Origin of the sequence: Enterobacteriaceae endosymbiont of Plateumaris sericea, assembly GCF_012562605.1 — a bacterium.
Taxonomy (GTDB): domain Bacteria; phylum Pseudomonadota; class Gammaproteobacteria; order Enterobacterales; family Enterobacteriaceae.
On sequence record NZ_CP046224.1, the window covers coordinates 64289 to 121959 of the forward strand.

54 protein-coding genes, 2 tRNA genes and 1 pseudogene (1 of these 57 cut by a window edge) are annotated in these 57671 nt (G+C 19.8%); 34 read left to right on the forward strand and 23 right to left on the reverse strand.

Features of this window, described 5'->3' with window-relative positions; translation table 11 throughout:
• Positions 1 to 237, reverse strand: a 237-nt coding sequence (locus tag GJT84_RS00315; protein ID WP_168866899.1) for a glycine--tRNA ligase subunit alpha, incomplete at its 3' end; no start/stop codon positions are given.
• Between the two features lie 189 nt (positions 238 to 426).
• Between GJT84_RS00315 and GJT84_RS00320 the strand changes: the two genes are divergently transcribed.
• From GJT84_RS00320 to rplY, 3 genes are read left to right on the forward strand one after another with little or no spacing between them, the layout of a single operon-like run.
• Positions 427 to 1356, forward strand: a complete 930-nt coding sequence (locus tag GJT84_RS00320; protein ID WP_168866900.1) for a cation diffusion facilitator family transporter — start codon at positions 427 to 429, stop codon at positions 1354 to 1356.
• Positions 1357 to 1391: 35 nt separating this feature from the next.
• Positions 1392 to 2354 (forward strand): 6-phosphofructokinase, encoded by a 963-nt coding sequence (gene pfkA / locus GJT84_RS00325; RefSeq protein ID WP_168866901.1) that lies wholly within the window; start codon positions 1392 to 1394, stop codon positions 2352 to 2354.
• A 33-nt stretch (positions 2355 to 2387) separates the two neighbouring features.
• Positions 2388 to 2681, forward strand: a complete 294-nt coding sequence (gene rplY / locus GJT84_RS00330) for a 50S ribosomal protein L25 (RefSeq protein ID WP_168866904.1) — start codon at positions 2388 to 2390, stop codon at positions 2679 to 2681.
• A gap of 32 nt (positions 2682 to 2713) precedes the next feature.
• On the opposite strand, the gene dapB is transcribed toward rplY, so the two are convergent.
• The 3 genes from dapB to ileS are packed head-to-tail and all read right to left on the reverse strand — an operon-like array spanning position 2714 to position 6793.
• A complete protein-coding gene (gene dapB / locus GJT84_RS00335; RefSeq protein ID WP_168866905.1) occupies positions 2714 to 3490 on the reverse strand; it encodes a 4-hydroxy-tetrahydrodipicolinate reductase in 777 nt (258 codons plus the stop codon).
• Positions 3491 to 3545: 55 nt separating this feature from the next.
• Positions 3546 to 4007, reverse strand: coding sequence for a signal peptidase II (gene lspA, locus GJT84_RS00340; RefSeq protein WP_168866906.1), 462 nt, complete (start codon positions 4005 to 4007; stop codon positions 3546 to 3548).
• An 8-nt stretch (positions 4008 to 4015) separates the two neighbouring features.
• Positions 4016 to 6793, reverse strand: a complete 2778-nt coding sequence (gene ileS, locus GJT84_RS00345) for an isoleucine--tRNA ligase (protein ID WP_168866907.1) — start codon at positions 6791 to 6793, stop codon at positions 4016 to 4018.
• Between the two features lie 256 nt (positions 6794 to 7049).
• On the opposite strand from ileS, the gene rpsT reads away from it, so the two are divergent.
• Genes rpsT through gpmA form a run of 3 tightly spaced genes read left to right on the forward strand, consistent with a single transcriptional unit; the run spans position 7050 to position 8430 of the window.
• On the forward strand, positions 7050 to 7313 hold the full coding sequence (gene rpsT, locus GJT84_RS00350; RefSeq protein WP_168866908.1) for a 30S ribosomal protein S20: 264 nt from the start codon (positions 7050 to 7052) through the stop codon (positions 7311 to 7313).
• An 11-nt stretch (positions 7314 to 7324) separates the two neighbouring features.
• Positions 7325 to 7672, forward strand: a complete 348-nt coding sequence (gene erpA, locus GJT84_RS00355) for an iron-sulfur cluster insertion protein ErpA (protein ID WP_168866909.1) — start codon at positions 7325 to 7327, stop codon at positions 7670 to 7672.
• A 56-nt stretch (positions 7673 to 7728) separates the two neighbouring features.
• Positions 7729 to 8430: a 2,3-diphosphoglycerate-dependent phosphoglycerate mutase gene (gene gpmA, locus GJT84_RS00360; protein ID WP_168866910.1), complete on the forward strand. Its 702-nt coding sequence runs from the start codon at positions 7729 to 7731 to the stop codon at positions 8428 to 8430.
• A gap of 6 nt (positions 8431 to 8436) precedes the next feature.
• Here gpmA and pta read toward each other — a convergent pair whose 3' ends face one another.
• Together pta and GJT84_RS00370 are read right to left on the reverse strand one after the other, a co-directional pair.
• Entirely contained in the window at positions 8437 to 10569 is a 2133-nt protein-coding gene (gene pta / locus GJT84_RS00365) for a phosphate acetyltransferase (RefSeq protein WP_168866911.1), read from the reverse strand.
• 47 nt (positions 10570 to 10616) lie between these two features.
• Positions 10617 to 11822: an acetate kinase gene (locus tag GJT84_RS00370; RefSeq protein ID WP_168866912.1), complete on the reverse strand. Its 1206-nt coding sequence runs from the start codon at positions 11820 to 11822 to the stop codon at positions 10617 to 10619.
• 312 nt (positions 11823 to 12134) lie between these two features.
• Here GJT84_RS00370 and GJT84_RS00375 point away from each other — a divergent pair.
• Both GJT84_RS00375 and GJT84_RS00380 read left to right on the forward strand, forming a co-directional pair.
• Positions 12135 to 12205: transfer RNA gene (locus GJT84_RS00375), tRNA-Cys, on the forward strand.
• 32 nt (positions 12206 to 12237) lie between these two features.
• Positions 12238 to 12327: transfer RNA gene (locus tag GJT84_RS00380), tRNA-Leu, on the forward strand.
• Positions 12328 to 12367: 40 nt separating this feature from the next.
• Here GJT84_RS00380 and GJT84_RS00385 read toward each other — a convergent pair.
• Together GJT84_RS00385 and truA are read right to left on the reverse strand one after the other, a co-directional pair.
• On the reverse strand, positions 12368 to 12829 hold the full coding sequence (locus GJT84_RS00385; protein WP_168866914.1) for a CvpA family protein: 462 nt from the start codon (positions 12827 to 12829) through the stop codon (positions 12368 to 12370).
• Between the two features lie 228 nt (positions 12830 to 13057).
• Positions 13058 to 13885, reverse strand: a complete 828-nt coding sequence (truA, locus tag GJT84_RS00390; RefSeq protein ID WP_246208499.1) for a tRNA pseudouridine(38-40) synthase TruA — start codon at positions 13883 to 13885, stop codon at positions 13058 to 13060.
• A gap of 150 nt (positions 13886 to 14035) precedes the next feature.
• On the opposite strand from truA, the gene GJT84_RS00395 reads away from it, so the two are divergent.
• The 3 genes from GJT84_RS00395 (at position 14036) to lipA (ending at position 16876) form a co-directional block, all read left to right on the forward strand.
• The gene (locus GJT84_RS00395) at positions 14036 to 15256 is read left to right on the forward strand and encodes a serine-type D-Ala-D-Ala carboxypeptidase (protein WP_168866916.1); all 1221 of its coding nucleotides are present in this window, start codon (positions 14036 to 14038) and stop codon (positions 15254 to 15256) included.
• Between the two features lie 46 nt (positions 15257 to 15302).
• Positions 15303 to 15947, forward strand: coding sequence for a lipoyl(octanoyl) transferase LipB (lipB, locus tag GJT84_RS00400; RefSeq protein ID WP_168866917.1), 645 nt, complete (start codon positions 15303 to 15305; stop codon positions 15945 to 15947).
• 62 nt (positions 15948 to 16009) lie between these two features.
• A complete protein-coding gene (lipA, locus tag GJT84_RS00405) occupies positions 16010 to 16876 on the forward strand; it encodes a lipoyl synthase (protein ID WP_168866919.1) in 867 nt (288 codons plus the stop codon).
• Between the two features lie 171 nt (positions 16877 to 17047).
• Here the strand turns inward: lipA and cspE are convergent, their stop codons facing one another.
• Positions 17048 to 17257 (reverse strand): transcription antiterminator/RNA stability regulator CspE, encoded by a 210-nt coding sequence (gene cspE / locus GJT84_RS00410; RefSeq protein ID WP_168820002.1) that lies wholly within the window; start codon positions 17255 to 17257, stop codon positions 17048 to 17050.
• A 184-nt stretch (positions 17258 to 17441) separates the two neighbouring features.
• Here cspE and GJT84_RS00415 point away from each other — a divergent pair, with 184 nt between their 5' ends.
• From GJT84_RS00415 to GJT84_RS00425, 3 genes are all read left to right on the forward strand, one after another.
• Positions 17442 to 18224 (forward strand): enoyl-ACP reductase FabI, encoded by a 783-nt coding sequence (locus GJT84_RS00415; protein ID WP_168866921.1) that lies wholly within the window; start codon positions 17442 to 17444, stop codon positions 18222 to 18224.
• A 123-nt stretch (positions 18225 to 18347) separates the two neighbouring features.
• Entirely contained in the window at positions 18348 to 19892 is a 1545-nt protein-coding gene (locus tag GJT84_RS00420; RefSeq protein ID WP_168866922.1) for a Re/Si-specific NAD(P)(+) transhydrogenase subunit alpha, read from the forward strand.
• 13 nt (positions 19893 to 19905) lie between these two features.
• Positions 19906 to 21297: an NAD(P)(+) transhydrogenase (Re/Si-specific) subunit beta gene (locus GJT84_RS00425; RefSeq protein ID WP_168866923.1), complete on the forward strand. Its 1392-nt coding sequence runs from the start codon at positions 19906 to 19908 to the stop codon at positions 21295 to 21297.
• Between the two features lie 172 nt (positions 21298 to 21469).
• Here the strand turns inward: GJT84_RS00425 and rne are convergent, their stop codons facing one another.
• Positions 21470 to 24124, reverse strand: a complete 2655-nt coding sequence (gene rne, locus GJT84_RS00430) for a ribonuclease E (protein WP_168866924.1) — start codon at positions 24122 to 24124, stop codon at positions 21470 to 21472.
• Between the two features lie 340 nt (positions 24125 to 24464).
• Between rne and GJT84_RS00435 the strand changes: the two genes are divergently transcribed.
• The 10 genes from GJT84_RS00435 (at position 24465) to GJT84_RS00480 (ending at position 33061) form a co-directional block, all read left to right on the forward strand.
• Positions 24465 to 25415 (forward strand): RluA family pseudouridine synthase, encoded by a 951-nt coding sequence (locus GJT84_RS00435; protein ID WP_168866925.1) that lies wholly within the window; start codon positions 24465 to 24467, stop codon positions 25413 to 25415.
• Positions 25416 to 25548: 133 nt separating this feature from the next.
• Positions 25549 to 25722: a 50S ribosomal protein L32 gene (gene rpmF, locus GJT84_RS00440; protein ID WP_168866926.1), complete on the forward strand. Its 174-nt coding sequence runs from the start codon at positions 25549 to 25551 to the stop codon at positions 25720 to 25722.
• 290 nt (positions 25723 to 26012) lie between these two features.
• Positions 26013 to 26960, forward strand: coding sequence for an ACP S-malonyltransferase (fabD, locus tag GJT84_RS00445; RefSeq protein WP_281348993.1), 948 nt, complete (start codon positions 26013 to 26015; stop codon positions 26958 to 26960).
• Positions 26957 to 27694 carry a 3-oxoacyl-[acyl-carrier-protein] reductase gene (gene fabG / locus GJT84_RS00450; protein WP_168866927.1) on the forward strand — a complete coding sequence of 246 codons (738 nt, stop codon included), beginning with the start codon at positions 26957 to 26959 and terminating at the stop codon, positions 27692 to 27694. Before fabD ends, fabG begins: the two co-directional genes overlap by 4 nt.
• 150 nt (positions 27695 to 27844) lie before the next feature.
• The gene (gene acpP / locus GJT84_RS00455; RefSeq protein ID WP_168866928.1) at positions 27845 to 28084 is read left to right on the forward strand and encodes an acyl carrier protein; all 240 of its coding nucleotides are present in this window, start codon (positions 27845 to 27847) and stop codon (positions 28082 to 28084) included.
• A gap of 77 nt (positions 28085 to 28161) precedes the next feature.
• Positions 28162 to 29400, forward strand: coding sequence for a beta-ketoacyl-ACP synthase II (gene fabF, locus GJT84_RS00460; RefSeq protein WP_168866930.1), 1239 nt, complete (start codon positions 28162 to 28164; stop codon positions 29398 to 29400).
• Between the two features lie 134 nt (positions 29401 to 29534).
• The gene (gene tmk, locus GJT84_RS00465; protein ID WP_168866932.1) at positions 29535 to 30155 is read left to right on the forward strand and encodes a dTMP kinase; all 621 of its coding nucleotides are present in this window, start codon (positions 29535 to 29537) and stop codon (positions 30153 to 30155) included.
• 15 nt (positions 30156 to 30170) lie between these two features.
• Positions 30171 to 31190 (forward strand): DNA polymerase III subunit delta' C-terminal domain-containing protein, encoded by a 1020-nt coding sequence (locus tag GJT84_RS00470; protein WP_168866934.1) that lies wholly within the window; start codon positions 30171 to 30173, stop codon positions 31188 to 31190.
• A gap of 47 nt (positions 31191 to 31237) precedes the next feature.
• On the forward strand, positions 31238 to 32695 hold the full coding sequence (gene ptsG, locus GJT84_RS00475; protein ID WP_168866935.1) for a PTS glucose transporter subunit IIBC: 1458 nt from the start codon (positions 31238 to 31240) through the stop codon (positions 32693 to 32695).
• A gap of 15 nt (positions 32696 to 32710) precedes the next feature.
• The gene (locus GJT84_RS00480) at positions 32711 to 33061 is read left to right on the forward strand and encodes an HIT domain-containing protein (RefSeq protein ID WP_168866937.1); all 351 of its coding nucleotides are present in this window, start codon (positions 32711 to 32713) and stop codon (positions 33059 to 33061) included.
• 113 nt (positions 33062 to 33174) lie between these two features.
• On the opposite strand, the gene GJT84_RS00485 is transcribed toward GJT84_RS00480, so the two are convergent.
• The 13 genes from GJT84_RS00485 to GJT84_RS00545 form a co-directional block, all read right to left on the reverse strand.
• Complete coding sequence (locus tag GJT84_RS00485) at positions 33175 to 34911, reverse strand: potassium/proton antiporter (protein ID WP_168866939.1); 1737 nt, start codon at positions 34909 to 34911, stop codon at positions 33175 to 33177.
• Positions 34912 to 35130: 219 nt separating this feature from the next.
• Positions 35131 to 36135: a type I glyceraldehyde-3-phosphate dehydrogenase gene (gene gap, locus GJT84_RS00490; RefSeq protein ID WP_168866944.1), complete on the reverse strand. Its 1005-nt coding sequence runs from the start codon at positions 36133 to 36135 to the stop codon at positions 35131 to 35133.
• 37 nt (positions 36136 to 36172) lie between these two features.
• Entirely contained in the window at positions 36173 to 38017 is a 1845-nt protein-coding gene (sppA, locus tag GJT84_RS00495) for a signal peptide peptidase SppA (RefSeq protein WP_211080602.1), read from the reverse strand.
• A 29-nt stretch (positions 38018 to 38046) separates the two neighbouring features.
• On the reverse strand, positions 38047 to 38856 hold the full coding sequence (gene xthA, locus GJT84_RS00500) for an exodeoxyribonuclease III (RefSeq protein ID WP_168866946.1): 810 nt from the start codon (positions 38854 to 38856) through the stop codon (positions 38047 to 38049).
• A gap of 133 nt (positions 38857 to 38989) precedes the next feature.
• Positions 38990 to 39805, reverse strand: coding sequence for a tryptophan synthase subunit alpha (trpA, locus tag GJT84_RS00505; RefSeq protein WP_168866947.1), 816 nt, complete (start codon positions 39803 to 39805; stop codon positions 38990 to 38992).
• 10 nt (positions 39806 to 39815) lie between these two features.
• Complete coding sequence (gene trpB, locus GJT84_RS00510; protein ID WP_168866948.1) at positions 39816 to 40991, reverse strand: tryptophan synthase subunit beta; 1176 nt, start codon at positions 40989 to 40991, stop codon at positions 39816 to 39818.
• A gap of 39 nt (positions 40992 to 41030) precedes the next feature.
• A complete protein-coding gene (gene trpCF, locus GJT84_RS00515; RefSeq protein ID WP_168866949.1) occupies positions 41031 to 42404 on the reverse strand; it encodes a bifunctional indole-3-glycerol-phosphate synthase TrpC/phosphoribosylanthranilate isomerase TrpF in 1374 nt (457 codons plus the stop codon).
• Positions 42405 to 42406: 2 nt separating this feature from the next.
• Positions 42407 to 43423 (reverse strand): anthranilate phosphoribosyltransferase, encoded by a 1017-nt coding sequence (gene trpD / locus GJT84_RS00520; RefSeq protein WP_168867352.1) that lies wholly within the window; start codon positions 43421 to 43423, stop codon positions 42407 to 42409.
• 29 nt (positions 43424 to 43452) lie between these two features.
• Complete coding sequence (locus tag GJT84_RS00525) at positions 43453 to 44031, reverse strand: glutamine amidotransferase-related protein (protein ID WP_168866950.1); 579 nt, start codon at positions 44029 to 44031, stop codon at positions 43453 to 43455.
• Positions 44032 to 44045: 14 nt separating this feature from the next.
• Entirely contained in the window at positions 44046 to 45611 is a 1566-nt protein-coding gene (locus GJT84_RS00530; protein ID WP_168866951.1) for an anthranilate synthase component 1, read from the reverse strand.
• Between the two features lie 180 nt (positions 45612 to 45791).
• Entirely contained in the window at positions 45792 to 46817 is a 1026-nt protein-coding gene (ychF, locus tag GJT84_RS00535; protein WP_168866952.1) for a redox-regulated ATPase YchF, read from the reverse strand.
• Between the two features lie 15 nt (positions 46818 to 46832).
• On the reverse strand, positions 46833 to 47411 hold the full coding sequence (gene pth, locus GJT84_RS00540) for an aminoacyl-tRNA hydrolase (RefSeq protein ID WP_168866953.1): 579 nt from the start codon (positions 47409 to 47411) through the stop codon (positions 46833 to 46835).
• Positions 47412 to 47429: 18 nt separating this feature from the next.
• Positions 47430 to 48380, reverse strand: coding sequence for a ribose-phosphate pyrophosphokinase (locus GJT84_RS00545; protein WP_168866954.1), 951 nt, complete (start codon positions 48378 to 48380; stop codon positions 47430 to 47432).
• A gap of 224 nt (positions 48381 to 48604) precedes the next feature.
• Here GJT84_RS00545 and prfA point away from each other — a divergent pair, with 224 nt between their 5' ends.
• The 10 genes and pseudogenes from prfA to ribE form a co-directional block, all read left to right on the forward strand.
• Positions 48605 to 49696, forward strand: a complete 1092-nt coding sequence (gene prfA, locus GJT84_RS00550; protein WP_168866955.1) for a peptide chain release factor 1 — start codon at positions 48605 to 48607, stop codon at positions 49694 to 49696.
• Positions 49686 to 50528, forward strand: a complete 843-nt coding sequence (gene prmC / locus GJT84_RS00555) for a peptide chain release factor N(5)-glutamine methyltransferase (RefSeq protein WP_168866957.1) — start codon at positions 49686 to 49688, stop codon at positions 50526 to 50528. The genes prfA and prmC overlap by 11 nt, the downstream gene beginning before the upstream one ends.
• 204 nt (positions 50529 to 50732) lie before the next feature.
• Positions 50733 to 52016: pseudogene (gene thrS, locus GJT84_RS00560) on the forward strand (threonine--tRNA ligase); the annotation flags it as partial.
• A 3-nt stretch (positions 52017 to 52019) separates the two neighbouring features.
• Positions 52020 to 52559: a translation initiation factor IF-3 gene (gene infC, locus GJT84_RS00565; protein ID WP_168867353.1), complete on the forward strand. Its 540-nt coding sequence runs from the start codon at positions 52020 to 52022 to the stop codon at positions 52557 to 52559.
• A gap of 81 nt (positions 52560 to 52640) precedes the next feature.
• Positions 52641 to 52838, forward strand: a complete 198-nt coding sequence (rpmI, locus tag GJT84_RS00570) for a 50S ribosomal protein L35 (protein WP_168866960.1) — start codon at positions 52641 to 52643, stop codon at positions 52836 to 52838.
• 46 nt (positions 52839 to 52884) lie between these two features.
• Positions 52885 to 53235: a 50S ribosomal protein L20 gene (gene rplT / locus GJT84_RS00575; protein ID WP_168866962.1), complete on the forward strand. Its 351-nt coding sequence runs from the start codon at positions 52885 to 52887 to the stop codon at positions 53233 to 53235.
• A gap of 80 nt (positions 53236 to 53315) precedes the next feature.
• The gene (gene pheS, locus GJT84_RS00580; protein ID WP_211080606.1) at positions 53316 to 54299 is read left to right on the forward strand and encodes a phenylalanine--tRNA ligase subunit alpha; all 984 of its coding nucleotides are present in this window, start codon (positions 53316 to 53318) and stop codon (positions 54297 to 54299) included.
• A 4-nt stretch (positions 54300 to 54303) separates the two neighbouring features.
• Entirely contained in the window at positions 54304 to 56802 is a 2499-nt protein-coding gene (gene pheT, locus GJT84_RS00585) for a phenylalanine--tRNA ligase subunit beta (RefSeq protein ID WP_168866964.1), read from the forward strand.
• The gene (locus tag GJT84_RS00590) at positions 56789 to 57085 is read left to right on the forward strand and encodes an integration host factor subunit alpha (protein ID WP_168866966.1); all 297 of its coding nucleotides are present in this window, start codon (positions 56789 to 56791) and stop codon (positions 57083 to 57085) included. Before pheT ends, GJT84_RS00590 begins: the two co-directional genes overlap by 14 nt.
• Positions 57086 to 57150: 65 nt before the next feature.
• A protein-coding gene (gene ribE, locus GJT84_RS00595) for a riboflavin synthase (protein WP_168866968.1) crosses the window boundary here: on the forward strand, positions 57151 to 57671 show its 5' portion. 97 nt of this gene lie beyond the right edge of the window; only the first 521 of its 618 coding nucleotides appear in the window; its start codon is at positions 57151 to 57153; the stop codon falls past the right edge of the window.

Here is a 57671-nt window from a genome sequence, read left to right on the forward strand (position 1 = left end):
TTGTTGTAATCTATTAGGATGTTTTCCATATCTACCATCACAAGGTCTTCTAGATAATTGTATATATGCAATATTTTTAACTTCTGGTCCTATAGCATATAAACATGTCATTGGATGAGAAGTACCAGCACCAACTTCAGTATCAATTGGTTGTAATATACAACATCCTTGTTTAGACCAATATTTTTGTAAAATAAATATCATTCCTTCAAAAGTCTTTTCATTAAATTTTTTCATTTTATTTTATGTTATTTAAGTTAATTTTTATAATAAATATTAAATTTTTAATAATTTATTTGAACAAAAATTTTAATTTAACATATTTATTATAGAATAAATATTAATGTTAAAGTAAACTATAATTACATTATATTTATTAATTTTTAATTTACTAAACTTATAAAATTAATAAGGATTAAAACAAACATGAATGTTAAAGCAAAAAAAATAATTAAAAAAAATCAATATACTAATTTAGTTACTAAAGCAACAAATTTAGCTATTTTGCTATCTTTAACATTATTAATGTTAAAAATATGGGCTTGGTGGTATACAAAATCTATTAGTATGTTAGCTGCTTGTATTGATTCATTAATAGATATTACTTCTTCAACAATTAATTTATTTGTTATATTTTATTCTTTACAACCGGCAGATTCAGAACATACTTTTGGTCATGGAAAAGCTGAATCATTATCAGCGTTAGCACAAAGTATGTTTATTTCTGGAACTACTTTATTTCTATGTTTAAATAGTATTAAATATTTATCAAATCCTGAAAAATTAAATTATCCAATAATTGGTGTACTAGTAATAATTATTTCATTTTTCTTAACTTTAATATTAGTTATATTTCAAAAAAAAGTTATTCATAAAACAAATAGTCAAGCAACACATGCTGATATGATACATTACGAATCAGATATATTAATTAATAGTGCTATTTTAATTGCCTTATTTTTAAATTATTATGGAATACATAGAGCAGATTCAATAATAGCATTAATAATAAGTTTATTTATTTTTTATAATGCATTTAAAGTTGGATATAAAGCAATTCAATCATTATTAGATCAAGCTTTACCTAATACAGAAAAAACAATAATAATTAATTTAATTAGTTCATGGCCAGGAGTAAAAGGTGCACATCAATTAAAAACTAGAAAATCAGGTCCAACACGTTTTATTCAATTACATCTAGTATTAGATGATTATTTACCTCTATTAGAATCACATTATATTGCAGAACAAATAGAAATAGCTTTAAATAAAAAATTTCCTAATTCAGATATTATAATACATCAAGATCCTTATTCAATTGTTTCTAATAAATATAAAGGATATTTTAAAAAATAAAAAATTAATTTTAAATTTAAAATAATGAGGTTTAAATGATTAATAAAATAGGTATTCTTACTAGTGGTGGTGATTCTCCAGGAATGAATGCTGCTATTCGTGGAATTGTAAGAACAGCAATAGGTAATAATATTGAAGTATTTGGAATATATGATGGATATTTAGGTTTATGTAATAATAATATAAAAAAATTAAATAGACATAGTGTATCAGATATTATTAATAGAGGAGGAACTTTTTTAGGTTCAGCAAGATTTCCTCAATTTAAAAATATAAAAATACGTAAATTAGCAATTCAAAACATGAAAAATTACGGTATAAATGCTTTAGTAGTTATTGGTGGTGATGGTTCCTATATGGGTGCAAAATCTTTAACCGAAATGGGATTTCCATGTATCGGAATACCAGGAACAATTGATAATGATGTAGCAGGAACTGATTATAGTATTGGATATTTTACAGCATTAGAAACTATTGTTCAAGCTATAGATCGTTTAAGAGATACTTCTTCATCTCATCAACGTATATCAATTGTAGAAATAATGGGAAGATATTGTGGAGATTTAACTTTAGCCGCGGCTATTGCTGGAGGATGTGAATTTATTGTTTTACCTGAAATTACTTATAATCAAAATGATTTAGTAAATGAAATTAAATTAGGAATAGACAAAGGTAAAAAGCATGCTATAGTATTAATAACAGAATATATTTGTAATATTAATAAATTAGCAAAATTTATTGAAACAAAAATAAAACGAGAAACAAGAACTACTGTATTAGGTCATATTCAAAGAGGTGGTACTCCTGTTGCTTATGATCGTATATTAGCTTCTCGTATGGGTGCTTATTCGGTAGAATTATTATCTAAAGGATATGGTGGTAGATGTATAGGTGTTATAAATGATAAGATGGTTCATCATGATATTATTTATGCTATAAAAAAAATGCAAAGAGTTTTTAAAAGTGATTTATTAGATACAGCTAAAAAATTATATTAAATTTTAATTTTCATATAATAATTTGAGAAAATAATGAATAAAATAAAAGTTTTTAAAAGAAAGACTACAGGAAAAAAATCAAATAAATTATTACGTATGAACGATAGAATACCAGCAATAATATATGGAAATAAAAAAAAAGAAATACCTGTATTTATTGAAAATAAAGATTTATTAAATATAAATAATGATTTATTAAATAATAAATATAAAATAATACATTTAATAAATGAAAAAAATGAATTTATTAGAGTAAAAATTTCAGATATTCAATACCATCCATTTAAATTAACAAAAATTTATCATATAGATTTTTTAAGATTATAAATAATTTTTAAAAATTAATAATATATAATTTCTTATAATCCTAATACATCACACATATCATATATTCCTTTCTTGTTAAAATTAGAAATCCATATAGCAGCTTGTATAGCTCCTTTAGCAAAAGGTATTCTATTAGAAGCTTTATGTATTAATTTAATTTGTTCTCCTATAGAAGAAAAAATTATCTCATGTTCTCCATAAATATCACCAGCTCTTATAGAATGACAATTAATTTTTTGAAATTTTTTATGATTTAAAAATTTTAGAATAATATTCTTCATAGATATAGCTGTTCCTGAAGGACAATCTATTTTATTTTTATGATGTTTTTCAATAATATCAATATCTAAAATATTATTTTGTTGATTAAAAATTTTAGATATATTTTTTAATATTGTAAATATTACATTAATTCCTGTACTAAAATTAGATGACATAACAATTCCAATATTATTAGATAATTTTTGTATTGTTATTTTTTCTTTTTCAGAAAAACCAGTTGTACCAATTACAATATTTTTATTATATTGATTACAAATATTAACATATTTTAATGTTGATTTTGGATTTGTAAAATCAATTAATGTATCAAAATCATTAATTATATCTATAATATTATCTTTTATATGTAAATTATATAATATATTTTCAGATATATATTTAATTTTAGTATTAATTTTTAAAGATTTTTTAGATTCTAAAACTGCATTTAAGGTAAAATTATATTTGTTTTGATTTATAATTTGTAATAAAGTTTTACCCATACGACCATTAATACCGGATATAGCTAAGCGAATTTTATTATTCATTTCATAATAACCTATTCATAAATATTTTTATAAAATTAAAATTTTATATAATATTTTAATTCATAATTAAATATATAATACCAATAAATATTGATATATCTGCTAAATTAAAAATAGGGTAATGTAAATTACCTACATGTAAATCAATAAAATCTATAACAAAACCATTAATTATTCGATTAATAAAATTTCCTAATGATCCAGCAATAATTAAATTATTAATAAAATTACTAGATTTTTTTTTTATGTTTATAAAATAAAATAAAATAAATATTAAAATATTAATAAATAAAATAATTAAATTATATTTATGTTCTCCTAAAATTCCTAGTATTATACCATAATTATTAATATAATATAAATTTAAATAAGAATTAATATAATAAGACTCATATAAATCAAAATATTTAAAAATAAAAAATTTACTAATTAAATCAATAGATATAATTATACATATAATGATTATATTTATAAAATTATTTATTTTATATTGCTTCATTAATTTTATTTTAATCATTTTTAATATTAAATAAATAAACGTATTTCACCATTACCTTTAATATTTTTTATACAACGATAACAAATATCATCATTAAGTTTTATATAATAATACCAACATCTTAAACATTTTTTTCCTATAGCTTTTGTAATTTTAAACTTGTTTATTAATATATTATTAGAATCTTTTGTAGATTGTATAATAGTAATAAAAGATACTAATAAAAAAAACCGTAATTCATTACCTAATAATAATAATTTATTATAAATATTTTTATTTAGATATAAAATAATATTAGCTTCTAAAGAACTACCTATAATATTTTTTTCTCTTGCATATTCAATTATTTTATTCACTTCAATTTTTAATTTAAATAAATCGTTCCAATAATTATTATTCATAATTTCATCTGAAGATAATTGAAATAATCCAGAATACCATTCTTCCGTAAATACATATTTTGATTTTTTACCAGGAATATAATTCCAGATTTCATCTGCTGTAAAAGATAATATAGGAGCAATCCATCTTACTAGTGCTTCAATTATTAAATATAATGCAGTTTGACAACTTAATCGAGCTATACTATCTTTTTTAAATGTATATTGTCTATCTTTAATAATTTCTAAATAAAAAGAACCCATATCAATAGAACAAAACTGTATTATTTCTTTTATTACATTTTTAATATTATATTTATTATAGTTATTTATTATATTATTTTGTATTAATTTAGCTTTATTTACAGCCCATCTATCTAATACCAACATATTTTCTGCTTTTAATATATTTTTTTCAGGAATAAATTCATCTAAATTAGCTAATAAAAATCTTGCTGTATTACGAATACGTCTATAAATTTCTGTAGTTTTATTTAAAATATTTTTAGAAATACAAATTTCATTAGAATAATCAGTTGATGCTACCCATAATCTCAATATATCACTACCTAATGAATTTACTATTTTTTGTGGATGAATAATATTTCCTAATGATTTAGACATTTTTTTCCCTTGATTATCTACAGTAAATCCATGACTAATTACTGTTTTATAAGGAGCTTGATTATTTATTGATGTAGAAATTATTAAAGAAGAAATAAACCAACCTCTATATTGATCAGATCCTTCTAAATAAAGATCAATTTTTTTTTTATCTAAATATTTTATATTTGAAATTACTGAATCATAAGTAGATCCAGAATCAAACCAAACATCTAATACATCTAATACTTTTTCATAATTAATTGAATCTATACCTAAAAATTCTTTTATATCTAAATCCCACCATGATTGTATACCTTTTTTTTCTATAATTTTTGCTATTAATTCTATAAAATAAATAGAATTACAATGCATTTTTTGTGTTTTTTTATTTATAAATAGTGGTATTGGTATACCCCAAAAACGTTGACGAGATATACACCAATCTGGTCTATTAATTAACATAGCATGCATTCTATTAAATCCCCAATTAGGTATCCATGCTACTTTTTTTATTGTATTTAATGCTAAATTTCTAAGATTATTTTTATCCATACTAATAAACCATTGAGGTGTAGCTTTAAAAATTACAGGTATTTTATGACGCCAACAATATGGATAACTATGTAAATAATCTTCTGATAAAAATAACGAGTTATTTTTAATTAAAATTGATTGAATTATTTTATCAGAATTAAATATATTAATATTATCTAAATTAGGATGAATTCCTTTAATATAAAATCCTTTTTCATTAATTATATTAACTCCTTTAATATTATTTTTATTACATATATTATAATCATCTAAACCATGATTTGGAGCAATATGAACAATTCCTGTACCTGAATTTTCTGAAATATAATTAGTAATAATCAATAATGAAATATTATTATTAATAGGATTATATGAAAAAATATTTGTAAAAGAACTTCCTTTTATTTCTCCTAATATATTCCAAACCATTATTTTTGCTTTTTGCATTATATTTTTAACTAAATTTTTAGCAATAATTATAATTTCATTATTAATTTTTATTAATTGATAATTAATATTAGGATGTATTGCTATTGCTTTATTTGCAGGTATTGTCCATGGAGTTGTTGTCCATATTAATAATGAAATATCAAAATTATTTTTTATATTACAATATTCTTTAATAAAATTAGTATTAATAATTTTAAATTTAATATATAAAGATAATGATTTTTTATTTAAATAATCTACTTCTGCTTCAGCTAAAGAAGAACAACAAGAAATACACCAATGTACTGGTTTTTCTCCTTTATATATATGATTATTTTGTAATACTTTACTAAATGTTCTAATTATATTAGCTTCTGTTTTAAAATCCATAGTTAAATATGGATTATCCCAATCAGCAATAACTCCTAATCTAATAAAATCTTTTTTTTGTTTTTTAATTTGTTTTAATGCATATTTTCTACATTCTAATCTTAATTGTGATGTAGAAAATTTTTTATTTAATATCTTTAATTTTTGTTCTACTTTTTGTTCTATAGGTAAACCATGACAATCCCATCCAGGAATAAATAAAGAATTATAACCATTCATATTTTTTGATTTAATAATAATATCTTTTAAAATTTTATTAAAAGCATGACCAATATGAATATCTCCATTAGCATATGGTGGACCATCATGTAAAATAAAAATTTTTTTTTCTTTTTTAGAATTAAGTATTCTTTGATATAAATTATCATTTTTCCATTTTTTTAATATAATTAATTCATTAATAGAAAGATTTGCTTTCATTGGAAATTTAGTTTTTGGTAAATTTAATTTAAATTTATTTTTCATATTATAAATATTTCCCTAAAATATATTTTATATTATATAAAAAAATAATAAAAAATTTTTTATAATAAATATATTATTTATAAAATTTTTAATAAATATTAACATATATTATTATTGAAACTGAAATTATAATATAATTAATAAAAATTAATTTTATTAAAGTTAATTTTTTAGATATACTAAAATAAAATATATATATTTTTTAAAAAAGTATGTAATTTATAATTAAATTAAATTAATGGTTTAAGGAGATAAAATGGCTAATATTAAATCATCTAAAAAAAGAGTTATTAAATCTGAAAAACAAAGAAAACATAATATAAGTTATCGTTCAATGTTACGTACTTTTATAAAAAAAGTAAATAATGCATTATTAACAAAAAATAAAGATTTAATACAAACATCATTTAAACAAATGCAATCTATTATTGATAGACAAGTAAATCGTGGTTTAATACATAAAAATAAAGCTGCACGTCATAAATCAAGATTATATTCTAAAATGAATAATATTATTTAATATATTATAAAATGAAAAATAATTTAACAAATACATCAATAAAAATTACAAAAATAGCTATTAACAGAATAAAAAAATTTATTATAAATAATCATATTAAAAAAGTTAATTTTAGAATATTTATAATTGGAGGTGGATGTAACGGATTTAAATATGAATTTATTTTAGATGAAAAAATTAATAAAAAAGATATAATAATAAAATTATTAGATTTTTCTATTTTAATAGATCCTATTAGCATGCAATATTTATTTGGAAGTGTAATTGATTATATTGAAAATATCGAAGGATCAAAATTTATTATTCGTAATCCTCAAGCTAAAACAACTTGTAATTGTGGTTCTTCTTTTGATATTTAATAAATATTATTTTAAAATTTTATACAGTATTTAAATATTTTATATAAAGGTAATATATGTCTACTATAAAATTAGTATTACTTCGTCATGGTCAAAGTCAATGGAATAAAGAAAATCTTTTTACTGGATGGTATGATATTGGATTATCTGAAGAAGGAATAATTGAAGCTGAACAAGCAGGAAAAATATTAAAAAATTATAATTTTAAATTTGATTATGCTTATACTTCTGTTTTAAAAAGATCTATACATACTTTATGGTTAATTTTAACTGAATTAGATCAAATGTGGATACCAGTTAAAAAAACATGGAAATTAAATGAAAGACATTATGGAGCATTACAAGGACTTAATAAAGATCAAATAACTGAAAAATATGGAAAAAAACAAGTATATAAATGGAGACGTAGTTTTGATATTAATCCACCATCTTTAACTATAGAAGATCATCGATGTCCGAGATATGATTCTAAATATTCTAAACTAGAAGATTACGAATTACCATTAACAGAAAGTTTATCAATGACTTTAAAAAGAGTAATAGATATATGGTTAAATGATATTTTATATAAATTAAAAAATAGAGAACGTATTATTATAGTAGCACATGGAAATTCTTTACGTGCATTAATTAAATATATTGAAAATATTAATGATAATGATATAGTACATTTAAATATACCCACTGGTATTCCAATAGTTTATGAATTTAATGAAAATATAAAATTTCATAAAAGATATTTTTTAAAAAACATATAAAAAATTTTATATTTTATTTGATGATTGAATAGATGTTATAATTATAGTATAGATAATATCTTCAATAGAAGATCCTCTAGAAAGATCATTAACTGGTTTATTTATACCCTGTAAAATTGGACCAATAGATATTATTTCAGATGATCTTTGTACTGCTTTATAAGTAATATTTCCTGCATTAAGATTAGGAAAAATAATAATATTAGCTTGACCGGCAACTAAAGAATTAGGAGCCTTATATTTACCAATATTTTTTATTATAGCAGCATCATATTGTAAGGGTCCATCTATAATTAAATTAGGATATTTATTTTGAACAATTTTAGTTGCTTGAAATACTAGATCAACATCTTTTCCAGCAGCAGAATTACCTGTAGCATATGACATCATTGCAATTTTAGGTTTTATATTAAATAATTTAGCGGATTCAGCAGATTGTATTGCTATTTCAGCTAATTGTTCTGCATTAGGATTAGGATTAATAGCACAATCACCATATATTAATACTCCTTGTTTAAGTAACATAAAAAATATAGATGATATTAAAGAATACTGAGGTAAAGTTTTAATAATTTGTAATGCAGGTCTAATTGTATCAGCAGTAGTATGATTTACACCTGATACTAAACCATCTACTTCTCCTAATTTTAACATGATAGTAGCTAAAAATATATTATTTTTTAATAAATTTTGGATTGAATATATATCCATATTTTTATATTTTTTCATATTTATAACAAAATTAATATAATTATTTCTGATATGATCAGGATCGATAATATTAATTGTTTTATCTAAAAAAATATTATTTATTTTTGCTATATTTTCTATTTCTTTAACTTTACCTAATAAAATACAATTAGCAATTTTTTGATTTGCACATATCGAAGCTGCTTTTATAATACGTAATTCATTTCCTTCTGGAAGTAAAATAGATTTATTTATTTCTTTTGCTTGTTTAATTATATTATATTTAAAAATATATGGTGATATATAATCATCATTAATATTTTTATTAAAGTTATTAAAAAATATAATTTTATCTATATATTTTAACATATAATTTTTAATTTTATTAATTAATAATTTATCTTGTAATGGAAAATAATTTTTATTAAAATTTTCTAATTTAGAATATATTTGCCAAATATTTAAATTTATATTTAAAAGTGTTATATTGTTTTTTATACTTAAATTAATTAAATTATTAATAAATTTATTATCAATAATATAATTTTCTTTATATTCTGTAAATAAAATTGCTGTAATAATATTACCATTAATAATTAATTTATATAAATATTTTAAAAAATTTATATTATTAATAGAAACAATAATTACATATTCAAAAAAATGTTTTTTATATATAATATTATTATCTATAAAAATAGTGGATTTTATCTTACAATTATCAATAATATTAATTATATTACAATTTAAATATTGACATATTTCTATTATATTAATTTTAAATATATGAGATATTTTCCCCCATGGAATATATATAAAAGATTTATTATTTTTTAATAAAAAAGAATTAATATTATTAGTTATTTTTTTTTCTATATTATTTTTTAAAAATATATTATAACAATAAAAAAAAGGATTATTATTTTTTTGAAAAGATTCTTTAATAATATACAATGAATTATATAATTGTTTTTTACTTAAAAAATTATTAAAAATAGAATTAATTTTTAATTTTATTTGTTCAAAAGTATTTTTTTTTAACATTGATGTAACAAAAATAATATTTGCATTTAAAATTGTTGCTATTTTACAATTTAAATTAAAGAATAATTCTTGTTCTGTAGATATAGGTATTAATCCTTCTATTAGAATAATATTAGTTTTTGTTATATTAGAATAATAATTTTGAATAATATTATCTATTATATCATTATATTTTATTGTATTATCTAATTTTAAAATATTTAATGATTTTATATAATCTATAGTAGTAGATTTGGTTAAAACTTCTTTTGTATAATTAAAAAAATTATTTTCTATTTGAGAAATAGGTTTAAAAAATTTACATATTAAATTTTGTGCTTGTAAATTATGAATTAATCCTAAATTAACACTTGTAAAAAAATTAACATCAACATCTACAGGTATTGATATAATAATTTTTGACATAATTATATACTCCTTTTTGTAGATTTATTTTTATTATATAAAATATTTTAATTATTAATAAGAATAAATGTATCTTGTGCAATTAATAATTCTTCATTAGTTGGTATTACTAATATTGGTATACTATTGTGATTATTAATCAATCCTGTTTTACCATGTTTTATATTAATATTTAATTTTTTATTTATATTTATACCTAATATTTTTAATTTTTTTATTGTTAATTCTCTAATTAAAATACTATTTTCTCCTATACCACCTGTAAAAATAATAGCATCTAATTTATGATTCATTAATATAGTATAAGAAGCTATATATTTTGATAAACGATGTACAAATATTTTTACCGCATTTTTTATTTTTTTATCATTTAAATAATTATTTTCAATATATCTAAAATCACTAGTTATATTTGTTAAACCTAACATCCCTGATTTATGAGTTAAAATATTTTCAATTAAATTGATATCCATTTTTAATTCTTTATTCATATAAAAAATAATAGCTGGATCTATATCACCACATCTTGTACCCATAACTAATCCTTCTAATGGAGTTAATCCCATTGAAGTATCTACACTTTTACCTTGATAAATAGCAGTTACTGATGAACCATTTCCTAAATGACAAGAAATACAATTAAAATCATTAATTGGTTTTTTTAATATTTTAGATCCTTCTTCAGAAACATATCTGTGACTTGTTCCATGAGCTCCATAACGACGTATTTTATATTTTTTATAAAAATATAATGGTAAAGCATATAAATATGATTCTTTAGGTATAGTTTGATGAAAAGAAGTATCAAATACTGCAACTTGTTTTTTTTTTAGATGTGGAAAAGATTTTAATGCTTCTTCTATACCAATTAATTGAATAGGATTATGTAATGGAGCAAATATACATGCTTCTTTTATACCGTTTATAACTTTATTATTAATTATTACAGATTGTGTAAATTTTTCTCCTCCATGAACAATACGATGTCCAATAGCAATAATATTATTAAATAATATTGGATACATAGTTAAAATTTTATTTGCTAAAAAATTTAATGCTATTCCATGAGAACTTTGTTTAGTTAAAAAAAATTTTTCTTCAGAATTATTGATTTCCCATTTAATATAAGCTTTAATATTATTAAAATATTCTGCAATACCAGATAATAAAGTTTTTTTATTTACAGGATTAATTATAGCAAATTTTAAAGAAGAACTGCCACAATTAATTACAAGTATTAGTTTATATGACATAAATTATCCTAATATAAATTTATAAAAATATCTTTTTTATAATATATAAATTTATAAAAAATAAAAATTTAATAATTAATATTATAATATATAGTTAATATAATTTAAATAATTTATATATATTATTTTATTAATAAATTAATAAAATATTAAAAATATTTTTTAGTTATAATTATATAATATTTAAAAAATTTATTTTTTTTATATTATATATAAAATTATAGTAATATATTCATTGCAATATTTATAAATATTGTTTTATAATATTTATAAATTATTAAAAAAAATTTTTATTTATAAAAATAAACATACGGCGCATTGGCAGAATGGTTATGCAGAGGATTGCAAATCCTTTTATTTCGGTTCAATTCCGGAATGCGCCTTTTTTAAAATTAAAATAATATTTTTTTAAAAAGCCCAGATGGTGGAATTGGTAGACACAAGGGACTTAAAATCCCTCGGCATATATATTGTTGTGCGGGTTCAAGTCCCGCTCTGGGTACCAAAATAATTATTTTACAATATATTAAAAATAATTAATAATTTTAAATAGATTGTTTTATATTATTTAATAAATTATTAAAATAAGTAAATAATTGTGGGTGATTTCTTAATATATCTTGATAATATATATAATTACAATAATTTAATAAATATAAAAATATTAAGATTATTATAACACCTCTAAATATACCAAAAAATAGACCTAAAATTTTATTTATTTTATCTAAAATAGATCTATGTATTTTTTTATTTAAATAATAATTAATTAAATATCCAATAATTAATATTATTATAAATAAAATAAACATAGAAATACTATTTTTTAATAATAAGCTATCAATTCCGTATATTTTTTTAGATAAAAAATAATAATATTTTTTAGATAAATAATATGCGAAAAACCAAGTAAATATTGATAATGTTTCTTTTAAAAAACCTCTAAACCAACTTATTAAAGTTGAAATAATAATAATTATTATAAGAAGATAATCAATCCAATACATATTATTCTATGTAAACCTCAATGTTAAATTATAAAAATTTTATCTTAAATGTTTACAAAAATTTTATTTTATAAAAAATATATAATTATGAAATTATTATTTTTTATATTTTAATATAAATTTTATATAAAATATTTCATATAAATTATAATTATATATTAAATTAATAATTTTTTAATAAAAATTAAACTTTTAAATATTAATTAAAATTATTATAAAAATAATTTTTTATAAAATATATGGAAAATTTAGGTGATTATAATATGGGATATTAAATTTTTTTGGATATTCTATTTCTATTAAAAATAATCCATTAGGTTTTACTGTAGCTGATGCTTTAGTTCTATCTTTTATTTTTAATAATTCTAATAACCAAGTTTCTTTTTTTATATTTGATCCTATTTCTAATAAACAACCTACTATTGTACGTACCATATGATAAATAAAAGAATTAGCTTTAATATCAATAATTATATAATTATTATGTTTTGTTATATTAAGATGTATTATTTTTCTATAAGAACTATTAGATTGACATTTAACAGATCTAAAAGAAGTTAAATCATTTTCTCCTATTAAATATTTTGCTGCTTTATTCATTTTTATAATATCTAAATTATGATGATATTGAGTAACTAAATTATTTAATATACCAGATCGATATTTACTATTATATATAATGTAATAATATTTACGAGATATAGCACTAAATCTTGCATGAAAATCTTTGATTACTGGAATAATCCAATTAACTACTATATCTTTAGGTAATAAACTATTAATTCCTAATATCCAAGATTTAATTTTACGTATAGTATGAGTTTCAAAATGAATAACTTGTCCTATACTATGAACTCCTATATCTGTTCTACCAGCACAAAAAACTTCTATATTATGATTAGCAATTATAGATATTGCATTTTCTATATGTTGCTGTATAGTATTTGGATTTTTTTTTTGTTTTTGCCATCCATGGTAATTACTACCATTATATTCTATACCTAAAGCAAATTTATTGTTTTTTTTTATATTAATTTGATTATTATTTACTAACAAATTTTATTCCTTTATTTACAATAATATATAAATCTGTTTCTATTTTATAGAAAATTATATAAAATAATATTTTAAGAAAATAATTTAATAATAAAAATTATATTTATTTAAAATTAAAAATATAATATTAAATATAGAGTTTAACATATAATGAAAGTAATAAATAATTGTATTAAATATTATTATAAAATATTAATTAACTTAATATTAATTATTACATACACGATGTATTCTTGTATATCTTATAGTCATGAAAATATTTTTGAAAATATATCTAAACCTATGATAAATGCTGAATCATATATTTTAATAGATTATCATACAGGTTTAGTATTAGCAGAAAAAAATGCAGATATACATTATAAACCTGCTAGTTTAGCAAAAGTAATGACTAGTTATGTAATTGAACAAGCTATCAAATTACAAAAAATTCATCGTAATGATATAGTTGCTATAGGTAAACATGCTCATTATTTAGGTAATACATTATTTAATGGTTCATCTTTAATGTTTTTAAAATATGGTGACCATGTTTTTGTTAAAGATTTAATTAAAGGGATTATATTACAATCAGGTAATGATGCTTGTGTTGCAATGGCTGAATATATATCTGGAAATCAAAATAATTTTGTTAATTTAATGAATTTTTATTCAAGAAAAATAGGGTTAAAAGATACAATTTTTAAAAATGTACATGGATTAGATGAATTTAATCAATATACTTCTGCTAGAGATATGTCAATTTTAGGATCAGCATTAATAAGAGATTTTCCTAATCAATATAATTTATATAAAGAAAAAGAATTTACCTTTAATAAAATTCATCAAACAAATCGTAATTCATTATTATGGGATAAATATTTAAATGTAGATGGTATTAAAACTGGACATACTAAAACTGCTGGTTATAATTTAATAGTTTCTGCTAAAAAATATAATATGAGACTTTTAGCTGTTATTTTAGGAGAAAAAACTGAAAAAAATCGTACATTAGAAAGTAAAATATTATTAAATTGGGGGTTTAAAAATTTTAAAACTATTAATCCAATAATGAAATATAAAAAATTTAGTTCTGTTCCAGTTTTTTTTGGAAAATATCATTTTATACCTATAGGTGTCAATAAAGACATATATTTAACTTATATAAAAAGTCAAGAAAAAAAACTAAACGTAATATATATTATTCATTATAATAAAATAGTAGCACCTATTTATAAATATCAAATATTAGGAAGTGTTAGTTTTGTAATAAATAATCATATATTAAAAACTTATCCATTAATATCTTTAAAAGATATTCCTAGAGGTAATATTTTTATTTGTATTTTTGATTATATTAGATTATTATTAAGCAAATGGTTGTATCAATAATTTTTTAAAATAATATCTTTCATTAAAATCAATATTCATATTAATTATGTATGACTATGACAATAATTTATTTATACGTTATTTAGGTATAGAACCCTGGATTTTAACGTATAAAAAAATGAATAATTTTACTCAACAACGAAATAATAATACATTAGATGAAATTTGGATGGTAGAACATATACCAGTATTTACACAAGGAAGAACTTCTAAAAAAGAAGATATTTTATGTATTAATCATAAAATACCTTTATTTAATAGTAATAGAGGTGGAAAAATTACATATCATGCTCCTGGACAACAATTAATGTATATATTAATTAATTTAAAAAAACGTAATATTAATATAAGATTATTAATTTTAATGTTAGAACAAACTATAATAAATATTTTATTATATATAGGTATAAAAGCAGATAAATTATTACACAAGTATAATACTGGTGTATATATTAATAATAAAAAAATTGCTTCAATAGGATTGAAAATATCTAGAGGATATTCATTACATGGTGTTGCTATAAATGTTAATATGGATTTATTGCCTTTTTCTTATATTAATCCATGTGGTTTTCATAAATTAAAAATGATCCAAATAAAAGATTTAGTTCCTAATATCAAAATTTCTCAAATAAAAAATTTAATGATTAATGAATTCATTAAATTATTAAATAAATATAGTAAAATATAAAATTAATTTCATATATAAAATAATAACAATTCATTTATAAATAATTAATAAATTTAAATAATATGAAACAAAATTTTTTAAAAAAACCTAATTGGATAAAAATTAAATTTTCAGAAAAAAATATTCATAAAGTTAAAAAAATTAAATCTATTATCAAAAATAATAAATTACATTCTGTTTGTGAAGAAGCTGCTTGTCCTAATATGATGGAATGTTTTGGTAAAGGACAAGTAACCTTTATGATATTAGGTAATATATGTACTAGAAATTGTTTATATTGTAATGTTATTAATGGTAGACCATTAAAAAATATTAATAATGAAGCATTAAATTTAGCTAATACTATTTATCAATTGAAATTACAATATGTAGTTATTACTTCTGTTAATAGAGATGATTTGCATGATGGAGGAGCTAAACAATTTTCTACATGTATAAAATTAATACGTAAAAAAAATCCTGGTATTAAAATAGAAATTTTAGTTCCTGATTTTAAAAACTGTATTAATACAGCTTTAAATATTATTAAAAATACCCTTCCTAATGTTTTTAATCATAATATAGAAACAGTAGAACGTTTATTTAAAATAATACGACCTTCTGGAAATTATAAACAATCATTAAAATTATTAAAACAGTTTAAAAAAAATTTTCCTAATATTACAACAAAATCTGGATTAATGTTAGGTTTCGGAGAAACTAATGAAGAATTATTTAATACTTTATATGATTTAAAATCTAATGGAGTAGATATTATAACTATAGGACAATATTTGCAGCCAACTAAAAAACATATTCCTGTTAAAAAATATATTAGTATATTAGAATTTAATAAAATAAAACAAAAAGCTATTAATATAGGTTTTAAAAAAGTAATATGTGGTCCTTTTATACGTTCTTCTTATAATGCACAGAATTATTCTTATTAAAAATAATTGTGCCTCTGAATAGTTTAGATTTTTTTATAACATTTGTTTAAAACAAATTTTTCATTAGTTAAAAAATTTCTGATATATTTGTTTAATTTATAAATATTAAAATAAAAAACTTAAACACTCAGAGGCAACAGAATTCATAGATCTTTCAAAATACTAATAATTTTAAATAGCAATTACATTAGCAGCAGAAGGACCTTTGGCTCCGTTAGTGATTTCGAACTCTACTTTTTGGCCTTCAGTTAATGTTTTGAATCCATTGCTTTGAATTGCAGAAAAATGTACAAAAACATCTTTACTACCATCTTCAGGAGTAATGAAACCAAAGCCTTTAGATTCATTAAACCACTTAACGTTACCTTTAATCTTGGACATCAATTATTACCTTTAAATAAAAATAGACACTGAAGTGTGTCAATTAAAGTACAACAATTAATAATTCATTTGTCTAGTGAAACAAATCAAAAAAGTGAGAAATGTCGAATTTTTTAAAATATTATTTTATTATTTTTAATTTTAAAATTAAATATATTATTTTTTTAAAAGGTATAATTTTTTTATGCAATTATTATTAGGAAAAAAAATATTAATTACAGGGATAATAAGTAAATTATCTATTGCTTATGGAATAGCTCGAGCTATGTATAATAATAAAGCGGAATTAATTTTTACATATCAAAAAGAAAAAAATAAAAAAAGGGTAGAAAAATTAGTAAAAAATATGACACATTATCCAATAATAAAATGTGATGTATCTAAAGATAATAATATAAAATCTTTATTTATTAAAATATCTCAATTTTGGAATAAATTTCATGGATTCATACATTCTATAGCTTTTGTTCCAAAAAACCAATTAAAAGGTAGTTTTATTGATAATATATCAAGAAAGGGATTTCAAATAGCTCATGATATTAGTTCATATAGTTTAACAGCGATGGTTAAAGAATGTCGTAATATGTTATATCCTAAATCTGCAATAGTTTCTTTATCATATTTAGGCTCTAATAGAGTTATCCCTAATTATAATGTTATGGGATTAGCAAAAGCATCATTAGAAGCTAATATTCGCTATATAGCGTCTGATATTGGAAAACAAAATATTAGAATTAATGGAATATCTTCTTCTCCAATAAAAACGTTAGCTGCATCAGGAATTAATAATTTTAATTATATATTAAAATATTATAATAAAATGACACCATTATCATATACAATTACAATTAATGATATTGGTAATGTTGCAGTATTTTTATGTTCTGATTTATCATGTGGAATTACAGGAGAAATTATTCATGTAGATGGAGGATTTAATCTTATTGCTATAAATAAAAATTTTTAATTTTAATTTAATTAATTTATAAAAAATATAAATTTGATAATAATTTTAATAAATGATAATTTTTATATTTTAATAATGTTTAAAACATAGAACATAAATTTTATATAAAATAAGGATTTAATAATGTTAATTGGTATACCTAAAGAAAAATTATTTAAAGAAAAGAGAGTAGCTATTACTCCTATATCAGTAAAAATATTAATAAAATTAGGTTTTACTATATTTATTGAAAAAAATGCTGGAGAAAATGCTTATTTTCAAGATCAAGATTTTATTAATGTTGGAGCCCAAATTGTTAATAATGATCAAATTTGGAATACTAATATAATAATTAAAATTAATCCTCCTGATGTGGAAGAAGTAAAATTAATAAAAAAAAATAGTATATTAATTAGTTTTATTTGGCCTTCAAAAAATTATACTTTATTAAAAGAATTAGCAATTAAAAATATTACAGCTATATCTATGGATTCAGTACCTAGAATTTCTAGAGCACAATCTATAGATGCTTTAAGTTCTATGAGTAATTTAGCTGGATATAGAAGTATTATAGAATCAACCTATTTATTTGGTAGATCTCTTAATGGACAAATTACAGCTGCAGGTAAAATTTTACCTGCTAAAGTAATTGTAATAGGTGTTGGAGTTGCTGGACTATCTGCTATTGCAACTGCAAGAAGTTTAGGAGCAATTGTTAAAGCATTTGATACTAGGGAAGAAGTTAAAGAACAAATTAATAGTATGGGTGCTATATTTTTACAATTTAAAAAAAAATATAAAGATTTAAATAATAATGAATCTTTTTATTTAAATCAGATAAATTCAGAAATTAAACTTTTATCTAATTATATGAAAGAAACAGATATTATTATTACTACAGCATTAATACCTGGTCAAAAAGCTCCTATTTTAATTAATAATGAAATGATCAACAATATGAAACCTGGAAGTATTATTGTTGATTTAGCAGCTGAAAATGGTGGTAATTGTATATTAACTCAAAAAGATAAAATTATTATAACTAAAAATAATATTAAAATAATAGGTTTTACTAATTTACCTAGTAAAATGGCTGTACAAGCTTCTCAATTATATAGTAATAATGTTACAAACTTAATTAAATTATTATTATCTAAAAAAGGTAAAAAATTAAATATTGATTTTAAAGATGAAATTATACGTAATATGACTGTTACTTATGATAAAAAAATAATTTGGCCAGCACCATTAATTAAAGAAAAAAATTTTGAACAAAATTTAGAAAAACCATATAGTTTAAAACTAAAAAAAAACGATATAAATAATAAACAAGATAAATCTTATTTTAAAAATTTTCAAAAATATTTTTTTATATTTTTAAGTTTATCTTTTATTTATACTCTAAAATTTCTTCCTAAAGAAACTATACCTCATTTTATAATATTTTTATTATCTTGTATAATAGGTTATTATGTTATATGGAATGTTAGTCATAAATTACATACTCCTTTAATGTCAGTAACAAATGCAATTTCAGGTATTATTATCATTGGTGTTATATTTCAAATTAATAATAATAACATATTAATAACTATATTATCATTTTTAGGAATATTACTATCTAGTATAAATATTTTTGGTGGATTAACTGTAACTCAACGTATGTTAAAAATGTTTAATAAAAAATAAGAGGTATTAATAGATGTTTGATGGACTAGCAATAGTTACATATACTATATCTTCAATATTATTTATATTTAGTCTTGCAAGTCTTTCTCAAAAAGAAACTTCTAAAAAAGGAAATTTATTTGCTATTATAGGAATGATAATTGCAATTACAGCTGCTATATTAAATTCTCAATTTAATAATATTGGTTATATATTAATAGCTATTATTTTAGGAGGTATTATTGGTATAAATATATCTAAAAAAATAGATATGACTAAAATGCCTCAATTAATTGCTATATTACATAGTTTTGTAGGATTAACTGCAATTTTTGTAGGAATAAATAGTTATTTATTAATATATTATGATATAAATCAAATACATGACTCAATAAAATTAATAGAAATATTTATTAGTATTTTTATAGGATCTATAACTTTTATAGGTTCAATTATTGCATTTAGTAAATTATCAGGAATTATCACATCAAAAGCTTATAATTTTAAATTTAAAAAATTAATTAATATTAGTACATTTATTATTTCTATTATTTTAATGATAATATTTTTAAAAACAAAATATATTATTTTACAAATTTTATCATTAGTATTTATGATACATATTTCATTAATTTTTGGTTTATATTTAATAATTAGTATAGGTGGTGCAGATATGCCTGTAGTAATTTCAATGTTGAATTCTTATTCAGGTTGGGCTGCTGCAGCTTCTGGATTTATGTTAAATAATGATCTTTTAATTATTACTGGAGCACTAGTTGGTTCTTCTGGAGCAATATTATCATATTTAATGTGTAAAGGTATGAATAGATCATTTATTAATGTAATATTTGGAGGATCACAAAATAAAAAAAGTACTAATATTATTGAAAATGATATTGAACAACAATATAGAAAAATTTCTATAAACGATACAGTAGAACTTTTGAAAGATTCTAGTAATATTATTATAATTCCTGGATATGGAATGGCTGTAGCACAAGCTCAATATCCTATTTCTGAAATAGTAAAAAAATTAATTTCATATAATATTAAAGTAAGATTTGCTATTCATCCAGTAGCAGGAAGGTTACCAGGACATATGAATGTTTTATTAGCAGAAGCAAATATACCTTATGACATCATATTAGAAATGGATGAAATTAATAAAGATTTTTCTAATACTGATACTGTATTAATTATAGGAGCTAATGATACAGTTAATCCATCAGCTCAAGATGATAAAAATAGTCCAATTTCAGGAATGCCAGTACTAGAAGCTTGGAAAGCAAAAAATATTATTATTTTTAAAAGAAGTATGAATTATGGATATTCTGGTATTACTAATCCTTTATTTTATAAAGAAAATAGTTATATGTTATTCGGAGATGCAAAAGAAACAATTAATAAAATTTTAAAAATATTATAATAATTGTTGATTCTAGATTTTAATAAAATAAATTACTAGAATCAACTTTTAAACGTAATGAATTAAATTATTTAATTATATGTATAAAATAGATTATTAATATTTTATATTATTGAAAATAATTATATTTTTTATATTAAAAATAATTTTTATTTTATATACTAGAATAATATTATGGTTTTTGTGCAGGAGCCGTAGCATATCTATTAGCTGCATGTCCCCCTGCTCCTTTATTTTTATTTTCCATGTTACATAATGAATATATTAATTTATTATTTTTATAATAATATAAGGATATATGTTTATTATTTGATTGTTTTTTTCTAAATAAAAGATTTTTATTAAATATTTTTTTTTCAAAAATATATTTTTTTTTTATAATTTTATTTTTTTTATTTATAATAATTTTTGATGATTTTTTTTTTTCTAAAAATAAATTATCTTTTATATGAAAGTTTATTTTAGATAAAAATTTTTTATTATAATTTAGTAAATGTATATTATTTTTTTTATAAAAAAATTGATAAAAAAACATAGATGAGTTAAAAATTAAATTTTTTTGAATATTTAAGTTATTTATAATATTTTTATTTATTTTTGAATTTATTTTATTATTTATTCTAACTGTTTTTGTAATTAATAAATTAGGTATTTTATTAATAATAAAAATATTTTGATAATAAATATTATTAAAATAAAAACTATAATATTTTTTATATATAAAATAATTTTTATCAGTATCTTTAAAAGCATATGATAAATTTTTTAAATTAATAATATTAAATTTATTTTTATCATTTTTTAATAGATTATTTTTTTTTAATATTAATTGATTTTTTGTTTCAATTATTTTTAATTTAGAAAATGTAAAAATATTTTGTTTTTTAATTATTGTTTGAAATATTTTAATATTAAAATTTAATTTAATTTGATTAAAAATATTTTTAATTTTTTTTATACAATTAATATTATTATCATATTTTTTTTTAAAATAATTAGTTATTTGCTTATTTTTATTTAAAAAAACATTTTTAATAATATTAATATTTTTTTTATTAAAATTACTAAATATAATGTTATTAAAATTTAATTTTTTATTATAAATAATATTATAAAAAAATTTTTTTATAATATTATTTATTTTTAAAAAATAATTAAAAATTTTATTTTCTCTAACACTATTATTTTGATTTTTAATAGAAATATTTTTATTTTGAATAAAATTTTTCTTTTTTACTAAATTTTTTTTTAATGATTGATGTGGATATTTATAATTTTTTTTATGATAAAACGTATAATTCAAATTATATGTTTTTGTTATAGAGTCATTAATATTTTTTTTATCTTCTCCATGACGAATACGTAAAATAGAATAATTAGGAGTTTCTATTTGATCATTTGGAATAATAAAGGTTCGTATACCATTTTTCCTATTTTCAATAGCATTAACAGATTTTCTTTTTTCATTTAATAAATATGATGCTATTTTTACTGGTACTATTGCATATACTTCTTTTGTATTTTCTTTAAAAGATTCTTCTTCAATTAATCTTAAAATTGATAAAGATAATGATTTATTATCTCTTATTGTTCCATTACCTATACATCTAGGACACATATAATGACTTGATTCTCTTAGAGATGAACTAATTCTTTGACGAGACATTTCTAATAATCCAAATTTTGATATATGATTCATTTGTATTTTTGCTCTATCTTGACGTAATTTATCTCTTAAACGTTGTTCAACAGCTCTTTGATTTTCTGTAGGAGACATATCAATAAAATCAATAACAATTAAACCACCTATATCACGTAATCTTAATTGTCTTGCAATTTCATCAGTTGCTTCTAAATTAATATTAAAAGCTGTTTCTTCTATATCTATGCCTTTAGTTGCTTTTGCTGAATTAACATCAACTGATGTAAGTGCTTCAGTTGTGTCAATAACTATTGAGCCTCCAGATAATAAATTTACTTTTCTTTGAAATGCAGTTTCTATTTGTGATTCTATTTGATAATGACTAAATAATGGAATTTTACCAGAATATAATTTAATTTTTTTATTAAAATCAGATCTTCCTAATAAATTAATATATTCTTTAGCTAATTTTAATATTTCAGGATTATCAATAAGTATTTCGTTGATATCTGTAAGATAATCTCTAAAAGCTCTCATAATTATATTACTTTCTTGATGTATTAAAAAAGGAGCAGGTTTACTATTAGCTATTTTATTAATCAATTTCCAATGTTTTAATCTAAATTGCAAATCATATTCTAATTCTTTATTTTTTTTTCCTAATCCAGCAGTACGTATTATTAATCCCATTTCTTTAGGTAATTTTAATGTTAATAAAATTTCTTTTAATTCATTTCTTTTTTCACCTTCAATTCTTTTTGAAATGCCTCCTACTTTAGGACTATTAGGCATTAAAACTAAATATGTACCTGCTAAACTTATGAATGTAGTTAATGAAGCTCCTTTATTACCTCTTTCTTCTTTATTAATTTGTACAATTAATTCTTTTCCTTTGTATAAATATTCTTTAATATTTTCTTTTTTTAATAAAATATTATTCGAATTATCAGTAATATATTGATTATTAATTTCTTTAAAAGGTAAAAATCCATGTTTTTTAGTACCATAATCTACAAAAACAGCTTCTAAACTTTGTTCAATATGAATAATCTTACCTTTATATATATTAGATTTTTTTTGCTTATAAGTATCATTAGCTATATCTAAATCATATAATCTTTGTCCATCAACCATAGCTACACGTAACTCCTCATGTTGTGTAGCATTTATTAACATTCTTTTCATTATAACTTACTCATTACTTTTATATCAAGTTTATCATTTTATTAAAATTATTTAATTTATAAAAAATAGTATTTTATTTTTTATAAAAAATAATATTAAAATAATTTTATTAAAATTATTAATAAAATATATTAAATATTATTTTTATATGTTATTTTTAATATAATGGATGTTTGTATATTTTATTTACTAAATATTAAAATTATAATAAATAATCATAATTATTTATTCTAACATAAAAGTATATTTTCAAATAATTATTTTTATTAATAATATAAATTATATTTAAATATTATTTAAAATATAAATAATGATATTTATATATGGACTTTAAAATTTTATGTATAAAAAAATAGATAATAAATTTATAATTATACCTAATTATATTGATTCACAAAGAATTGATAATTTTTTAACTACAAAATTTAAAAACATTCCTAAAAGTTTTATTTATAGAATTTTACGACAAGGAAAAATTAGAGTTAATAAAAAAAAAGTAAATCCAAAATATAAAATAAAATCAAAAGATATATTAATTTTACCTTCAATTTATATAAATAAAATAAAAAAAAAAAAAATATTACTTAATGAAAAAAAAATAAATTTTTTTAAAAAAATGATTTTATTTGAAGATAAATATATTATTGCTATAAATAAACCTTCAGGTATTGCTGTTCATGGAGGTAGTGGTATAAATTTTGGTATTATTGAATATTTTCGAGTTTTATTTAAAAAAATTAAATTTTTAGAATTAGTACATAGATTAGATAAAGAAACTTCAGGTATATTATTAATAGCAAAAAAAAGATCTGTATTAAAAATATTACATAAACAATTACGTGATAATAGTGTGATAAAAAATTATATAGCTTTAGTAAAAGGAAATTATACTAAAAATAATCATGGTCATATAAAAGGTTTTTTATTAAAAAAAAAAAATAATAATAAGATAAAAGTAATGACACATAATACGATTGGTAAATATTCAGAAACAAAATTTCAAGTTATAAAATATTATCATACTATGATGTTATTAAATATAATTCCTTTAACAGGACGTACTCATCAAATTAGAGTACATATGTCTCATATTGGTCATCCAATTGTTTATGATCAACGTTATGGAGATAATAATTTTAATTTAAATTTAAAAAAACAAATAGGATTAAATAGATTATTTTTACATGCACAAAAAATAAAATTTATACATCCAATAACAAATAAAAAAGTTAATATATATGCTCCTTTAGATTATGAATTAAATAATTATTTATTAAAATTAGATTCTTAATTTAAGAGTATTATTTTTTTATTGAATATCTACATTTTTAAATATATAATTTTTAAAAATAAAAATAATATTTCTATAAATTTATAATATTTATAATTAAATTATTATTTGAAAACAAATAAAAGGATTAAATATGGCTGTACAAAAAAGTAAAAAATCCAGATCTAAAAGAGGGATGCGTCGTTCTCATAATAAATTATCTGTAAATAAAATTTTATTAACTGATAAAAAATCAGGAAAAAAATATTTATATCATAATATGACATCTGATGGTTTTTATAAAGGAAAAAAAATAATAAATAAATAATTTTTATCTTTAATTATTTAAAATTTTATAAATTGATATTTATGAAATAAATATTCAAAAATTATTGATAAAAATTCTAATATTATATTATTTTATAATAAAATATCTAAATTATTTACTAAAATAGAATTTATTTTCTATATGTTTATTATAAAAAAAATATAATTTATTCATAAAATAAATTAAATAAAAAATAAATATTTTAAAAATTTTTATATTTTATATAGGAACATTAGTTTGAATATCAATAATAATTCATTATTAAATATACAAAAAAAAAAATAGCGGCTATTTTTCCAGGTCAAGGATGTCAATTTATTGGAATGTTATCAGATTTATCTGATAATAATTTAATTATTAAAAAAATTTTTCAAAAAGCATCTAATATTTTAAAATATGATCTATGGAATTTAATTCAAAAAGGTCCTGTAAAAAAATTAAATATAACCTATTACTCTCAACCTGCTATATTAACATCATCTTTTGCAATATATAAATTATGGTTACATAAAAATAATATAATACCTAATATTATGGCTGGTCATAGCTTAGGTGAATATACAGCTATGTTATGTAGTAATGTTATTAATTTTTATGATGCTATTCAATTAGTTAATTATAGAGGTAAATTAATGCAAGAAATATCTTATTCTTTAAAAGAAAATAATATTGATGGATATTTTATGCAAGTTATTATAGGTTTAAATAAGGTTTTAGTTCAAAAAATTTGTAAAAAAGAAGCAAAAACTAATATAGTTAATATTTCTAATTATAATACATACAATCAAGTTACAATTAGTGGTAATAAAAATGCTATATTAAGAGTTGTTAAAACATGTAAATCATTAGGTGCTTATAATATACCATTATATATTAATGTACCTTCACATTGTTTATTAATGAAACCAATAGTAAATAAATTTAAAAAATTTTTAGAAAATATTAAATTTAATCAACCTAAAATTCCTATTGTTAATACTCTTAATATAAAATGTGAAACATCTCCTAAGGAAATAAAATATAATTTAATACGTCAATTATATAATCCAATAAACTGGGTTGAATGTATAAAATATATATCAAATAAAAATATAAATAATTTATTAGAATTTGGTCCTAAAAATATATTAGCAAAACTAACTAAACAAATTATTAATAATGTAGATGTTATTTCAATAAATAATTCCAAAACATTATCTATTGCATTAAAAAAATATAATAATATGAGAAAAATATGAATTTAACAGGAAAATTAGCTTTAGTAACAGGAGCTAATCGAGGTATAGGATATTATATTTCTAATACTTTAGTAAATTATGGTGCTAAAGTTATTGGAACATCTAAAAGTATTCATGGTGTAAAAATTATAAACAAATATTTAGGTAAAAAAGGTATTGGTTTAAAATTAGATTTAATAAGTAATTCTGGATCTATTAAAAATTTTTTAAATAACATTCATCATAAATTTGGTAATATAGATATATTAGTAAATAATGCTGGTATTACTTCTGATAATCTTCTAATAAAAATGAAGGAGAGTGAATGGAATAATGTTTTAATAACTAATTTAACTTCCGTTTTTATATTAACAAAAGAAGTTATCCGTTACATGTTAAAAAAATCATTTGGACGTATTATTACTATAGGATCTATAATAGGATCTATAGGTAATATAGGTCAAGTAAATTATGCAGCATCAAAATCAGGTTTAATAGGATTTAGTAAATCTTTAGCGTTAGAAGTAGCACACAAAGGAGTTACGGTTAATATTATATCTCCTGGATTTATTGAAACTGATATGACTCATAAACTTTCAAAATATATAAAAAATCATATTTTATCTAAAATACCTTTTAAACGTTTTGGTAAACCACAAGAAGTAGCTGATGCTGTAGCATTTTTAGCTTCTGATAAAGCATCATATATTACAGGAGAAACAATACATGTTAATGGTGGCTTGTATATGCCTTAAATTAGTATAATTTTTATTATATAAATTATATTAGATTTTTGAAATTAACATTTTATTTTTAATAAAGATACTAATAAGTAATAAATCTTTTTCAGAATTTGATAAATAGCGAACCATCGCATGAATAAGTTTTATAGGAAATTTAATAGTATGAGTAGTTCCACAGAAAAACGTATTAAGAAAATTATTAGTGAACAACTTGATGTTAAACAAGAAAATGTTATTAATACTGATGCTTTTATAAAAGATTTAGGAGCAGATTCTCTTGATACTGTTGAGCTAGTCATGGCTCTAGAAGAAGAGTTTAATATTGAAATTTCAGATGAAGATGCTGAAAAAATTACTACCGTTCAAGAAGCAATTAATTATATTAACTATCACCAAAATTAAATAATATCAAAGGATGAATTTAATATTTTAATTCATCCTTTGATCATTATTTAAAATAATTTTATATTATAAAAAATATGTTAAAACGTAGAGTGGTTATTACTGGTATAGGTCTTATTACTCCTACAGGAAATACAGTAAGAACTAGTTGGAATAATGTTGTAAATGGAAATAGTGGTATTGATTTAATAAATGATTTTGATACAAGTAAATATACTACTAAATTTGCAGGATTAATAAAAAATTTTTCTTATAAAAATTTTATTACAAAAAAAAAAATACGTAATATGGATTTATTTATCCAATATGGAATAGTTGCTTCAAAACAAGCAATACAAGATTCAGGAATAATTATTAATGAAACAAATACTCGTAGGTTTGGTGTTGCAATAGGTTCAGGTATGGGTGGAATTGGTTTAATAGAAAAAAATAATTATATATTATATAATAAAGGTCCTAAAAAAATAACTCCTTTTTTTATTCCATCTATAATGATTAATATGATAACAGGAAATATTACTATTGATTATGAATTTAAAGGACCTACTATATCTATTAGTAGTGCTTGTAGTTCTGCAATGCAAAATATTGGAATGGCATCAAGAATAATATCTTATAATGATGCTGATTTAATGTTAGCTGGTGGTTCAGAAAAAGCAATAACTCCTTTAGGTCTAAGTGGATTTTGTGCAATCAGAGCACTATCTAAAAGAAATAATAATCCTAAAGAAGCTAGTCGTCCTTGGGATAAGGATCGAGATGGATTTGTTTTAAGTGATGGAGCAGGGATATTAGTGTTAGAAGAATATAATCATGCAAAAAAACGTAATGCAAATATTTATGCTGAAATAGTAGGATTTGGTATGAGTAATGATGCTTATCACATTACATCTCCATCTAAATATGGTGAAGGAGCTATTTTATCTATGTTAAATGCATTAAAAGATGCAAAAATTAATTCTAATAAAATTAGATATATTAATGCTCATGGTACATCAACTATATTAGGTGATATTGCTGAAGTTCATGCTATTAAATATATCTTTAAAAATAATTTAAAATTATTTGTAAGTTCTACTAAATCAGTAACTGGGCATTTATTAGGAGCTTCTGGTGCAGTAGAATCTATTTATTCTATTTTATCTTTAAGAGACCAAATAGTTCCTCCAACTATTAATCTAAATAATGTTGATAAAAATTTTAATTTAGATTTTATTCCTAATGTTGCACGTGATGTTAAAAACATGAAATATGTATTATGTAATTCTTTTGGTTTTGGAGGAACTAATGCTACACTAATTTTTAAAAAAATATAATGAATTAGATGAATAATTAAAATAATTAATTATATTTTTTATTTATTATTCAATAATAAAATATAATTTTTATATAAATTAAAATAATTATAAATATATAATAAAATTAATACATAAAATATAATTAAATAAATATGAAAAGAAACCAATTTATTGTTGTAGAAGGTATAGATGGATCAGGAAAAACAACAATTTGTAATTATATAATAAATTTACTTCATAATTTAAATATTCATAATATTATTTATACACATGAACCAGGAGGAACTCCTTTAGCTGAAAAATTAAGACAATTAATTAAATATTCAAAAAATGAAATATTATCTAGTAAAACTGAATTATTATTAATATATGCATCAAGATTACAATTATTAGATAATATCTTAAGACCAAATATTAATAATTGCTGGATATTATCTGATAGATATGATCTATCTTCATATGCGTATCAAATAGGTGGTAGAGGGATTAATAAAAAAGATATTTTATTTTTTCAAAAATTTATTCTTAATAATATTAAACCTAATATAACTATTTATTTAGATGTAAATCCAGTTATTAGTTTAAATAGAATTAAATTAAGGAAAAAAGATAGAATTGAAAAAGAATCTTTAACTTTTTTTTCTAAAGTAAGAAAATATTATTTAAAATTAGCCAATCAAAATAATAATATTATAATTATTGATGCTAATCAAAATCTTTATAATGTTAAATTAACAGTAAGAAAAATAATAATGAAATGGTTAAAAAATTAGGAAATATAAAAAATAATGTTATGTAAAAAAATATTTTCATTATGTTACCCTTGGTTAAATAATAATTATAAAAAAATATTATCTCAGTTTTTAAAAAATAAAAGTTATCATGCTTTTGTTTTTTGTTCAATAAATGGGATAGGCACTATAGATTTAATCTATGCAATAATTAAATGGATATTATGTACAAATAAAAATTATTTATATAATTGTGAAAAATGTAAAAATTGTATTTTAATAAAAACAGGTAATCATCCTGATTTATATATTATAAAAAAAAAATATGGTCATATAAATATAAGTATAGATAATATTAGAAATATTATTGATAATATTTATAATAATTCTTATAGAGACCAAGGGAAAATAATATGGTTACCATATGCTAAACAATTAAATAATTCATCTAGTAATGCAATTTTAAAAATTCTTGAAGAACCTCCTAAAAATACTTGGTTTTTTATACAATGTCATAATAAAAATGATTTATTAACTACGATATCTAGTCGTTGTCAAATATGGTATATTAATCCACCATCAGAAAAAGATGGATTATATTGGCTAAAAAAAAAATTAAATAATAATTATGAAAAAAAAATAATAATAACTGCATTACGTGTATGTAATTATTCTCCTATTAATGCATATAAATTATTAAATAGTTCTTTATGGTTACAAAGAAAAAATTTATATGAAATTTTTATTTCAGCAATAAAACATGATATATTATGTCTATTAAAAATATTAAATACTAATAATATCCTATTATATTTTAATTGGTTATATTTAATATTATTAGATGTAATAAAATATCATTTAAAATTTAAAAAAAAATTTTTTTATAATATAGATCAACTTGACTTAATTTTAGCAATATCAAATTTAATAAATTTAAATAATATATTTTTAATTATAGATGATTTATTATATTATCGTAAATGTTTAATTAATATTAATAATATTAATCAAAAATTAGTTTTAATTAGATTTTTATTATCATTAGAAAAAAAAACAAATATTAATAATAATAATTAATTATTTTAAATCTAGCAATAAAAATAAATAAAAATCAGGATTATATAATGTTTAATAATGTATTTGCTAATTTACAAAAAGTTGGTAAATCTTTAATGTTACCAGTTTCAGTATTACCTATTGCTGGTATATTATTAGGTATTGGATCAGCTAATTTTTACTGGTTACCAAAAATTATTTCTAATCTTATGGAAAAAACAGGAGGTTCTGTTTTTTCTAATATGCCATTAATTTTTGCTATTGGAATAGCTTTAGGTTTTACTAAAAATAATGGTGTATCTGCATTAGCATCTGTTATTTCATATGGTATTTTAACTAAAACTGTAGAAGTAATTATTCCATTATTACTATATAATATTCCATATGATATTATATTAAAAAAACATTTTGCTGATACAGGTGTATTAGGAGGAATTATATCTGGAGCTATAGCTGCATATATGTTTAATAAATTTCATCAAATTAAATTAGTGGAATATCTTGGTTTTTTTTCTGGAAGACGTTTTGTTCCTATTATTTCTGGTTTAACATCAATTTTTGTTGGAATTATATTATCTTTTATATGGTTACCGTTAGGTAAAATTATTCAATATTTTTCACATTGGGCAGCTTATCAAAATCCAATACTTGCTTTTGGAATATATGGAGTTGTAGAAAGATCTTTATTACCTTTTGGTTTACATCATATTTGGAATGTTCCGTTTCAAATGGAAATTGGATCATTTACTAATAATATAACAAAACAAGTATATCATGGAGATATTGCTAGATATATATCAGGAGATCCTAGTGCAGGTAAATTAGCAGGTGGTTTTTTATTTAAGATGTATGGTTTACCAGCAGCAGCAATTGCAATATGGCATTCATCTAAAAAAGAAAATAGAATTAAAATTGGTAGTTTAATGATATCTGCAGCATTAACTTCTTTTTTTACTGGAATTACAGAACCAATAGAATTTTCTTTTATGTATGTAGAACCTATATTATATGTAATACATATTATTTTAGCAGGTTTATCTTTTCCTATTTGTATAGCATTAGGAATGAGAAATGGAACAAGTTTTTCTCATGGTTTAATTGATTTTATCATATTAAGTGGTCATGGTAGTAAAATATGGTTATTTCCAATAATAGGAAGTTTTTATGCTATATTATATTATTCTATTTTTAGGATATTAATAGTTAAATGGAATTTAAAAACTCCTGGAAGAGAACATTCAAGTAATATATCTAATACTTATAAAAATATAATAGAAAAACAACCAGAATACATTAAACAATTAGTAGATAGTTTTGGAGGTAAAAAAAATATTACAAATTTAGACGCATGTATTACTAGGTTACGTGTTAGTGTTATAGATGTTAATAAAGTAAATCAAGAAAAATTAATAAAATTAGGTGCATTAGGAGTTATTATATCTGGTAATGGTGTACAAGCTGTATTTGGAACTAAATCTGATAATTTAAAAACAGAAATAGATATTTTCATAGGTAATAAATATTAATTTAATTATAATAAAATGAAAAATAATAATGATATTTTTAAAAAAATAATATTACATAAAACTTCAACAAAAATTATATATCAGGATAATTTAGTTACTGCTTTTAATGATATTTATCCTAAAAGTCCAGTACATATTTTAATTATACCAAATAATTTTATAGAAACTTTTAATGATATAAATCATACACATGAATTAATTTTAGGTAGAATGTTATTAGTTGCTTCTAAAATAGCAAAACAAAAAAGTATAGATAAAGATGGATATAGAATAGTTATTAATTGTAATAAACATGGATGTCAAGAAATATTTTATTTACATATTCATCTTCTAGGAGGAAGACAAGGAAGTAAAGAATATTATTGATATAAAATATTTAATTATTTTATAAAAAATTAAATATTATTAACAACTTAAAATAGTTTAAGTTAATAATATATTAAAATTTTTTTAATAAATTTTATTAAAATATAAAAACATTAATTAGTATTTTTTATAGAACTAATACCTATTCTACTAATTTTATTATTTTCTTTTTCTGCAATAGTCCATAAAATATTATTCCATTTAATATTATCTCCTACTACTATAGTATTACTTTTAATTAAAGAAATTAATAAATTTCCTATCGATTGCTGTACATCAATATGATCATTTAATTTTAAGCTATAAATTTTAACTATATCATATAATTTAGTTTCAGCATCAAGAATAAAATCTCCAAAAAATTTTTGATTTAATGATAATGAAATCGATTTACTAAATAGTTTTCCTAATTCTTTTAAATTATTTTCATGACCCATAATACAAATTATATCATCTTTTTGTAAAATAGTATTTCCAGTAGGTCTTAATAATATATTTTTTCTGAATAATGCAGTAATAAATGTTTGTTTAGGCATATATAAATCACGTAATGAGGATCCAATACACCAAGTTTCTGCATTTAATATATAAATAAATTGTTCCCATTGATATAGAACATTTATGTCTAAATTCATTCTATGATTAGGTAAAATAATGGATGGTATTAATATTTTTGTTTTTCGTGCAAAAAAAGTTAAAAAACTACCTTGAATTATTAAAGAAGTTACAACAACAATAAATGCTATATTAAAAAATAACATAGCATTTTCTATTTGTGAGATTACAGGAAATAATGCTAATATAATTGGAACAGCACCTCTTAAACCCATCCAACTAATAAAAAATTTTTCACGTAAATAAAAACGACTAAATGGTAATAATCCTATAAAAACAGATAATGGTCTAACTATAAAAACTATCCAAAAAGATAATACTAATGATGGTAATGCAATATGAAATAAAGAATAAGGAGTTACTAATAATCCTAATATTAAAAACATAGCTATTTGACTTAACCATGCAATACCATTGAATGTTTGAAGAATATTATTACAACTACGAATATTATAATTACCAATAACAAAACCATATAAATAAATTGCTAAAATGCCACTACCATCTAATAAATTAGTTAAAGAATAAATAAATATACCAATACTTAATGCTATTAATGGATATAATCCACTAACTAATATAATTTTATTAATAATTTTTTTAAATATCCATGCTCCAATTAATCCTAATATAATTCCTAATATAAATTCTTTAATTAAATGTAAAAAATGTAATATTAATATATTAATAGTAAAATCTAATTGTTTAATTTTAATCATTTTAATAATAGATGTTGTTAAAAATACAGCCATAGGATCATTACTACCAGATTCTATTTCAAGAATAGAAGTTACTCTTTCATTTAATCCTTTACCAGAAGTAAAAATAGCAGCAGCATCAGTAGATGCTAATATTGAACCAACTAGAAAACCATAAATAAAATGAATTTTAAATAGATAAGATGTAATAATTCCTATTAATCCAGCTGTTATTAAAACTCCAATTGTTGCTAAAGATAATGCAGGAGCTAAAGCAATTTTTATTGAAGAAATTTTTGTTCTCATACCTCCATCAAGTAAAATAACAGCTAAAGCTAAATTACTAATAATATTTGCTATTAAATAACTATGAAATGAAATTCTACCAATACCTCCTGATCCTGATAATATACCTATAGCTAAAAATACTAATAAAATAGAAACTCCTATTTTAGAAGTAATTGAACTTAGTAAAATACTAGATGTAATTAAAATACATCCAATTATAAATAAAATAAAAGTTGATTGTAAATCCAATGAAAATTGCTCCTGTATTTTGGATTATTATTAATTTTTGCATCATTATAAAATTCATATATAAATTATAATTTATATATGAATTTATGTTTTAAAATATTAAATAATATATCCAAAAACAAGATTTATTTAATAAAATTAATATGAATATTTAAACTGATAAATATTTATATAAATATTTATCAGTAAAAATTTTAAATGTTGTTAATAAATTAATATTTAATTATTTTTTGTAATATGTAAGATAAGATCTAAAACTTTATTAGAATATCCTGTTTCATTATCATACCAAGCAATCAATTTTACAAAAGTCTTACTAATTAAAATACTAGCTTTTTTATCAAAAATAGATGTTAATGTTTCTCCATTAAAATCACTAGAAACTACATCATCTTCTGTATATCCAATAACACCTTTCATAGTATTATGTGAAGCAAATTTTATTTGATTAAATATTTTATCTAATGTAGTTTCTTTTAATAATTTAACAGTTAAATCAACAACAGAAACATTAGTAACAGGAACTCGTAAAGATATTCCTGTTAATTTACCATTTAATTCAGGAATAACATATCCTACTGCTTTAGCCGCACCAGTAGTAGATGGAATAATATTTTGATATGCACCTCTACCGCCTCTCCAATCTTTATAAGAAGGACTATCTACTGTTTTTTGTGTTGAAGTAACAGCATGTACTGTTGTCATTAATCCTTCTTCTATAATAAAGTTATCATGAATAATTTTTGCTAAAGGTGCTAAACAATTGGTTGTACAAGAAGCATTAGATACAATCTTTTCACCATTATATTTTTCAAAATTAACACCTTTAACATACATAGGAATACTATTATCTTTAGGAGGAGCAGTGATAATAACTTTTTTAGCACCTGCAACTATATGTTTATTTGCTAATTCTTTAGTTAAAAAAATTCCTGTAGATTCTACAACTACATCTATACCTAAATCATTCCATTTTAATTTATAAGGATCTCTTTCAAAGAAAACATTAATATAATTACCATTAATAATTAAATATTGATTTTTTATTTCAATATTACCTTTGAATTTTCCATGTGTAGAATCGTATTTTAACATATAAGCCATATAATTTATTTCTAATAAATCATTAATAGCTACAATTTTAATTTTAGGATTTTTTTGTGCAGCACGAAAAAGAACACGACCTATTCTTCCAAATCCATTAATAGCAATTCTAATAGACATTATTTTCTTCCTTATGAAAAATATTTTTAAATATTTACTAATCAATATTCAAATTATATATAGCATATATATTTCTTGGATCATTTATTTGTTTTGTTGATAATAATAAATTATTTTTTAATGAATTTTTTTGAATATAGTAATTTATTAAAGAAGAAAAAATATCATTAAATGAAATAGAACTATTTTTTTGAAAAGAAAATAAATCTAATAAATTTAAAGGAAGAAAATCAGCATCATCTTCTAACCATTTTAATGAAATATTTCTTATCCCTGTTAACTCAGAAATTTTTTCTATAGCAGAATCAAAATCTCCAATAGCATCAATTAATCCATTTTTTTTTGCATCTTTGCCTATCCATACCATACCATTAGCTAATTTTTTTACATCTTTTATAGATTTATGTCTTGAGTGAGAAATTAAATATACAAATCGATCATAACCTCCTTGTATATTTACTTTTGCAATTTCTTTATTTTGTAAAGGTAATTCTTTATATATTGAATTTACTAATCCAATATTAGTATTAACTCCATCACTATAAATTCCAAAGCTTTTTAAAGTATTATTCAATGTAGGTAAAAGAGAAAATATACCAATAGATCCAGTAATAGTATTTATATCACTTATAATATAATTACCTGCTGTTGCAATAAAATATCCTCCTGATGCTGCTACTTCACCCATTGATACTACAATAGGTTTATGAACTTTTTTTAAGGAAATTAAGGAATTATATATATATTCAGAAGCTGTTAAACTACCTCCTGGACTATTAATTTTTAATATTAATCCTTTTATATTAGGATCTAAATAAACTTGATTTATTTTATCAATAATATTAGAACTTTCTAAACCATAATTTAAAATTCCATTAATAGTGATTACTGCAATATTTTTTTTCTTATTTGGTTTAAAATTTTGTTTGATATATTCATTTATATCAATATGATTATATGTTTGATTATTTAAATCCCATCCAAATTTTTTTACCATATCAAGATTAAAATCAAATTTTGTAGATAATTTATCTACTAATTTATTTTTTAAAGCATATAATGCTAAATTTCCATTACTTTTTTTTAATTTTTGAACATAATCTTTATGTTTTGGAAATAAATTTTGAATACTTATGTGACGATTATTTGCAACTGTTTTTAAATAATTATTCCATAAATTATTAATTAATTTTTTTTCTACAATTTTAGTACTTGGAGACATATTATCTCTTGTTACTGGTTCAATAGCTGATTTAAATTCTCCTATTTTAAAAACATTTACTTTTACTTTTAATTTTTTTAATAAACTTTTAAAGTAAAAATTTTCTATAAATAATCCATGTAAATCTATATATCCATGTGGTTCTAAAATTATCTTATTAGCAAAACTAGCTAAATAATATTGTTTTTGATTATATATATCTCCTATAGCATATATAGGTTTACCTGAAGTTTTAAAATCATGTAAATATTTACCTATATAACTTAATGTAGGCATATCTTCTACCATACAATCACTTAAATTTAATATAATACCACTAATATTTTTATCTGTTTTTGCATGATGAATAGCTTGTGCAACTTGAAAAGTTGAGTTTGTAATAGATAAATTTAATATTTTATCAAAAAATTTTAAAAAAATATTATTACTATTATGACTAATTATATCATCTGTTAAATATTGAACATCAATTTCTAATATATGTTTTTTATTTTTATTTAAATTATTTGTTTGATTATTAAATTTAATATTATAAATATAATAACTAATTATTATTATTAATAATAAAAACATTATATTTAATATTAATTTTTTAAGAAAATTGACTGTAAACCAAATATAACAAAAAAAAGATTTTATCAAATTCCATAAAATAGTCATTTATCACCTAATTTTGAAATAAAATTAAATTAAAAAATTTTTAAATTAACCCAAACAGGAGTATGATCTGATGGTTTAATCATTTTGCGAATAGAATATTCTATATTTGAATTAATATAATATTTTATTAATATTTTACTAATTAAAATTAAATCTACTCTTAATCCACGATTATTTAAATATCCTTTAGATCTATAATCAAACCAAGAAAATACATTATTTATTTTTGGATTCATTATTCTCCAAATATCAAATAAACCCCATTTTAATAATTTATTAATACATATTCTTTCTTCTGGTAAAAAAGAACATTTACCTTTCTTTAACCATCGTTTACGATTAATTTCTCCTATACCAATATCTAAATCAGAAATACTAACATTTATATCACCCATTAATATAACAGGATTATTAGGATCTACATTATCTTCAAGAAATTGTTGTAAATTTTTAAAAAAATTAATTTTAGAAGAAAATTTAATAAAATTATTACGATTATCTCCTTGAGGAAAATAACAATTAATTATTTTTATAATACCAATAGAACTTGGAATATCAATTATTATTAATCTTTTTTGTTTATTAAATTGATTATATAAAAATCCTTTTTGTACATTTAATGGAATATATTTACTTAATAGTGCTACTCCATAATATCTTTTTTCACCATAAGAGAAAACATTATAACCTAATTTAATTAATTTTTCTTTAGGGAAATTTAAATTTTCAACTTTAGTTTCTTGTAATCCAATAATATCAGGATTATATAAATTAATTATTGATTCAAGTTGATGAATATGTGCTCTAATACCATTAATATTAAATGAAAGGAATTTCATGAAATTATTAATTATTTTATAGTAAAAATTAATATTAAAATATCATTTATTTAAATATTTTTATATATTTTTAAAAAATTTTTTATAAAAAAGACATAAGTAATAATTAATATAAAAAATTTTTATAATTATTTTACCTAATTGTGGCATATTTTAATTTTATTATTATATTTTTTAATTTTTTTAATAATATAATAGAATTATATTGATTATCTTCTATTAGTTTAATAATAAATGATCCTAAAATCACTCCATAAGCACCATTATTAATAGCATTTTTAATATGATTAGTTGTATAAATGCCAAAACCTTGTAATGGTAAAGCTGCATTATATTTTATTAATTTAGAAAATAAATTAGAAATATTAAATGTATTATTAATCGTTTGATCAATTCCAGTAATTCCAGATCTTGATAAGACATAAGTATATGCACAATGAAAAGATGAAATTTTTTTTAATAAATTATTATTAGCATTTGGTGGACAAATAAGAACAGGTAAAATTTTATTTTTAATTGATTTTTTATAAAAAGGTATAAACTCTTCTATAGGTACATCGACAATAAGAACAGAATCAATTCCAGATTTATAACACTGATCATAAAATTTATTTATACCATAAGAATAAATAATATTAGCATATATTAATATTCCAATAGGAATATTAGGATATTTATCTCTAATAATACTAATTAATTGAAAACATTTAATAATATTAATACCTAAACTTAAAGCTCTTTTATTTGCTTTTTGAATAATAGAACCATCAGCTAATGGATCAGAAAATGGTATTCCTAATTCTAATCCATTTGAACCATTATAAATAAGAGTATCAATTATATTAAAAAATACTTTTATAGATGGATCTCCTATGGTAATAAAAGGTATTAATGCAGATTCTTTCTTCTTTTTTAAACATTGAAACATATTAGTATAACGTTTTTTCATATATAACCTATTATAAATAATTATTAACTGTAGTAATGTCTTTATCACCTCTACCAGATAAATTTACTACTAATATTTGTTTTTTTATAGGATTATTTTTAATAATTTTTAAAGCATATGCTAATGCATGTGAAGATTCTAAGGCTGGTATTATACCTTCTTTTAAACATAATAATTTAAAAGCTTCTATAGCTTCTTTATCTGTAATAGAATAATATTTAGCTCTACCTATATTATTTAAATATACATGTTCAGGTCCTACAGCAGGAAAATCTAAACCTGCAGATATTGAATAAGATTCAGCAATTTGATAATTTTCTGTTTGCATAATAGACGTTTTCATACCAAAATATATTCCTATTTTACCATGTTTTAAAGCTGCACCATGTTTTTTTGTATTAATACCTAAACCTCCTGGTTCTATCCCAATTAATTGTACAGATTTATCTGAAATAAAATCTTTAAATAATCCAATTGCATTAGATCCACCACCTACACATGCTATTAATATATCAGGTAATTTTTTTTCCATTAAAATTATATCATTTTTTACTTCTTTACCTATAATACTTTGAAATTTACTTACTATAGTAGGATAAGGATGAGGACCAGCTGCAGTTCCTATCATATAATGAGAATTTTTATAATTACTTGACCAATAACGAATTGCTTCATTGCATGCATCTTTTAATGTACCATTATTTTTATTAACTGAAATTACTTCTGTTCCTAATAATTTCATTCTTAAAACATTAGATTTTTGACGTTGTATATCTTTTTCTCCCATAAAAACTTTACATTTTAATTCTAAAAGTGCACATACTATTGATGCTGCTACTCCATGTTGTCCTGCTCCTGTTTCTGCTATAATTTCTTTTTTATTCATTTTTTTTGCTAATAATGCTTGACCTAATGCTTGGTTAATTTTATGTGCTCCACTATGAAGAAGATCTTCTCTTTTTAAATAAAGAATAGAATTAGTATTTTTAGTTAAATTATTACATAATGTTAATGGTGTTGGACGACCTACATAATTTTTTAATAAAAAATTATATTTTTTTTTAAAAATAGGATCTTTTTGAGATTTAATAAATGTTTGTTCTAATTCTAATAAAGCAGGTGTTAATATTTGTGGTACAAACATTCCACCAAATTTACCAAAATAACTAGGTAATGAAGTAATCATTTAAATATTTTCCTTATATAAAAAATAAATAATTAATATTTAATAATCACGTAATTTTTTAAAAATTTCTTTTATTTTAAAATGATCTTTAATACCAGAAATATTTTCTACTCCTGAATTAAAATCTAACCCATAACAATTTAATTTAATTGCTTCTATAAAATTATTTTTATTTAAACCACCTGCTAATAAAATATTTTGATTATTTTTTCCTTTTAATAATTTCCAATTAAACTTAATTCCTTTTCCAGATAAATAATTATCAAATACATATAAATCTACATTACTATATTTATAAGTAGGAATATGATCATGTATTTTTATAACTTTCCAAATCTTAATTTTATTAGATAATTTATTTCGTAATATATTAATAAAATTTTGATTTTCTTCTCCATGTAATTGTACTGCATATAATGATAATATTTTTGATATTTGAACAATTTCTTCAATTGTACTATTATAAAATATTCCTATATATAATAATTTTTTAATATTAAATACAATATTTTTTGCAATTTGAATATTAATATTTCTTATAGAATTATTTACAAAAATTAAACCACCAAATATACTACCTGAATCATTAGTTATTTTAGCATCTTCAATTGTTTTTAAACCACAGATTTTATTTATTCCAAAAATTAAATTTTTTACTGCATATAAAATATTTTTTTTAGAAGTTATTGCAGAACCTATTAAAAATCCATGAACAAATTTACTTAATTGTCTTATTTTAAAATTACTATCAATTCCTGATTCACTAATTAAGATAATTTCTTTAGGAATATAATTTAATTTTACTAAATTATATGTTTTATTAATATCTATTGAAAAATCTTCTAAATTTCTATTATTAATACCAATGATTTTAGCTTTTAAATATATTGCTCTTTTAAGTTCACTTTTATTATTAATTTCAGTTAAAATTCCCATATTTAATTGATGTGCAATTTTAGATAATTGAATATATTCTTTATCATTTAAAATAGATAATATTAATAATATAGCATCAGCATCATGATATCTTGCAAAATATATTTGATAAGAATCCAAAATAAAATCTTTACATAAGATTGGTTGTGATACCATATTTCTAATAATTTTAATATCATTAAAATTACCTTGAAAATATTTTTCATCAGTAAGAACTGAAATAACAGATGAATAATTTTTATAAACTTTAGCAAAATCTTTTAAATTATAATTTTTACAAATTAATCCTTTTGATGGAGAATATTTTTTACATTCTAAAATAAATACACTATTATTACTTTTTAATGCACTATAAAAATTATATTTTGTTTTTGTTATATGTGGAAGAATTTTTTTTATAGGAATATTTTTTTTTTTATTTTTAATCCAAGAAATTTTATTTTTTATTATTTCTTTTAAAATATTTTTGTGATACATAGTTATTTTTTTATATAACCTTCATTTATTAAATTAATAATATAATTATAACCAGAACCGTTATTAATAGTATTAAGAACATTTTTAGTATTTTGGATTAAATTATTTTTTCCATGTAATTTTAATAAAAAAGCAACATTTACTGCTATAGTATTTTTATAACTAATATTTGTACAATTTCCTTTTAATAATTTTATTAAACATTTAGCATTTTCTTCCGGAATTCCTCCAATTAAATCTTTTTTACAAATATAATCTAATCCAAAATCTTTAGGAGTTAATATATAATTAGAAATTATATTATTATTTAATTCAAAAACATGAGTTTTACTATGTAATGATATTTCATCCATACCATTACAATGAACCACAGCTGCATGTTTATATTGTAATAATTTTAAAGTCTTAATAAGAGGTATTAACAAATTTTTATTATATACACCAATTAAAATTATTTGAGGTTTAGCTGGATTTACTAGTGGTCCTAATATATTTAAAATAGTTCGTGTTTTTAATTGTTTTCTTATATTCATACAATATGAAAAAAAATTATTGTATTTAGGTGCAAACAAAAAACATAAATTAAAATTATCCAATAATTTAAGAGAAATTTTTCTAGATTGATTTAATTGAATACCCATAGCTAATAATACATCAGCAGATCCTGATTTGCTTGATATACAATAATTAATATGTTTAACTATTTTTAATCCACAAGCAGCTGCAATAAAAGCACTTCCTGTAGAAATATTTAAAGTATTCATATTATCTCCACCAGTACCAACAATATCAGAAATAATATATTTAGGTTTAGGAAAATATTTAATTTGATTTGATAAAATTGCATTTACTGCACCAGCAATTTCTTCAGAATTTTCTCCTTTAATTTTCATGGATATTAAAATAGCTACTAATTGACTTAAATGTAATTTTTTATTTATAATTGCTGAAAAAAGATAATTACTTTCATCTCTAGAAATATTTTTAGAATTATATAATTTATTTAAAATAAAATTAATCATTTTATCACTTTATAAAATTATTATTTTCAAGATAAAGCCCAATGGATAGTTTGTTTAATTAAAATATTTCCATCTGGAGTAAGAATAGATTCAGGATGAAATTGAAAACCACATATTCTATTATAATTAAAACGAAAACTCATAATCATATTTTTATATTTTGAATTAATTGTTAAAATATTAGGTATTTTATTTACAACTAATGAATGATAACGAGCTACATTCATAGGGTTTTTTATACCAAAAAACATTTCTTTATTGTCATGAATAATAGCAGAAGATTTACCATGTAAAATTTTTTTTGCTTGTATAATACATCCACCATAAGATTCAATTATTGCTTGGTGTCCTAAACATATACCAATAATAGGTAATTTACCTATTAAGATTTTTAATAAATTAGGCATAAATCCAGCATTACTTGGTAAACCTGGACCAGGAGATAATAGTAAAATAGGATTTTTTATTTTACTTAATTTTTTTAATAAGAAATTAATTGGAATATCATTACGATAAATAATTACTTTATGATTTAAAGAACGTATTTGATCAACTAAATTATAAGTAAATGAATCAATATTATCCAGAATAAATATATTAGACATTTAATTTTTACTCCTTATAATATATTACTTCTTGCTATAGCATTTAAAACTGCTTTTGCTTTACTAAAACTTTCATTGGCTTCAGATTGTGGTTCTGAATCTAATACTATTCCTGCTCCTGCTTGTACAGTAGCTATATTATTTTTAATATAAGCAGAACGTATTATAATACATGTATCTAAATCTCCATGTGCTGTTAAATAACCGATAGATCCGCCATAACTACCTCTAGGTTCTTTTTCAACTTCAGCTATTAATTGCATAGCACGTATTTTGGGTGCTCCAGTTAAAGTACCCATATTCATACAGGCACGATAAGCATGTAAAGCATCTAAATCAGTTTTAAGAATACCTATAACTTTAGATACTAAGTGCATTACATAATAATAACGATCAACTTTTGTTAAATTAGATACATACCTACTACCAGGTATACATATTTTTGCTAAATCATTTCTTGCTAAATCAACTAACATTAAATGTTCTGCCATTTCTTTTTGATCTGTTCTCATTTCTAATTCAATACGACTATCTAAATCTAAATTTAAAACATTATTAATATATTTTCTTGATCGAGTACCGGCGATTGGATATAATTCTACCTGTCTATTTATAGAATTAAATTTTAATGAACTTTCTGGAGAAGCTCCAAATAAAGTAAATTCTTTATCTTGCATAAAAAACATATATGGACTAGGATTAATTTTTTTTAAAACATCATAAGCAGCTAAAGGATTATTACATGGTAAAAAAAATTTTCTTGATGGTACTACTTGAAAAATTTCTCCTAATTTAATATAAGATTTCATTTTTTTTATTACATTACAATATTCATGATCATTTTGATTACATGTATAAAAAATATTTTTAATATTTTTTTGTTTAATATTAGTTAAAGGTAATATGATTGTTTTTTTAATTTGTTTATCAAGATCTTCAACACGTTTTTTTAATCTTACAAATTCTTTTTTATTTGGAATATAAATACTAGCTTGTAAATTTGATATTTTTTTTTTATGATCTATTATTAATAATATTTCAGATAAATAAAAACAATAATCAGGACATATATTTTGATATTTTATTATTTTTGGTAATTTTTCAAAATTATATATTAAATCATAAGAAAATAATCCACCTAAAAACATAGATTTTCTTTCTTTATTATTAGGTAATTTTACTAATTTTAGTATATATCTTAATATATCAAATACGGATAATGATTTTAATCTTGTATCTTCATCTTCAAATTTTTCTATTTGTGGAAAATTTAAAAAACGACTATTTATTTTTTTTTTATTAGAGATATGTTTAGGTAAAAATTTATCTAATAATTGTAATAATAAATTTCCATTTTCAGAAAATGATTTAATTATAACAGTATTTTTAATAGAACTAATTCTTAAGGAACTATCAATAATAAGTAAACTCTGTAAATGTTTTTTACTATTAATATCTACTGATTCTAATAATAAAGTATATTTTTTTTTTTTACATAATTTATTAAATATAACAGTAGGATTTTCTATATAAGTAGTTTGAGTAGTAATTAGTTCTAATTTAGGTTTTATAATTTTCATATTATAATTCTCAAATTTCACTTATAATATTAGTAACATAATATGATTAAAGTAATAATTAAATATTATTCATATTGATGAAATATGTATTTATTAAAAATAAATATTCATAATAAATCAATTTAAATTTACTATAAATAAAATTAATTGTATATAAAAATATATAAATAATTTATTTTATTATACTTTAAAAAGAAAATGAATTATGTCTCCATTTTTAATAATATAATTTTTACCTTCTAATCTAATTTTTCCTGCTAATTTTAATTTATTTTCATTTTTATAAAAAATATAATCATCATAATTTATTACTTTAGCTCTAATAAAACCTCTTTTAATATCACTATGAATTTTTTTTGCAGCTTCTAATGCAATTGTTCCTTTAATAATACTCCATGATTTTACTTCTTTTATACCAACGGTATAAAATGTATGTAAATTTAATAAATTAAAACTAGCTATTAAAATTTTATTTAAAAAATAATTTTGTAATTTATTAATCTTAGTAAATGCTAATTTAGCACATATATTTATAGTATTAAATTTTTTAGATATTAATTCTAATTGATTTAAATATAATTTATTATGTAATTTATTTTCATTTATATTAGCAATAATCATTATTGGTTTGATAGTTAATAATTTATTATTATTGAGAATTTTAAATTCTTCTGTATTAAAATTTATCGTATTAAGTAATTTATTTTGTTTTAATTTATTTAAGCAAAAATTTAATAAATTTATAATTTTATTATTTTTTATAGATACATTTGATATTAATTTAATGCATAAATTAATATCAAATTGAATAATTTCACTATTAATTATATTAATATCATTAATAGGATTATTATTAGGTAATATATGTGATATATTTTCATCGTTAAAAAAACGTACCACATGAATAATAGCATTCATTTCTGTTATATTATTTAAAAATTTATTTCCTAATCCATGTCCTTCAGATGCTCCTTTAATTAAACCTGCTATATCTACAAATTTAATTGTTGATGGAGTAATTTTTTTTGATTGCACAATTTTAGATAATATTTTTAACTTTTTATCAGGTATATTAACAATACTAATATTAGGTTCTATTGTACAAAAAGGATAATTAGACGCATTAACATTTGAATTAGTTAATGCATTAAATAATGTTGATTTACCTACATTAGGTAATCCAATTATACCACATTTTAATTTCACTTTTAATCCTTTAATTTATTTAGAGTGGAGATAATTCATAGCTTTATAATAATTATTAGTATTTATAAAAATTTTAACTGCATCAATTATATTTTTCATAGCATCATAAATTATTTTTTTTTCAATTATTGTTGGTTTATTTAATACAAAATCATTTATTTTTGATTTGTTTCTAGGATGACCAATACCTATTCTTAATCTATAAAATAAATTATTATTAAAAGTTTTTATTATATCATTTAATCCATTATGTCCTCCACTTCCTCCACCATATTTAAATCTTATTTTTCCAGGAAAAAAATCTAATTCATCATGTATAATTAAAATATTATTTAAATGAATTTTATAAAAAGAAGATGTAAGTAATATTGATTTACCAGAATTATTTACAAAAGAATTAGGAATTAACAAAATTATTTTTTTATTATATAAATAAATAGAACCAATATAACTATATAATTTTTCTATTTTTTTTAAATTTATTTTAAAGTAATTAGCAAGATTATAGATATAATCAGATCCAATATTATGACGTGATCCAATAAATTTTGTTCCTATATTTCCTAAACCAACAATTATTTTAATAGTATTCAAATAATAATATATCCTATATTAATTTTTAAACATTACAGAAATAGATTCTTCATTATTAATTCTACGAATAGATTCTGCAAGCATTTCTGATAAAGTTAATTTTCTTATATTTTTTAATTTTTTTATTTTATTTGATAATGGAATAGTATCACATACAATAATTTCATCTATTAAAGAATTAGAAAAATTATTTATAGCATTACCAGAAAAAATTGGATGAGTTGCATATGCAAAAACACGTTTAGCTCCATTATTTTTTAATACTTTTGCTGCTTGACATAATGTACCTCCTGTATCAATAATATCATCTATTAAAATACAATCTCGATCTACAATATCTCCAATAATATGCATAACTTCAGATACATTTGATTTAGATCTTCTTTTATCTATTATAGCCATATCAGTACCATTTAATAATGTTGTTGCTATTGTTCTAGCACGTATAACACCTCCAATATCTGGAGATACTATTACAGGTTTATTTAAAAATAATTTTGTCATATCTTCTATAAAAATAGAACTACTAAAAACATTATCTACAGGAATATCAAAAAAACCTTGAATTTGTTCTGCGTGTAAATCTACTGTTAAAACTCTATCTATTCCTACACCAGATAAAAAATCAGCTATAACTTTTGCTGTAATAGGAACTCTTGCAGATCTTAATCTACGATCTTGTCTTGAATATCCAAAATATGGAATGACTGCTGTTATTCTACCTGCAGAAGCTCTTCTTAATGCATCTGCTATAATAATTAATTCAATTAAATTATCATTTGTAGGATTACAAGTAGATTGAATTATAAAAACATCATCTCCTCTAACATTTTCATTTATTTGAACAGAGATTTCTCCATCACTAAATTTACCTACATATGCTTTTCCTAAATTAGTATATAAATGACTTGCTATTTTTTGTGCTAATTCTGGAATAGCATTTCCAGAAAATAATTTCATATTAGACATGAAATTTTCCTTAAATCATATTATTTAAATAATAATTTTTTAATAATTTTAAAATTTTTAAATATATCTAAAAATATCATATATATGATAAAATATATTATATATTATTAATATAATTTTATAAATTTTAAAATTTTTTATTTATTATATTAATTTAATTAAATTATTTAATTAATTTGTTATATATTCTATTTAAATAAAATTTATAAAATAAAATTTAATTTATGAATCATTCTATTATTAAACAACTTAATTTATTACATAAACGTTATATATATATTGAAAAAGAATTAAGTAATTATAAAGTATATAATAATCAAGAAAATTTACGCATTTTATCAATAGAATATGTTGGTTTATCTAATATAATCAAACTATTTATAGAATGGAAAAAATTAGAATTAGAATTAAATAATAATCAAGAATTATTATATGATGAAGAAATATATTCTATTGTTTTAGAAGATAATAAAAATATTAAAATTAAACAAAAAAAAATTGAAAAAGAAATTACAATACTTTTATTATCTAAAAATAATGATGAAAATAATAGAAATTGTTTTTTAGAAATTAGAGCAGGTTCAGGAGGTAATGAAGCAGCTATTTTTGTAGGAAATATTTATAGAATGTATATTCGTTATGCTGAATCAAAAAATTGGAAAGTTAAAATAATTAATGTTCATTATGGTGAATATGGAGGATATAAAGAAATTATATTAAAAATAATTGGAAATGGTGCGTATGGAAAATTAAGATTTGAATCAGGAGGTCATAGAGTACAAAGAGTTCCTGAAACAGAATCACAAGGAAGAGTTCATACTTCTACGTGTACTGTAGCAGTTATGCCAGAATTATCTAAATCTGAAATGCCAGAAATTAATAATAATGATTTAAAAATTGATACTTTTCGTTCTTCTGGTGCAGGGGGTCAACATGTTAATACAACTGATTCTGCTATACGTATTACTCATGTACCTACAGGTATTGTTGTAGAATGTCAAGATGAAAGATCTCAACATAAAAATAAATCTAAAGCTTTATCAGTACTAGTGGCAAGAATTAATGCAGCAGAAATAGCAAAAAGAAATAAAAATGAGTCATTAACAAGAAAAAATTTATTAGGGACTGGAGATCGTTCTGATAGAAATAGAACATATAATTTTATTCAAAAAAGAGTAACAGATCATCGTATTAATTTAACAATTTATCGATTAGATGAAATTATGAATGGAAAATTAGATATCTTAATTGAACATATTATAAATAAATATCATACTGATTTATTATTATCTGCATCAAAAATAAATGAAAATTAAAACATGGTTATATTATGCTGGTATTATTTTAAAAAAAAATAAAATATATTCATATAAATTAGAATCTGAAATATTACTTTCTTTTGTTATTAATAAATCTAAATTTTGGATTTATGAATTTTATGAAACATACTTAAATAATACACAATTAAAAAAATTAATGCATTTTTTAAATAGAAGAATTCATGGTGAACCAATTGCTTACATATTAGGATTTTGTGAATTTTGGTCGTTAAAAATAAATGTTTCACCATTAACTTTTATCCCTAGATCAGATACTGAAATTTTAGTAGAACATACATTAAAAAAAATTACATTTAATACAAAAAATATATTAGATTTGGGAACAGGAACTGGAGCTATAGCATTAGCTATAGCTAGTGAATATAATAAATTAAATATTACTGGAATAGATATTATTCCAGAATTAATTAATATTGCAAAAAGTAATGCAAATAAATTATCAATTTATAATGTTAGTTTTATACAAAGTAATTGGTTTAGTAATTTAAATAATAAAAAATTTGATATTATTGTAAGTAATCCTCCTTATATTAAATATAAAGATTATTTTTTTTTAGATAAAAGTATAAAATTTGAACCAATATCTTCTTTAATTGCAGAAGATAATGGATTATCTAATTTCAATTCTATTATTTTACAATCTATGAAATATTTAAATAATTTTGGATGGATAATTTTAGAACATGCATTTAATCAATCTAAACAAATTATAAAAATATTAAAAGAAAAAAAATTTAAAAATATTAAAACTTGTATAGATTATAGCGGTAATGAAAGAATAACTTATGGACAAAAAATTAAATTTTAATTTTTTTTTAATAATTTTAATAAATTAAAATAATTGTATTGTTATATAAATAAATATCACTATAATAGTAATAATTATCATGACTATTAAATAAAAAATAATTTTATTTACTTAATTTATAGGTTTAAAAAATTTAATTTTAAATTAATTATTTTTAATCTTATAAAATTATATTTTTTAACATAAAAGAAAAAAATGCAACAAAATAATAATTCATCTAATTTTAATAATATAAAATTAAAAAAAAAATTAAAATTATTTAATAAAAATAAATTATTAGCAATTGATCATAGAATATTTGGTAAAAAACTTGATTTATATCATTTTCAGAATGAATCACCAGGAATGGTTTTTTGGCATAATAATGGTTATATTATTTTTCATTTATTAGAAAATTTTTTACGAATAAAACTTCAAAAATATAATTATCAAGAAGTTAAAACACCACTAATAACAGATAGTATAATTTGGAAAAATACAGGACATTGGAAAATTTATAAAGATGCGATGTTTAGTACTTTTTCAGAAAATAGAGATTATTGTGTTAAACCTATGAATTGTCCTGGACATATACAAATTTTTCAACAAGGTTTAAAATCATATAAAGATTTACCTTTAAGAATAGCAGAATTTGGTATTTGTCATAGAAATGAACCATCAGGTTCTTTACATGGTTTAATGAGATTACGTAGTTTTACTCAGGATGATGCTCATATATTTTGTACACAAGAACAAGTTGCAATAGAAATTGAAAATTGTATTAATATGATGCGTGAAATTTATCAAATTTTTGGTTTTAAAAAATTTTTAGTAAAATTATCTACAAGACCAAATAATCGTATTGGTAATGACGATATATGGGATCAATCTGAAAAAGATTTAGCTATAGTTTTAAAAAAATTAAATATTGTTTTTAATTATCAAATTGGAGAAGGAGCTTTTTATGGACCAAAAATAGAATTTTCTTTTTTTGATTGCTTAAATCGTGAATGGCAATGTGGTACAATACAATTAGATTTTACATTACCAAATTGTTTAAATTTATTTTATATTAATTCTGAAAATAAACGTAAAACACCTATAATAATTCATCGTGCTGTTTTAGGTTCTATAGAAAGATTTATTGGTATTCTTCTAGAAGAATATTCCGGTTATTTACCTATTTGGTTAACTCCGTTACAAATTATTATAATTAATGTAAGTCAAAAACATATTCATTATGCTATTAATTTATTAGAAATAATAAAAAAAAATAATATTCGTGTTAAAGCAGATTTAAAAAATGAAAAAATATCTTTTAAAATTAGACAATATACTATACAACATATACCTTATATTTTAATATGTGGAGATAAAGAAGTAAAAAATAATACAGTATCAATTCGTGATTGTTTTGGTAAAGATTTGGGAATTATGAAGATTCATGATATTATTAATAAAGTAAAAAAAGAAATTAGTAATTATGATATTCATCAATTGGAGGAATAGGATATTAAAAGTGTAAAAAAAATAATACAACTAAGACCTAATAAAATAAATGAAGATATTAAAACCAATACAATTAGATTAATAGGTTCTAAAGGAGAACAAGTTGGTATTGTTGATTTAAAAGTTGCATTAATGAAAGCAAAAGAAATTGGATTTGATTTAGTAGAAATTAGTCCAAAAGCAATTCCTCCTGTATGTCGTATAATGAATTATGGTAAATTTTTATATGCAAAAAATAAAGCATCAAGAAAACAAAAGAAAAAACAAAAAATTATTCAATTAAAAGAAATTAAATTTAGACCAGGTACAGATGAAGGAGATTATCAAGTTAAATTACGTAATTTAATTCGTTTTTTACAAAAGGGAGATAAAATCAAAGTAACTCTTAGGTTTAGAGGAAGAGAAATGGTACATATAAAAATTGGTTTCGATATGTTAAATAGAATAAAAAATGATTTAGATTATTTATCCTTAGTTGAATATTTTCCTAAAAAAATTGAAGGACGTCAAATGATAATGATATTAATACCTAAAAAAAAATAACCGTAAAATTTATTAATACAAGTTATTTTAAACTATTTACATTATTCTTTATTTAATAATATTTTTTGGGTTAAAATAAATATGTTAAAACTTAAAACATTACGTAGTGCTGCAAAACGTTTTAAAAAAACAAGTTCTGGAAAATTTAAACATAAACAAGCTAATTTAAGACATCTTTTAACGAAAAAAAAAACTAAACGAAAACGTTTATTAAGGAAAAAAAAATTAGCTTTTAAAGGAGATTCACATTCATTAATAGCTTGTTTACCATATTTATAAGGAAACTTATAGAAATATAATTTAAAATAGGAGATATTTAAATTACATGACTAGAATTAAACGAGGTGTAGTTTCTCATATAAGACATAAAAAAATTCTTAAACAAGCTAAAGGATACTATGGATCAAGATCAAGAACATATAGATCTGCATTTCAAGCAGTAATAAAAGCAGGACAATATTCTTACCGTGATAGACGTCAACGTAAAAGAAAATTTCGTCAATTATGGATTACTAGAATAAATGCTGCTGCTCGTCAAGAAAACCTTTCTTATAGTTATTTAATAAATAAATTTAAAAAATCTAATATTAATATTAATAGAAAAATTCTTTCTGAACTAGCTGTTTTTGATCAACAATCATTTATTAAATTAATAAACTTTATAAAAATTAATTAATTATAATATTTTTATTTTATATAAACATAATGTTTTAATATAAATATATATTGATTATTAATGAGAATATCTAAAAAATGATATCTGATAATAATAAAATAATAATACATGCAAAAAAAGAAATTAATTTAATTAATAATATTAAAGAATTAAATACTTTTAAAGTAAAATATTTAGGTAAAAAAGGATATATATCTTTACAATTTTTATTTTTAAAAAAATTAATAAAAAAAGATAAAATTAAAAAAAGTATAATTATTAATAATATAAAAAAACAAATACAAGAATTAATAAAAAAAAGAAAAAATGAATTAGAATATAATAATATTAAATCTAAACTTTTGAGTGAACAAATTGATATTTCTCTTCCTGGTAGACATGTAAAAATAGGTTCTCAACATCCTATAACTACTGTAATTAATGATATTGAAAATTTTTTTATAAAAATGGGTTTTAAAATTACAGAAAGTCAAGAAATAGAAGATAGTTTTCATAATTTTGATGCATTAAATATATCAGAAAATCATCCTGCACGAACAGAACAGGATACTTTTTGGTTAAATAAAAAAATTTTATTACGTACTCAAACTTCTAATATGCAAATTAGAATCATGAAAGTTTTAAATCCTCCTATAAGAATATTAACTTCAGGAAAAGTATATCGTAATGATTATGATAAAAAACATACTCCGATGTTTCATCAAATAGAAGGATTATTAATAGATAATAATCTTAATTTTTTAGAATTAAAAAGTATATTATCTTTATTTTTAAAATCTTTTTTTAATAGAAAGTTAAAAATTAGATTTAGACCTTCTTATTTTCCATTTACTGAACCTTCTTTAGAAATAGATATTATGGGAGAAAAAAATAAATGGATTGAAGTATTAGGAGCTGGTATAATACATCCTAATGTATTACGTAATGTTAATCTTAATTTATTAAAATATTCTGGTTTAGCTTTTGGTATTGGAGTAGAACGTTTAGCTATGTTACGTTATAATATTCATGATATTCGTTTATTTTTTGAAAATGATATACGTTTTCTTAAACAATTTAAATAAAAATATGATTAAATTAAGTGAATTATGGTTAAGTAAATGGATTACTTATAATAATGTTAAAATATTATCCGAACAATTAACAATGTTAGGATTAGAAGTAGAAAAAATTGAACCAATTTATAAAAAAAAAATAGATAATATATTTATAGGACAAATTATTGATTGCCAATTCAATAATAATAAAAATATTTATAATTTAACTATAGATATAGGAAATAATAAATTATATAAAATAAAATCTAATGCAATTAATTGTAAAAATAAAATAAAAGTAATTATTGCAACAATACATTCATTTTTATATAAAAAATATGTAAATCATCAAAAATTTAATTTTTTGTTACAATCAGAAGGATTATTATGTTCTAAAAAAATATTAGGATTAAAAAATAATTTATATGAAAATAATAAAAATCATATAATTGAATTAAATAATAATGTTAAAATAGGACAAGATGCTTTTAAATATTTAGAATTAAATGATAATATTTTATCTATTAATATACCTTCTAATCGTTCTGATTGTTTTAGTATTATGGGTATAGCAAGAGATTTATCTACTAAAAAAAAAGATAATAATTATGTATTTAAATTTCCTTATAAATTTTCTTTTATTTCAAAACAACACAAGAATAAAATTAATGTTTATATTAATAAAAATGCCAATAAATATAATTTAAATTATTTTTATTGTATTATTAAAAATATTAACTTACAAAATAAAATACCATTCCTAATGAAAGAAAGATTACAAAAATCTGGAATATTAATATCAAACAACAATCCTTTATTAAATATTAGTAATTATATAAATCTTGAATTAGGATATCCAGTATATTTTTATGATTTTAATAAAATTAAAGGTGATATATGTATAACAGAATATAAAAATATTAATAATGATTTTTTAATTGATGAAAATAATAATAAAATTTTTTTGTTAAAAAATACTCTAATTATAGAAGATAAAGAAAAAATATTATCTATTCCTAGTTTAGTACAAAATAAAGAAGTTATTATTAATATGAATACACAAAATATTTTATTAGAATGTTTTTTTTTAGATCCAGATATAATACAAAAATTATCTAATAAATATAAATTATTTAATTCATTTTTATATGTTTATGAAAGAGGATTAGATCCATTAATACAAAAAAAAATAATGATTCGAGCTATAAGTTTGATTTTAAAAATATTTGGAGGTCAAAGTAGTCATATTAAAGTTATTAATACACAAAATTATATTAATAATTATTCAATTTTAAAAAAAATTAAATTATATTTTATAAAAATTGAACAAATATTAGGTTTTTTTATAAAAACAAATAAAATAATTGATATAATTAATAAATTAGGATTTAAAATAATATTAAAAACAAATAATTATTGTATTATTCAAATACCTAGTTGGAGATATGATATAAAAATTGAAGCTGATATAATAGAAGAAATCATACGTATATATGGTTATAATAATATTCCAGATAATCATATTAAAATGAATTTAATTGAAACAAATATTAATAAAAATTTTATTATAAACAAAAATAATTTACTTTTTAAATCTGATAATATTCAAAAAATCAAAAATTTTTTAATTAATAAAAAATATAATGAAGTTATTAACTATAGTTTTATAAATCCTAAAATACAATCTTTAATATTTCCTAAAGAAAAATTTATTAAATTATCTAATCCTATTTCAATAGAAATGTCTGTTATGCGTACTTCTTTATTATGTGGATTAATAAATAATATAATTTATAATTATAATAGACAACAAAAATCTTTACGTTTTTTTGAAAATGGATTATGTTTTAAAATTGATAAAAATATAGAATTTGGAATATCTCAAAAATTAATGTTAGGTGGAATAATACATGGAAAATTAAATGAAGAACATTGGTCTTTATCTAATCAAAATGTAGATTTTTATGATTTAAAAGGAGATATAGAATGTATATTTAATTTTTTAGGTAAAAAAGATCGAATAGAATTTAGATCTATATCAAACATAAATATTTTTCATCCTCATCAAGGATCATCTATATATTTAGATAATATTTTTATTGGATATATTGGAGTAATACATCCTTATATTCAGTCATGTTTAGGTATTAATGAACATACTATTTTATTTGAACTAGAATGTGAAAGAATTTTAAATCCTACAGAAATAAAAATAAAACAAATATCAAATTTACCATTAAATCGTAGAGATATTTCTTTTATAATTAAAGATAATATTCCTTTTATAAAAATTATAGAGGAATGTAAAAATCCTGAAATAGAACAAATTATTGATATAAATTTATTTGATGTATACAAAGGTATAAATATTCCTAAAGGATATAAAAGTTTTACAATTAGTTTCATTATACAAGATAGTACTCATACATTACATGATAATGAAATTAATAATATTATACAATTATGTATAAATAGATTAAAAATAAAATTTCAAATTATATTAAGAGATAAAAAACATGACTTTAACTAAAAAAAAAATTTCTAAATATTTAGTTAAAACATTTAAAATTCATAAAATAGATGCAATATATTTAGTATCTTTATTTTTTGATGAACTAAAAAAAACCTTATTAAAAGGAGAAATGGTAAAATTATCAGGATTTGGAAAATTTGAAATACGTAATAAAAATTCTAGACCAGGAAGAAATCCAAAAACGGGAGAATTTATACTTATAAATGCTAGAAAGGTAATAATTTTTCGAGCATATAAAAAAATAAAAGAAAGTATATATAATATTAAATTAAATATTTGAAAAATATTTTTATATAATAAATATTTATATTAAAATAAAAGATAAATATCTTAAGGATAAGATTTATGTTTAGTGGAATTATTCAATGTATAGCAAAAATAAAATCAATAATTAAAAAAAAAAATTTTCTCCAAATTATAATAAAAACACCTAATTATTTTAATTATGATTTAAAAAGAGGTGATTCTATTGCAAATAATGGATGTTGTTTAACTATAAGGGAAATAAATAATAATTTATTATATTTTGATATTATTAAAAATACATTAGATATTACTACTTTTAAAAAATTAAAAAAAGGAGATTATTTAAATATTGAAAAATCTTTAAAATTGATAGATTTTGTAGGTGGACATTTAATTACAGGACATATTACAGATATTGCTAAAATTATTAGAATTAATAATTACATTAATTCTAAAACAATATGGTTAAAACCATATCATAAATCTCAAATGAAATATATTATAAAAAAAAGTTTTATATGTATAGATGGTATTAGTCTAACAATAGATAAAATACATATTAATCAGTTTAGTGTTAATCTTATTCCAGAAACTATTATACGAACTTCATTATCTAATAA

Excerpts from the sequence above, each read along its gene's own strand:
- GJT84_RS00320 (WP_168866900.1), top strand. The coding sequence starts at position 427 with ATGAATGTTAAAGCAAAAAAAATAATTAAAAAAAATCAATATACTAAT.
- pfkA (WP_168866901.1), top strand. The coding sequence starts at position 1,392 with ATGATTAATAAAATAGGTATTCTTACTAGTGGTGGTGATTCTCCAGGA.
- rplY (WP_168866904.1), top strand. The coding sequence starts at position 2,388 with ATGAATAAAATAAAAGTTTTTAAAAGAAAGACTACAGGAAAAAAATCA.
- dapB (WP_168866905.1), bottom strand. The coding sequence starts at position 3,490 with ATGAATAATAAAATTCGCTTAGCTATATCCGGTATTAATGGTCGTATG.
- lspA (WP_168866906.1), bottom strand. The coding sequence starts at position 4,007 with ATGATTAAAATAAAATTAATGAAGCAATATAAAATAAATAATTTTATA.
- ileS (WP_168866907.1), bottom strand. The coding sequence starts at position 6,793 with ATGAAAAATAAATTTAAATTAAATTTACCAAAAACTAAATTTCCAATG.
- rpsT (WP_168866908.1), top strand. The coding sequence starts at position 7,050 with ATGGCTAATATTAAATCATCTAAAAAAAGAGTTATTAAATCTGAAAAA.
- erpA (WP_168866909.1), top strand. The coding sequence starts at position 7,325 with ATGAAAAATAATTTAACAAATACATCAATAAAAATTACAAAAATAGCT.
- gpmA (WP_168866910.1), top strand. The coding sequence starts at position 7,729 with ATGTCTACTATAAAATTAGTATTACTTCGTCATGGTCAAAGTCAATGG.
- pta (WP_168866911.1), bottom strand. The coding sequence starts at position 10,569 with ATGTCAAAAATTATTATATCAATACCTGTAGATGTTGATGTTAATTTT.
- GJT84_RS00370 (WP_168866912.1), bottom strand. The coding sequence starts at position 11,822 with ATGTCATATAAACTAATACTTGTAATTAATTGTGGCAGTTCTTCTTTA.
- GJT84_RS00385 (WP_168866914.1), bottom strand. The coding sequence starts at position 12,829 with ATGTATTGGATTGATTATCTTCTTATAATAATTATTATTATTTCAACT.
- GJT84_RS00395 (WP_168866916.1), top strand. The coding sequence starts at position 14,036 with ATGAAAGTAATAAATAATTGTATTAAATATTATTATAAAATATTAATT.
- lipB (WP_168866917.1), top strand. The coding sequence starts at position 15,303 with ATGTATGACTATGACAATAATTTATTTATACGTTATTTAGGTATAGAA.
- lipA (WP_168866919.1), top strand. The coding sequence starts at position 16,010 with ATGAAACAAAATTTTTTAAAAAAACCTAATTGGATAAAAATTAAATTT.
- cspE (WP_168820002.1), bottom strand. The coding sequence starts at position 17,257 with ATGTCCAAGATTAAAGGTAACGTTAAGTGGTTTAATGAATCTAAAGGC.
- GJT84_RS00415 (WP_168866921.1), top strand. The coding sequence starts at position 17,442 with ATGCAATTATTATTAGGAAAAAAAATATTAATTACAGGGATAATAAGT.
- GJT84_RS00420 (WP_168866922.1), top strand. The coding sequence starts at position 18,348 with ATGTTAATTGGTATACCTAAAGAAAAATTATTTAAAGAAAAGAGAGTA.
- GJT84_RS00425 (WP_168866923.1), top strand. The coding sequence starts at position 19,906 with ATGTTTGATGGACTAGCAATAGTTACATATACTATATCTTCAATATTA.
- rne (WP_168866924.1), bottom strand. The coding sequence starts at position 24,124 with ATGAAAAGAATGTTAATAAATGCTACACAACATGAGGAGTTACGTGTA.
- GJT84_RS00435 (WP_168866925.1), top strand. The coding sequence starts at position 24,465 with ATGTATAAAAAAATAGATAATAAATTTATAATTATACCTAATTATATT.
- rpmF (WP_168866926.1), top strand. The coding sequence starts at position 25,549 with ATGGCTGTACAAAAAAGTAAAAAATCCAGATCTAAAAGAGGGATGCGT.
- fabG (WP_168866927.1), top strand. The coding sequence starts at position 26,957 with ATGAATTTAACAGGAAAATTAGCTTTAGTAACAGGAGCTAATCGAGGT.
- acpP (WP_168866928.1), top strand. The coding sequence starts at position 27,845 with ATGAGTAGTTCCACAGAAAAACGTATTAAGAAAATTATTAGTGAACAA.
- fabF (WP_168866930.1), top strand. The coding sequence starts at position 28,162 with ATGTTAAAACGTAGAGTGGTTATTACTGGTATAGGTCTTATTACTCCT.
- tmk (WP_168866932.1), top strand. The coding sequence starts at position 29,535 with ATGAAAAGAAACCAATTTATTGTTGTAGAAGGTATAGATGGATCAGGA.
- GJT84_RS00470 (WP_168866934.1), top strand. The coding sequence starts at position 30,171 with ATGTTATGTAAAAAAATATTTTCATTATGTTACCCTTGGTTAAATAAT.
- ptsG (WP_168866935.1), top strand. The coding sequence starts at position 31,238 with ATGTTTAATAATGTATTTGCTAATTTACAAAAAGTTGGTAAATCTTTA.
- GJT84_RS00480 (WP_168866937.1), top strand. The coding sequence starts at position 32,711 with ATGAAAAATAATAATGATATTTTTAAAAAAATAATATTACATAAAACT.
- gap (WP_168866944.1), bottom strand. The coding sequence starts at position 36,135 with ATGTCTATTAGAATTGCTATTAATGGATTTGGAAGAATAGGTCGTGTT.
- sppA (WP_211080602.1), bottom strand. The coding sequence starts at position 38,017 with ATGACTATTTTATGGAATTTGATAAAATCTTTTTTTTGTTATATTTGG.
- xthA (WP_168866946.1), bottom strand. The coding sequence starts at position 38,856 with ATGAAATTCCTTTCATTTAATATTAATGGTATTAGAGCACATATTCAT.
- trpA (WP_168866947.1), bottom strand. The coding sequence starts at position 39,805 with ATGAAAAAACGTTATACTAATATGTTTCAATGTTTAAAAAAGAAGAAA.
- trpB (WP_168866948.1), bottom strand. The coding sequence starts at position 40,991 with ATGATTACTTCATTACCTAGTTATTTTGGTAAATTTGGTGGAATGTTT.
- trpCF (WP_168866949.1), bottom strand. The coding sequence starts at position 42,404 with ATGTATCACAAAAATATTTTAAAAGAAATAATAAAAAATAAAATTTCT.
- GJT84_RS00525 (WP_168866950.1), bottom strand. The coding sequence starts at position 44,031 with ATGTCTAATATATTTATTCTGGATAATATTGATTCATTTACTTATAAT.
- GJT84_RS00530 (WP_168866951.1), bottom strand. The coding sequence starts at position 45,611 with ATGAAAATTATAAAACCTAAATTAGAACTAATTACTACTCAAACTACT.
- GJT84_RS00545 (WP_168866954.1), bottom strand. The coding sequence starts at position 48,380 with ATGTCTAATATGAAATTATTTTCTGGAAATGCTATTCCAGAATTAGCA.
- prfA (WP_168866955.1), top strand. The coding sequence starts at position 48,605 with ATGAATCATTCTATTATTAAACAACTTAATTTATTACATAAACGTTAT.
- prmC (WP_168866957.1), top strand. The coding sequence starts at position 49,686 with ATGAAAATTAAAACATGGTTATATTATGCTGGTATTATTTTAAAAAAA.
- rpmI (WP_168866960.1), top strand. The coding sequence starts at position 52,641 with ATGTTAAAACTTAAAACATTACGTAGTGCTGCAAAACGTTTTAAAAAA.
- rplT (WP_168866962.1), top strand. The coding sequence starts at position 52,885 with ATGACTAGAATTAAACGAGGTGTAGTTTCTCATATAAGACATAAAAAA.
- pheT (WP_168866964.1), top strand. The coding sequence starts at position 54,304 with ATGATTAAATTAAGTGAATTATGGTTAAGTAAATGGATTACTTATAAT.
- GJT84_RS00590 (WP_168866966.1), top strand. The coding sequence starts at position 56,789 with ATGACTTTAACTAAAAAAAAAATTTCTAAATATTTAGTTAAAACATTT.